Genomic DNA, 57,024 nt, shown 5'->3' with positions numbered 1-57,024 from the left:
TCCGCCGTAGCCGCCGGAATCCTGTCCGCTCACGTCACACTCACTCCAGTTCGGGAACGTCCCCGGGGCGTCTTTCCCGTCCCAGGCCACATCAGTGACCTTGAGGTCGGCGGGGATCTCATCGGTGACGACGACGCCTTCTGCAGCGCCATCATCGGAGATGTTCTCCACGGCCAGCGTGTACTCGAACGACTCCCCGGCAACAATCTGCTCGACGCTCGCGTCCTTCGAGATCTCGACCTCGGCGTGACGCGCAGCACCACATCCGGCAGTCGCCGGCGGGTAACTCGCGTTGAACGTGAGCTCCGGGTTCGCCGAGAACTGGATGGTCGTGTTCCCACGCCACGAGTAGTCAAGCTCGCTCGGGTCAAGGATCAACCCGTTGAAGACGTACTCGGAGGCCTGTTCTGGGGTCATCACGGTTGTGGTGCCCGGGATCAGGTAGCCACCATCCGGCGCCATGTCTGACAGCCGCAGTGCACGCCACCCCGGGTAGTCAACGCTGATGCCCGAGGGCGTAAACGCTGAGCCAGGCCAGGTTGCGGTTCCGTTCCAGTTCGTCGAGCCACCAGGCTCCACGAGGGAGACCTCTGCAGGCTTCGTGTCTGCGTTCCCCTCGTCGGGGGTCCACCGGAAGTTCACCGGCTTCTCCTTGAGCAGCTCCGACTTTGATACCGACCAGCCGAGCATCGGCGCGTCAGCCACGCAGAGCGTGTAGACGGTCGCGGTGAGGTCACGCACCGGCACCTGCACGTCTGCGCAGTCGTTGTCGGGGTTTGCATCCCCGGCCATCTCGACGCAGGCCGTGTTGGTGAGTTCATCGAGCGCAGCTGGCGCCTCAGGTGTGGGAGCACCCGAGAGGATCGGATCAGCCTGCAGCACAGCTGCCGGCAGGAACTCGACACCAATCCGCACGTGCACTGACTCGCCGGCCGGGATCTCATCGAGCGTGAGCTCGACCGTGTTCCCGGAGTACCCGGGGCTCGGGCCCCAAGCAGCGTTCTCATCGACCGTCAGCCCGGTGATCTTCAGTCGATCGTTGAGCGCCTTGTCGGTGACCTTCACGTTCTTCGCTGCCGCGGTGCCCTCGTTCGTCACGGTGAGCACGTAGTCGAAGGTGTCGCCTGGGGCGACCGAGGTCTTCCCCTCTGCGAGATCGACGGTCTTCGCGATACTCACGTCACCGAAGTTCACGACCTGGCAGCCGCTGTCCTCGGCGGTGAAGCCGCCAGACAGGATCCGGCCGATGTTCGGGATCAGGATGCCGGTCTCGCCAGTGTCCTCGCATACTGCGGGCTTCGGGGCGTCGGTCGGTGTGACCTTCACCGTCGCTGTCACGCGGTAGACGAATTCAGTGATTCCATCAGCGAGGTTGTTTGGCGTGAACTGCGCTCCCTGCACGATGGTCCACTCACCCGAGACCGGGCGACGTGGGTTCTGTGGCTGCGGAGTATCCGCAGACGCGGCCTCGGCAGACCATCCGCCAACTGTCTCGACGCCCTCGGGCATTTGCGGCTCATCCTGCAGCGTGAAGCTCACGCCCACAGGGTGGCGCGCGTCCGTCTCTGGGTAGCTCACCTTGATCTCGTATTCGAGCCCGAAGGTGCCGTCACCGTTGTCGGTTGTCTTCCCGCCGGTCTTATCGATCGTCGGGTGGAGCGGCTCGGCGCAGGCCTCGGCCGGGGTCGATGCTCCGCCAGACACGAGCTTGGCGGTGTTCAAGAAGCCACCGGCCTTACCCTCGGGGAGGCACTCGGTGGTGCCAGCCTTGACTGCCTTCGGCGTAACATCTGCGGTCACCGTCACCCGGTAGGTGTGGGTGTCGCCCGCTGCAATCACCGTGCCAGCCGCAATGTCCGCGTTCCACTTCGTGTCAGAGAAGTCGCCCTTGCCGTTTGCTCCGGTCCACGAGGCCGACTTCACGTCGATCCCGTCACCGAACGCGAGCGTATCGGTGAGGTCGTACTTCGCCGCGAGGGCGTCCGGGTTCTTCACGACGAGGTCGTAGCCGATCTTCCACAGGCCGTCCGGGTCCTGGGTCACCTTGGCGACCTTCTTGGACACGGTCGGTTGTGCACGCTCGGGTACGGGGATGCACGCGCCGTCGTCGCCTGCGACGGTGTCTCCCTGCGTGAGCTCTGCAGTGTTGAAGAATCCGCTGCCCGGGCCTGCACACTCACTCGCCTCGGCGGTCACGTCGTTGCCGACGCGAGCCTCCCAAGTCACGAGCCAGGTGTGTGCCTGGTCGCCTGCGCCGATGTTCACCGGATCCCCGGTAAACGGCTTGCCCGGTGTGATTCCGAACGCGCTCCCCTGCGGATCAGTGTCCGTGCGCTGCGCGGTGCCATCACCGGGGGTGAGGCCTGCCGCGAAACCGGGGGTGTCCGTGAGCGTGTAGAACGACTCAAATCCTCCCGTGGTCACGGTGAGCTTGTAGCTCACACGCCACAGCTCGGGATCCTTCGTGTCCTGCTCTGCACTGACTGCAGTCTTCGCGATCTTCGGCAGCTTGGGCTCAGCACATGCCTCCACCGGAGTGGTAACCGTGCCGGAGACGAGTTCCGCGGTGTTCAGGAACCCGCCAGCCTCGCCCTCGGCCTGGCACTCAGCAGAGCCATCGGTCAGTGCCTCGGCGCTCACGGTCGCGGCAACGCTCACACGGTAGGTGTGTGTGCTGCCGGCCTTGATGCCCTGGCCCTGCGCGATCGTCGCGTCCCAGCTCGCGGGGGTGAACTCACCCGCGCGATCGCCCGGTCCGCTCCACGAGGCCGACTTCACGTCGATGCCTTCGCCGAAGGCGAGCGCGTCACTGAGGTCGTACTTCGCGGAGAGCCCGCTCGGGTTCGTCTCGCCCTGTGCGGGGAGCGTCACCACGAGATCGTACTCGACGTTCCAGTCGCCGCTCGGGCCCTGCGCCACGTCGACAACGGTCTTCGTGACGCTCGGGTACACGCGATCCTGCACCGGTAGACAGACGTCGCCGTCACCGATCACGGTGTCTCCCTGCGTGAGGGTTGCCGAGTTGAAGAAGCCGGTGCCCGGCCCCTCGCACTGCTGCTGGTCAGCGGGCGTCTCGGTGCCGACGTGCGCCTCCCAGGTGACGAGCCAGGTGTGCGGCTTGTCGTCAGCGCCGATCTTCACGGGACCTCCCTTGAAGGGATCGCCCGCGGTGATCGCGAACGCGTCCCCTACGGGATCGGTGTCCGCGCGCTGCGCTGCGCCCGCTCCGAGGACGACGCCGTCGGCGAACGCCGGAGTATCGGTGAGCGTGTACGACGAGTCGAAGCCGCCGCCGGTGACGGTGAGCTGGTAGATCACGCGCCACAGCTCGGGATCCGCCTCGTCCTGCACCGCGCCGACCGCTGTCTTTTCGATCGTCGGGAGCTTCGGCTCGGCGCACGCCTCGACCGAAGCCGGGGTGCCCGCCGAGACGAGCTTTGCGGTGTTCAGGAAGCCGCCGGCCTCGCCGTCGGTGCGGCACTCTGTGGTGCCCGCCTCGACTGCGGCTGCGGTCACGGAGGCGACCACGGTCACGCGGTACGTGTGGGTATCCCCAGCCGCGATCGTTGTTCCCTGCGCGAGGTCCGCGCTCCAAGCACCCGCGGTGAAGTCACCGGCGGCGCTCCCTGGTCCGGTCCACGAGCCCGACTTCACGTCGATCCCGGTGCCGTACGCGAGGGTGTCGCTCAGGGTGTACTTCGCTGACAGCCCGTCCGGGTTCTTCTCGCCCTTCTTGGGGAGCTTCACGACGAGGTCGTAGTCGATGGTCCAGTCGCCGTTCGGTCCCTGCACCGCCTTCGCAACCCGCTTCGAGGCCTTCGGCTGCACACGCTCGGGAGCCGGGAGGCACGCGGTGTCGCCACCCGTGACCTCGTCGCCCTGGATCAGGTTCGCCGTGTTGAACAGGCCGCTTCCGGGCTCGCCACACACGCGCTGCTCGGCAGGGATCGCGTCGCCGAGGCGCGCCTCCCAGGTCACGAGCCAGGTGTGCGTCTTATCGTCCGCCCCAATCTTCACCGGGGTGTCACCGAAGGGTGCCCCGGAGGTGATTGCGACTGCGTCGCCAGCCGGGTCAGTGTCGGTGCGCTGCGCGGTACCTGCGCCGAGGGCCACACCCGGCGCAAACGCCGGAGTATCGCTCAGCGTGTAGGCGGAGTCGAAGCCGCCGGTCTTGACCTTCAGCTCGTAGCTCACGAGCCACAGGTCGGGATCGGCCTGATCCTGCACCGCACTGACTGCCTTCTTCGTGATCTTCGGCAGCTTGGGCTCGTCACAGGCACTCGCCTGCTCAGTGACCCCGCCAGCGGTGATTGCCGCGGTGTTCAAGAAGCCGCCGGCTTCGCCGTCGACGTCACAGGTGAGCGCGGAGTCCTTCGATGCCCACGCTGCCGGGTCGATGGTGGCAAGCACCGTGACCGTGTACTTTTCGGTGCCACCTGCGGCGAGCGCGCGGTTCGTCGCGAGGGTTGCGGTGCCGTCTGCTGCGAAACTGCCGGTCGCGTCCCCCGGGCCGGCCCAGCTTGCCTCCGTGACGGTGATGCCGCCTCCGAAGCGGAGCTCGTCACTGAGGTTGTAGATCGCCTCGGTCTGCTTCGAGCGGTTCTTCGCGGTCACGTCATAGGTGACCTGCCACGAGCCGTTGTCGAGCTGGGTGACCTTCGAGACCTGCTTCTCGACGTCTGCCTTGGCAATCTCAAGCGACGCGCATGCTTGTGACGAGGGCTCGTCAAAGTGGTTTGCCACGGTTGCCGTGTTCCAGATGCCAGTCTTCCCGGCGGTGTCACAGACGAGCGCGTCGGGCGATGCCGTGGCGTCGACCGCCACCCTCAGCGTCACCGTAGCGGTGATCGACCGACCTGGACCGAGATTCACCTTTCCGACGACAACTCCATTCCCATTCCACCTGGAGTTCAGCAAACCCCCAGTCGATGACACGCTGTCCACTCGGACCAACTTCGCCCCTGGCTGCATCGCGCTCACAGTATCTGTGAGGTCATACGTCACTTCCGCTTCCGAACCGTTAGTGACATCGATCTTGTAGCTGACCTGCCAGGTGCCGTCGTCGTCGTTCTGCTTCACAGGCAGCGCTGTCTTCACCACGGTCTGCGATCCCGGCTCGGCGCAGGCATTGTCACTGTCGTCACCGCCTGGGAAGGCGATGTGCGCGGTGTTGAAGAACGCCCCGCCGGTTTCGGCGTCACAGGTGAGCTGCGGCTTCTCCACGGTCTTGTCGAACGATGCAATCACGCGGAAGGTGTACGTGTCCGTGCTGTGTGCCTTGATCGGGGTGTTCTCCGTCGGAGCACCACCCTTGTTGATCCAGCTCGTCGACTCGACGGTGAAACCAGCGCCGAGCGTCGGGGTGTCAGTGAGCGTGTAGCTGCTCGGCACCGGGCTGTCGTTCTTCACGGCGATCGTGTAATCGATCTGCCAGGTGCCATCCTCGAGCTGCGTCACCTGACCGGCGCTCTTTTCGACGGTCAGTGGTGCTGGCTTGGCGGTGTTCACGATCGTGCAGACCGCGTTGTCGCCCGCAGCGAGCGCGAGCGTCTCGTCGGAGCCCGCAGCAATGAGCTGAGGATCTTCGTCGTTCACAACGCAGCTGAACGCTGTGCCGTTGTCAAAGCCGTTCTGCTCCGCAGACTCGCTGAGCGAGTAGTGACCGGGCAGCACGTGCGTTGCCTTGACACCGCCAGCGCCCTGCAGGGGCTGCTGTTCTCCGGGGAACGGGGTGATCGCGCCTTCGTCGCCCGCGCCCGGCGGGGTCCACGTGGCTGACAGCGTCCAGCGCTCATCGCCGACGGGAACCGTCTGCAGTTCGTCGCCGACCTGCACCTGCTTCACGAGCTGGAGCGTGGGCTTCGGATCGTTGACAGCGGTGCACTTCAGCCACTCGCCAGCGTCAACCGTGACGCCACCGTTTGCACCGTCGACGACGGAGGTGCCCCAGGTGGGTACCCCGTCTTTCACGCTGGTTGCTGCCACGCACTCCCACGATCCGGTCGCGCCGGCCTTGTGGTTTGCGGCCCAGGCAACCTGGGATGTGGGTGCCCACTGCTGGGTGTAGCCCTCAGCTTCGGGGGTTCCCGGTGCTTCAGCGAGCGCATAGTTGGTTCCTGCGGTCACCGGCGCGGTTGCATCGGCTTTGCCTGACTTACCACTCGGGCCTGCGAGCGCGTCCTTCGGAGCGATCGCGTTGAGGGTCCAATCGGTCACCGGGGTCTGCCCGTGAGAGAGCCGCTTCTCAAGCGTCAGCTTCGGCTGTTCACACGTCACGCTGTTTGTGAGGGTGACCTCGTTCACGCCCTGCTTACTCGTCTTCGTGAGCTTGGTGAGCCCGTTATCGAGCACGGGACTAAACGTAGCTGTGTTGGTGCAGAGGGGGGGAAGCCCAGTGACCTTCTCGGAGACGCCCACCGTCGAGTTCAGGGCAAGGTTCGGAATCGCTTGCCCGAAGTTCACGCCGCCGCTGGGGAGCCCAGGATTCCCTGAGAGCTGTAGCGAAGCGCTGAGACCCGGGATAGATTTCGGTGCCACGTTGGGGTCGGTCGTCTCTTCAAACTTTCCGTCACCGTCCGCATCAATCTTCCAGACCTTGTCGACGCGGAGCTTGGCGGAAAGATCCTGCGTCTGGTTGTACACCACGCATGAAACGGTCGCATTCTGGATCGGATCAACAGTGAAGCCGGGGTTTGTGGCCGTACCGGTGTTTGTCACTGTGACTGGCTTTTTCGTGTCAGTTCGCGTGCACACGGCGTTCTGGCCGTCCTGCGGCACGATGCTGTACTGGCCCGTCAGAGACTCGGTGATGCTGAGTTTCCTGCCGGCCTGATTCGTTCCTTCGAAGCTCGACCGGAATCCGAGGGCGCCTGTGCTCCCGGTCACGCCCTGCGCGCTCGTCGAGAAGGTGCTGCCCTTGGCATCGGTGCGTACTGACGCGGTGGGAGCTGTGGCGGTGAATCCCCAGTTCGCGCGCGGCTCAGCATCAGCAACAGTGCCGCCGACCGGAATCACCTGTTTGACGACGTTGACCGTGCCCTCACAGTTCTTCGAGGACAGCGCTTTCATCTGTGCTGCGAGGTCGTCCCAATTCGCGACCTGGTAGTAGTCCTGACCGGCTACCGGCCCGGAGATCGCGCGGAGATTTTCCGCGGCTCCGGAGATCCCACCGCCAACGCCGACAGCGATGATGCCCACACCGTGGCTCTTAATCGCGTTCGCCGAGGCGATCGAGTTCTCCATCGTGATGAAGCGCGTGACGTCTCCGTCTGGCGCCCCTCCCGCATACGTTGTTGGCATGCCGTCGGTGATCATGATCACGAGGTCGAGTTCACCTGCGCTCGCCATCGGGTTCAGCCCCCAGAGGCCACGGTCCCAGTTCGTCGCTTCGCCCGTGGCTGGGGCAGTGAGCCCTTGCGCCTTGTTCAGCACAAACGTTGCTTCCTCCTGCGTCGCAACGCTCCTCAGAGCCATGTTGTCGTTGCTGTTGCCCCAGGCGGGAGAAGTGTTGCCAAAGGTGTGAAGCGCAATTTTCGATGGGGTGCCAACCAACGCGTTCACGACTGCCGAAGAGGCGTCACGAACCTGTTGCACTGCCCCAGCATTCTTCACCGACCCCGAGAGATCTACGAGCAGCGCAACGTCAATGCCACACACAGGGTCCAGCTGAGGGTTCACGCGAGCGGTCGCCCAGTTGCCTGTGCTCGTCCGTGTTCCATCGCTCTTCGTTCCCGGAACCGCGATCGTTCTGGCGCTGGCCGAGTTCTTGCTGTTTGCTGCGCCCGTGTAGAAGGAATAGCTTTGGGTTGTGACCGAGCTGCCATTGTCGGTGACCAGCCGGGGCAGGAGTTCCCAGCCGGTCGGTGCGGCGTCCGCCTGTACGAGGTAGCCAGCGGAGCTGCTCTTGCTCCCACGTGTCGGCACTTTCATCCAGCACTGCCCGTTTGCATCCGTTGTACAGGTTGCTGTCGGCGTCGTCTGTGTTTGGTTCGTCAGACTTGTCGCTTCGTAGGCGCTGTACGTTACGCCAGCGAGGCTGGCAACTGCAGTCGGACCAGTCCGGTCTGACAATGCGCTCACATTGATGATGATTTGCTTGTCAGAGGGATTTGAGGCGTTACCTGGCCCGCCGTTTTGGTCGGGTGCTGCGGCGAGTGGCGCCGCCAGCGGAGCCGCAGCGGCAGGGGCATCGGGAGCGTCAGCTTCCTCAGATTCTTCGACCGGGACCTCTGGCGCGGGCGTGGCCGGAGTCTCAGCGCCCTCCTCGGCCGGCGATTCCGGTGCGGCAATCTCGCCGCTCTCGTCCCCGGGCGTGGGGCTCGCAGTGCCGCCCTCCCCGGGAGTGAGCTCTGCGGGCGCATCGACGACGGCGCTCTCCAGCGAGCTCTCCGTCGAGGGCGGCACGACGGCGGCGAATGCCGCGGTCGGAAGGCCGGTGTACATCACCGCCGCTGCCACAAGCATGGCAAACCCTCTGCCGAGGTTTCGGCGTCGCGAACTCCTCGCCGGTGTAACTGACTTACGTTGCTGCCCACGTCGTGACATGCGATTCCCCATCCCCACTGATGCTGGTGTGCTTCTCGAGTCCCCAAAAAACTCGAAGCGTATTCGAAGACGATAAGCGTCATCACTCACGAAAGCAAGCCGGCTCTGTGGCGTTTCGAGGTGAACACAATGTGAACACTCTGCGCTACAGAAGTTGATGTACTGGAATAGTCAAGTCATAGCATTCGAACGTAAATCTTCGCGGACCTGCAGTTTTAATTCCCGGACACGGGGTTCCACGAGGCGGAACGTGTGTGCGATGTTTGCAAGTTCTGCCTCACGGAACTTCTGTGAGAAGTCTCTCGAGGACTCCATTCCTTGTCAAGATCGTTACCTTCGCCACGCGCCCCACTTCTCATCCGGATGCGGCAAGATGGGAGTCACTATGAGCCCGAGAAATCTGTTCCGCCTGTTCGCTACCGCAGAAGTGATCACCTGGGCGGGCCTCATCGCCGCGCTCATCCTCCGCGCGACCGGGATGACCGACGGCGCTGTGCGCATCGCGGGCGGCCTCCACGGTTTCGTCTTCCTCGCCTACTGCGTCACCACCGTGTTCGTCTGGATCAACCAGCGCTGGCGCGCGGGCATCGGCGTCACGGGGCTGCTGCTCGCGGTGATCCCTTTCGCCACCTATCCGTTCGAGCGCTGGCTCGACAAGCGCGATAAGCTCGCAGGCCCCTGGCGGCTCGCACCTGGTGGCGACGCGCCACACGGCTTCGTCGAACACGTCCAAGCCTGGATCCTGCGCCGCCCGATCCTCTCGATCGCCCTCATCGCGGCGCTCGTCGCGATCGTCTTCGTGGTACTCCTCTGGCTCGGCCCGCCGGTGCCGAGGGGCTAAGATCCTCCGAAAGGAGTTCAGCATGAGCAATCTTGAGACCGAACCGACCGAGCGCGTCTGCGCCCCGGGCTCCGGCCACCCTGGGGACGTTGAGGTCCTCGATCCGCGCGACGTCCCGCTCGGGGGCCTCCGTGGAATGAACGTCCGCCGCACCCTCCCGCAGCGCAGCAGGAGCCTCATCGGCGCCTGGTGTTTCCTCGACCACTACGGCCCTGACGATGTCGCGGCGACCGGCGGCATGAACGTCGCCGCCCACCCGCACATCGGGCTGCAGACCGTGAGCTGGCTGTTCGCGGGCACGATCGAGCACCGCGACAGCGCCGGCAACCACGCGAAGGTGCGGCCGGGCGAACTCAATCTCATGACCGCGGGCTCGGGAATCAGCCACTCCGAGCGATCCACCCCCGACACCACCGTGCTGCACGGCGCGCAGCTCTGGGTTGCGCTCCCCGAGCGCGCCCGCGGCATCGCGAAGCGCTTCGACCACTATGCGCCGCCCATCATCAGCGGTGCCGGGTACACGGCACAGGTCTTCCTCGGCTCACTGCTCGGCCACACCTCACCGGTCAACACGCACACCCCGCTCGTCGGAGCGGAGCTCGCGCTCGAGCCGGGTGCCGCGCTCGATATCGGGGTGGATCCACGCCACGAACACGGCGTACTCGTCGACCGCGGCCAGCTCACGCTCGCCCCGGGTAGCGGCAGCGGTACGATCCTCAGCCCCGCAGACCTCGGCTACGCTGCCGCAGGCTGCGACACGCTCCGGCTCACAGCCGGGCACGAGGGGGCAAGGATCCTCCTCATCGGCGGCGAACCGCTGCGCGAAGAGCTCGTGATGTGGTGGAACTTCATCGGCGGCAGCCACGAGGAAGTCGCGGCGGCACGCGATGCGTGGCAGGCCACGCTCGAGATCGCTGCAGCAGGGCCTCTCCCCGCAGGCGACCGCTACGGACTCCCAGACGGCGAGCCCGAACCGCCGCTGCCAGCACCCGTGCTGCCCACCGCGCGACTCCTCCCACGCAGCCAGCTGCCGCCGCTCCCCGAAGCGACGCCAACGATCGCCACCACGACGAACACGACTTCGCCGGCTGCTCCGCCAGAGATGGCGCCCACGGCCACCGAACCGACTCCCCCGACCACTCAGCGCGAAACCGAGGTACCCGAAATTTCCGAACCAATTCTCGTCGTGCACGAGCCAGATGAACGGCGCTACGCCATCTACGAGGGCGAGAAGCTTGCTGGCTTTACCGCGTACCGTCCGACCGCGCGCGACGAGGGCAGGGCCTTTGTCCATACTGAAATCGACGAAAAGTTTGGCGGCCGCGGCCTCGCCGGCACGCTCGTCTCCGAGGCGCTCGCGGACACCCGCGACGCAGGGTTGCGGATCGTGCCGTACTGCCCGTTTGTCGTCGCCTGGCTGAAGAAGCATCCCGAGTTCGAAGACGCAGTCGACTGGCCCGCCGCGTGAGCGATGCCATCCGGGTGAGCGCCGTTGTCATGCGCGACCCCGAGGGCAGGGTGCTCAACGTGCGCAAGCGCGGCACCTCGACGCTCATGCTGCCAGGCGGCAAGCCGGAGCCCGGCGAGGATCCACGCGACACCGCGATCCGCGAGTTCGCTGAGGAGCTCGGCGTCCAGCTTGATCCGCTGCGGCTGCGCGGCCTCGGCGAGTTCCGCTCGCCGGCCGCGAACGAGCCGGGGCGCGACGTTGTCGCGCACGTATTCGAGCACCCGTTCGTCGCGGTGGATCGGCCGCTCGCCGAGATCGAACATCTCGAGTGGGTAGATCCCACCCAGGATCATCCCGCGATGGCCCCGCTGAACACGGAGCACGTGTTCCCCGCGCTTGCGGCGGGCATCCGAGCGCCGCAGCGGCTTGCCGTGTTCACGGGATCCGCGCTCGGCAACTCCCCGGAGTTTGCATCGGCGGCCCGTGAGTTTGGCGCCGCCATGGCTCACGCCGGCATCGACCTCGTCTACGGCGGCGGGAAGGTGGGCCTCATGGGCACCGTCGCCGACGCCGTACTCGCGAACGACGGCGAGGTCTTCGGCGTCATCACCGAGTCGCTCCTCGCCGGCGAAACCGGGCACACGGGCCTCACCCGGCTCGAGGTCGTCTCGTCCATGCCAGAACGCAAGCGCCGCATGGCCGAGCTCACCGACGCCTTCGTCGCGCTCCCCGGCGGCCCCGGCACACTCGAGGAAATCTTCGAGGTGTGGACATGGGCGACCCTCGGGATCCACCAGAAGCCGGTCGCGATCTTCGACGTGAACGGGTACTGGCAGCCGCTACTTGCTGCGCTCGACGCGATGGTCGAAGCGGGTTTCTCCTCGCCTGCGGCACGCGCCTCGCTCATCGTCGCGACCGACCCCGCAGAACTCTTCACGAAGCTCGCCGCGTGGCAGCCGCCGCGACCGAAGTGGTCGTAACCCAGGCCGGTTCCATTACGCTGAGTGCATGAGCGACGCCACGACCCCTACACCCGCTGGCCCCTCCTCGCGCCCGGGTCTCCCCCCGTCGGTCGTTGTGTTGCTTGGGCTCGCCGGGGCCGTGGTCGTGCTCGCCGGAGTGTCGAACGGGCGCGAGATCATTGGGCCCCTGGCGCTTGCCGCCGTCATCGTCATCATATGCAGTCCGCTCAGGCGCCCCTTCGATCGCATGGGCTGGCCGAGCTGGATCTCCACGACACTCGTCGTCGCGCTGTCATGGGCGGTGCTGCTGGTGCTCGCCGGGATGCTCGCGTTTGCAACGGCCGAGTTCACCCAACTCGTCATCGCGTACAGTCCCGAGCTTCGGGCGACCGCCGACACGCTGTTTGAGTTCTTCACCTCGCTCGGGCTCAGCGCCCAGATCACCGACGCACTCACGTCGATGCTCACCCCGTCCCGCATCATCAGCTACGCAACGTCGCTGGGTAGCAGCATCTTCGGCATCCTCACCGCGCTCTTCTTCATCTTCGCGTACGCAATCTTCATGGCGGCCGACGCTGGCCGCTTCGCGAAGGCCACCAGGTCCTTCGGCCCCTCGGCCGCGCCGCGCGTGCGGCGCTTCGCGCACTTCAACGGCAACGTCCGCCGCTACTACGTCGTGAACGCGGGATTTGGCCTGCTCGTGGCCGTCGTCGACGGATTCGCGCTCTGGGCCCTCGGTATCCCTGCGCCGCTCGTCTGGGCCATCCTGTCATTCGTCACAAACTTTGTCCCAAACATTGGCTTCGTACTGGGCCTCGTGCCGCCAGCACTCCTCGCACTGGTAGTCGGCGGCTGGCCGTTGATGCTCGCGGTCATCGCCGTCTACGCGATCGCGAACGTGCTGCTGCAGGTGCTCATCCAGCCAAAGTTCGTGAGCGATGCCGTGAGTCTGAGCCTCACCCTAAGCTTCGCCTCGGTACTGTTTTGGACTTTCATCATCGGCCCGCTCGGCGCGATCCTCGCAATTCCGCTCACCCTGCTCGTGCGTGCGCTCATCCTCGAACGCGATCCGGCGACGCTGTGGCTGCGCTGGCTCTCCGGGGACAACGCGGCAACCGAGCACAGCAAGCGACCGCGACCGGTGTCAGGTCCCGAATAGGCCGAGGCTTCAGCCGCGGGCGCGGTGCCGGCGAACCGCGGCCCGGTTTGCGCAGCGCACCGAGCAGAAGCGCTGCCGGCCATTCCGTGTGACGTCGACGATCACGTTCGTGCACGGCTCCGCGGTGCAGCGACCGAGGCGGGTGATGCCGCGGGTCGTGAGGTGCAGCGCCGTGCCAACAGGAATCACCGAGCGTAATACCCCTGGCAGCGACTGCCGATCGTCGCGGTAGTGCAGGTGCCATCCCTCGTCGTCGTGATTCACGAGCTGCGGGAATGCGGCGGCCTCGCTCATGTGGCGGTTGAGAATCTCGGCGCGCAGTTCAGGCGTGGCCGCGTCCACGACGCGCAGCCACTCGTCGATGACCTCGCGCGTGCCGCTGTGGGCGTCGACGTCCTCGGCATCCTCGAGGAACGCCATCGTCATCCCGAATTCGCGTGTGCGTGCCTCGATCCCGCTGCGATCCGCTGGCCAGTCGTTCGCGAGCGAGGCTGCGAGTTGCACGGCGTACGTTCCGTAAGGGTTGAGATGCATAAGGGCATTACATCACGCTAGAACCATGAACGTACAGACCCAGCAAGAAATCACGACGCCCCGCGCTGCTCGGCCACGCGTCACGCTCCCCACACCAGAACACAGCCATGCTTGGCGCACTGAGTCCAGCCACCGCACCGCAGACGGCGTGGTGCGATACGTGCACTGCCACGGCTGCGGAGCACGCCGCGTCGAGCTCCAGCCGATCACCTCGGCCCCCGCCCCGATCAGCCGCGAATTCGGTGCGGGCAGCGACCAGCGTGGCGCGGTTGGCGTGCGTTCCGCCTAGCCCAGGCGATCCTCCCAGAACGCACGCAGCTGGCGGCTCTTTGCGAACACGATCTCATCCCACTCTTCGTCGGTCGTCGAGCTGTCAGCGAAATCGGACGGGATCTTGAAGATCTGCAGCGACACCCCTAAGCGTGCACAGAGACTCGCGTACGCGTAGCCTTCCATATCGACGAGCTGCGCGCCCATGCCCGCGATGTGCGATCGCTGGGCATCGTCCTTCACAAACTGGTCGCCCGTCGCCATCGTCGCGGTCTCCGCGAGGAGCACCTCGCCTGCTGGCACGACCGTGGGCGAGGGCAGCGAGAAGTCATGCTGCACAAGCCCCGTCACCTGGTAGACGGTGTCGAGCGACAACCGATCCGCCCCCTCGCCAACGACACCTGCCGTGCCAAGCACGATGACCCGTTCAATGCTGCCCTCGCGAAGCGCGGCTGCAAGCGACACCGCGGCGTTCACCTTGCCGACACCCGTCACCAGGTGCGGCACGCCCTCGAACGCGGACGCTTCGTCAGCGTGTGCAAAGACAAGTAGGGGGTGACGCTCACTCATGTGTTCTCCTCAACATCTGCGCAGGCAGGGCAGCTAGGCCGCACGAGGCGAGTTCCCCGGCAGCTGCTCGGAGAACCTCACCGAGCCGCGCCTGCTAGACAAGGGTAGCCTGCCCGGGTTCCCGATCTCAGGGCGCGAGCACCTCGTAGGTGACACGCACGAGGCCGTCCTCACCGACGTGCGCGCCGCGCACGCCAAACTCCGCACGCGCGCCGTCGGCAAACAGTCGGGTCCCCTCTCCGATGACGATCGGCAGCGTCGACACTGTGAGTTCGTCGAGTAATCCCCGCGCCAGAAACTCTTGCACCGTGCGACCACCGTCGACGTACACCTCGCGGGATCCCGCCGCCTCGAACGCGGCAACGGCGTCGTCGATGGAGCGCACCACTTCCACACTGGGCTGGTCGCCGGAGAGCGTCGTGCTCAGCACGAACACCCGGAGCCCAGGGAACGGCCAGTCGCCAAACGTGAGCACCTTCTCATAGGTTGCACGCCCCATGAGCAGCGTGTCGATCGTCGGGAAGAACGTCTCCCAGACGAGCGCGGGCACGGTGTCTGGGGTTGCCGTGTGGCGCCCCTTCCCCGGCTCGGACTCGAGAAAGGCGAGATCGCCTCCCGGCCCGGCAATGTAGCCGTCGAGGCTTGCGCCGAGGAAGGCGCGCCCGCGCCAGGTACGTTCGTGTGTCATGTCCACAGCCCCAAGAGGTAGTCGATCGTGTCATCTGGTGAAGCGCCTGAACCCTGGGTACCGCTCGCCTGACGCACGAGCCCACCGTGCAGCGCGTCAAGCAGCAGTCGGGCTGCGGCATCTGAGTCGCCCGCCCGCGGCAACTCGAGCGCCTGAATGAGGGCGGAAACGTAACCTCGTTGCCGAGCGAACCCCTCGTCCAACAGCGCCGCGGAAGCCCCTTGGGCGAGGCCGGAGACAAGGTCACCAATGCCCGCTCTGGCGGCGTGGGCCGACGGTGCCGCGAACGTGGCGCGGGCAAATGCCCTGAGCTCCTGGAGCGGCTGCGCGGTGGTGGGTACGGCTGGAATGGTGTCGACCCAGTGCTCACCGAGCGCGCGCAGCAACCCCGCGCGCGAGCCGAAGCGCTTCACCAGCCCGGCCGGGCTGAGACCAGCGGCCGGCGCGACCTCGGCAAGCGACCAGCTCGTTGCAGGCCACTCGCGCTGTGCGAGATATCCGGAAATACGCGCAACGATCTCGGGGTCGGATGCAGTGAGGGGACGAACCACAGGGTTAGTGTACACGCATTCACTAACTGGCACCACAGCCTCCAGCGCCACGCCCCGCTGGCCGCCCGAACGCGCCTTCGAGCCTTTCTGCCAACTGGGGCTGGCAATTCTCGAAGATCTGTTCTATGATGATGGACAGAGCTTGTTGGCGACCGCGATTTCGTCCAGTGCAGGGCCAGTCTTCATTCCAGCGAAGTGCGCAGCAGCTCGAACTGATCCACATGGATCCACCGCCTCACGACGAGGCCGAGCACGCACCGTGTCTGCACACAGCACCGCGTGCTGATTGCCGCTACGCATCGAGAAGATCGCGTGGCTTTGAAAGGACATACCCATATGCATACGAAGAACATCACCCCCATCCGCCCCGCGCCGCGTACCCCGTACCACTCGCTCGGGGCAGACGCAAAGATGCGGATTCCCGAGTGGGCACAGCACCGCTCCGTCTACCGCAGCGCTGGTCGCACGCTCTACGTCGTCGAGACCGACACTCTCGCTGACGCGAGCCGCGACCTCGTCCAGCTCGATAACGCCGGCTGGAACGTCTCGGTTGAGAAGTCCGGCCCGGCAGCTCGCATCGCGCTCAGCCGCGCCGCCTAACCGCGCCACCCCAGCACCACAGCCCCGCCCGGCCGCCAGTCTCTGATTGGCCGCCTGGCGGGGCTGTTTGCTGCCCGATGCGTGTTGCCCGCTGTTTGCTGCCCACTGCGTGCGCGTGCAGCGTGTTGCCCACTGCGTGTTGCCCCCTGTTTGCTGCCCACTGCGTGCAGCGTTCAGCGCGGAGCCTGCCGCTTCGCACTCCCGCGGCAGCCGCGCAGCCGGCGGCACCCGACTGCACTGAGTGGTTTCCGCCACACCAGTAGCTCGTCGCGAAGCCCCTCCTCCCGCGCTGGCTGCCACACGCTCAAGGTGAATGCCCACCTTGAATTCTGCTCGGCAGACATGTCCTCAGCGAAGTCAGGAGCGATCGGCAGCACAAGATTCATGACCTCGCTGAGGTCATGTCTTTTGAGCGCACCTCATCGCTGAGCGCCCCCATCCCTGAGCGCTCTTCAACGGCGAGCGCACCTCATCGCGGAGCACTCCTCATCGGCGAGCGCCCCTCATCCCTGAGCACTACACCCTCACGTACGAAGAGCCCGTTTTTTCTATCTTGACCCTTGTACTGACCGCACTCGAGGCAGCATAGATAAATCGGGGCAGTTGAGATGGACTGCCGAAGCCCAGCGCCCAGGCCCACCCCTAACCAGCCCGCCGTAGCGCAGCGTCACACTGCTTCCGTGCAACCACGAGCCGGAGTTACACTGGCCGCATGAGTGACGTAGAGCTTGCCACAGTCGAGAGTTTCGCGCTGGATCACACGAAGGTCCTCGCACCGTACGTGCGCCTCATCGGCGTCGAGCACGGACCCAAGGGCGACGCGATCTCAAACTTCGATATCAGGCTCGTGCAGCCCAACGAGGGCGAGATCCCGACAGCTGGGCTCCACACCATCGAGCACACGATCGCCGCACTGCTGCGCACCCGCTTCGACGGCCTCATCGACATCTCGCCGTTCGGGTGCCGCACCGGCTTCCACATGATCGTGTGGGGCGAGCCTTCACCAACCGAGGTTGCCGAAGCAATCAAGTCGTCACTCACCGACCTTGTCGAGCGCATCGAGTGGGCCGACGTTCCAGGCACGACGATCGAGAGCTGCGGCAACTACCGCGACCACAGCCTCCACTCAGCCAAGGAGTGGTCGAAGCAGGTACTCGCCCAGGGCATCAGCATCGACGCGTTCGATCGCAGCGTGATCGTCTAGCCCCGCGGCTATCCGACGAGCCGTGCCCGCGCCTCTCGCGCCCGCGCGCGCACCGCATCTGCGTCGAGTGTCTGGTGCGCCCCGTCTGCGTAGACGTGGCGACCTCCGATGAACACGTGACGCACGTCGCGACCGGTCGCCCCGTACCCGAGGTGCGCCACGAGCGACTCGATCGGCACGGGCGCTGCGGCCGTCACCGTGAGATCCACTGCGACGACGTCCGCGAAACGACCGACGGCGAGCGCCCCCGAGTCGGGGAACCCGATCGCGGCCGCTCCCCCGCGGGTCGCGATGTCAATCGTCTGCGGGCCGAGCACTGCCGCGGCGTCCTGCCGCGCGCCGCGGTGCAGGATCGTCGCGTGCTTGAGCTCCTCGAACAGGTCGAGCGAGTTGTTGCTCGCGACCGAGTCGGTGCCGATAGCGAGCGGCAGCCCGGCCGCGATCATCTCGGGGAACGGGGCGATGCCGTTGCCGAGTTTGAGGTTCGACACGGGGTTGTGGCTCACCGAGGTGCCCGTCGCCGCGAAGGTGGCGATCTCATCGCCGGTGATGTGGACGCAGTGCGCCGCGTGCACGTCGGCGTCGAAGAAGTCGAGCGAGGCGAGGTGGTCGCCGGGGGTCTTGCCGTACTGCTCGCGGATCTGCGCGACCTCCGCCGCGGACTCCGAGATATGAGTGTGGATCGGGATGTCCCCGGCGAGCGCTCGCTCACGCACCTCGCGCAGGAACTCCGGCGTGCACGTGTAGGGGGCGTGCGGCCCAAAGCCGACTCGTACGAGCGGATCCTCTCGGTACTTTTCGGCGAGCCGCTCCACCTCGGTGAGCACCTCGGCACCCGTCATCGAAGACACCGAGGGGAAGGCAACGTTGTCGTTCCCGTTGCACGCGAGCGCCGCGAAGACGCGCATCCCCGCCGCACGGACGCGCTCGATGAGTGTCTCGTCCCAGTAGTACATGTCGGCGAACGCCACCGTACCGGTCTCAATCATCTCGACGAGCGCGAGCTCGAGCCCGACGATGAGGTCGTCGTGGGTAAGCCGCTGCTCGATGCCCTGCACCGTCGCGAGCCACTGCATGAAGCTCTCGTCGTCGGAGGCACCACGCTGCAGCGTCATCGCCGAGTGCGTGTGCCCGTTCACAAGTCCCGGCATGAGCGCGTGGCCGGCGAGGTCGTGCGTCACCGTGCTGGCGGCGCGCGGCGGGCCGGCGTAGCTGATCCGCCCCGTCACATCGAACGCAAGTTCGGCTGGCGCAATCGTGCCGGCGGGGGTGAGCAGGGCGTCGGCGCGGAGAACAGTCTCGGTCGTCATGTCCCCAGGGTACCGGGCGCTGCCTGACCCCGGTGGGCTACCCGCCGAGTCGGCGTTGGCGCGACGAGTAATCGCGGAGCGCGCGCAGAAAGTCGACCTCTCGCAGGTCGGGGTAGAGCGCTTCAACGAAGTAGAACTCGGAGTGCGCGGACTGCCAGATCATGAAGTCGGAGATGCGCTGCTCGCCCGAGGTGCGGATCACGAGGTCGGGGTCCGCCTGCCCGCGGGTCCAGAGGTGCTCGCCGATCTTGTCGGGGGTGAGCGTCTCAGCGAGGGTGTCGAGGGTCCCTCCAGCTTCCTGGTGCGCTTCGATGACGCTGCGCACGGCGGCGGCGATCTCGCTGCGTCCGCCGTAGCCGACCGCAAGGTTCACGTGCAGGCCGGTGTTGCCGCGCGTCCGCTCCTCCGCGGCTCCGAGCGCGGCGGCGAGCTCCGGGTCGAGCCCGTCGCAGGAGCCGACGTGCTGCACGCGCCAGTCGGGGTTGCGGGACAGCTCGGTTGCGAGCTCACCGATGATGCCAAAGAGGTCCGTGAGCTCATCGCTCGCACGCGCGTTGAGGTTATCAGCCGACAGGAGGTAGAGCGTGACGACTTTGACGCCTGCCGTTTCGCACCAACCGAGAAACTCGGGGACCTTGCGCGCGCCAGCACGGTGTCCGAACGCTGCGCGCTCCTGCAGCCGCTGCTTCGCCCAGCGCCGATTCCCGTCCACGATGATCGCGACGTGGTGTGGCACCTGCGCTTCAACGATCTCCCGACGCAGCCGCCGCTGATACAGGCGGTATAGCAGGCCGGTGCGCTGCGGTGTTGGCTGGGAACTCACCTGTGTAGTCTAGCGATTTGCTCACCTGGCCCGCCCGGGATGCACCCAGCAAGCGGAACACCGCATGGGGGTCTCCTACACATATGCCCCTCTAGTTCTGTCGGGAACATACACTCGATGGCATGACCGTTTCCGATGCTGAGGATGCGGCGGGCTCACCCCCACAGCCGCAGGGCACTCCCGAACCTGACCGTTTCGCGCTGCCGCTGCTTGATGACGCCCTCGAACACGAGGCCGATCACGGTGGCGAGAGCGGCACGCCGCCGGTCGTCGCCGACGAGGTCAAGCCGCGGTGGCGCGGCTGGATCCACGCCGGCACCTTCCCGGTCGCAGTCGCTGGCGGCATCGTGCTCATCGCGCTCGCACACGGCGCGACAGCCAAGTGGGCGTCGGCGGTGTTCACGCTCACGAGCATGCTCCTGTTCGGCATCTCCGCGCTCTACCACCGCATCAACTGGCAACCGAAGACGAAGCAGCTGTTCCGGCGCCTCGACCACGCGAACATCTTCCTGCTCATCGCCGGCACCTACACACCGATCGCGCTGCTCGCGCTACCACCCGAGAAGGGGCTGCTGCTGCTCGCACTCGTCTGGGTTGGCGCGGCGCTCGGCATCGGCTTCCGCATGTTCTGGATCGGCGCCCCACGGTGGCTGTACGTCGCGCTCTATCTACTGCTCGGCTGGGCCGCCGTCATGTACCTCGGCGACATCGCACGGGCGAACCTCGCCGCGATGGTCCTCGTGATCGTCGGCGGGCTGCTGTACACGCTCGGCTCGGTCGCCTACGCGACGAAGCGGCCGAACCCCGTGCCTGGCGTGTTCGGCTTCCACGAGATCTTCCACGCGCTTACCGCGCTCGCCTTCCTGTGTCACTGGACAGCAGCGCTGCTGCTCGCGCTCGACCCGCTCGCGCTGCGCTAGCCGCGCGAGCGGGCGGGCGGTGCCGCGGGAGCGGGCGGGAGGCCCGGGAGGTGCGGGAGGTGCGGAAACCTCGCCAGCGACACCGCCCCGTTTAATTGAAACTGACCCTTCTGCAGGCTGCAGAAGGGTCAGTTTCAATTAAACGGGGCAGTGAGGGTGGTCGGGGTTAGGCAGCCGAGTCTGGGCCAGGCTCGCCGGCGAGGACCTGCAGTACCGCGGCGCCGTACCGCTCGAGCTTCACCTCACCAATACCTGAGATCGCGAGAAGCCCCACGTCGTCGCTGGGCTGGTGCGCAGCGAGGGCGGCCAAGGTCGCATCCCCGAAGACCACGTAGCCAGGAACGCCTTGCTCCTTCGCTTCGGAGGCGCGCCACGCGCGCAGCCGCTCGAACACCTCGGCCTGCTCTGGCGTGAGGCTCGCTGCCGCGGCTGAGCGCTTCGATCCGCCTCCGCCACCTCGCGAGGACGTGGCACGGGAGATGACCTCCTCGCGCATGAGCACCTGCTCCTCGCCGCGCAGCACGGGCTTCGCGGCCTCGCTCGGCCACAGCACGCCCCATTCGCCACGGGCCTCAAGCAGGCCGACTGCGACGAGGTGCCGCACGACGCCGCGCCACTGCGCGACCGTCCAATCGCCGCCAATGTTCCACGTGGAAAGCTCGTCGAGCCGCATCTGGGTCACGCGTTCGGAACCAACGCCGCGCAACACGTCGATGTGCTGCCCCGCGGCGTAGGTGCGACCGCGCTCGTTCTGAGTGCGGATGATCGTTGAGAGCAGCATCTGGGCGGGAATCGTCGCGTCCCAGAGCTTCGGCGGGTCGAGGCAGACGTCGCAGTTACCGCACTGTTCTGGGACGTTCGTCTCGCCGAAATAGCTCAGCAGGTAGCGGCGGCGGCAGGTGATGCTCTCGCAGAGCGCGAGCATGTGGTCCAGGTGCCTGGTCTGGTTCGCCTTCGTCGCCTGATCGCCATCGCCGGAGTCGATGAACTGCCGCTGCTGCACGACGTCGGCGAGCCCGTATGCCATCCAGGCTTCGGACGGGGCGCCGTCGCGGCCGGCTCGTCCGGTCTCCTGGTAGTACCCCTCCACTGACTTGGGAAGGTCGATGTGGGCGACGAAGCGCACATCGGGCTTGTCGATTCCCATACCGAACGCGATCGTCGCGACGACAACGACACCGTCCTCGCGTAAGAACCGGGTCTGCGCGTTCAGCCGCACGTCGGCGGGCAGGCCAGCGTGGTATGCGACGGCGTCGACGCCCGCATCGCGGAGCGCGTTCGCGGTCTGCTCGACTCGCTTCCGGCTGAGCGCGTACACAATCCCGGCCTCGCCAGCATGCTCGCCCTGCACGAACGAGAGCAGCTGCGCACGGGCATTCTGTTTTGGCACGATCTGGTAGCGAATGTTCGCACGGTCGAAGCTCGACACGAAGTGCCGGGCATTGCCCAGATGCAGCCGCTCGGTGATCTCACGGTGCGTCTCGGGGGTCGCCGTCGCGGTGAGCGCGATCCGCGGCACGTCGGGCCACTCTGTTGCGAGCGCGCCGAGCCGCAGATAGTCCGGGCGGAAGTCGTGCCCCCACTGTGACACGCAGTGTGCCTCGTCGATCGCGAACAGCGCGACGCTGCCTCGCTTGAGGAACTCAACCGTTCCCTGCGACGACAGCTGCTCGGGCGCGAGGTAGAGCACGTCGAGCTCGCCGTCGAGGTACGCGGCCTCGACCGCGCGGCGCTCTTCGGGCGCGAGCGACGAGTTGAGGGCCGCCGCGCGCACCCCGGCAAGGCGGAGCGCCATCACCTGATCGTGCATGAGCGCGACGAGCGGGGAGAGCACGATGCCCGTGCCCGCACGCGCGATCGCCGGGATCTGGTAGCAGAGCGACTTGCCGCCGCCCGTTGGCATGAGCACGACGGCGTCGCCGCCGGCGATCACGTGGCGAACGATCGCCTCCTGCTCACCGCGGAACTCGCTAAAGCCGAAGACCCCCGCGAGGATCTCTTGGGGGTCCTGCAGCGCGCCGGTCATCCGGTCAGGCTCCGTCGGTGCGCGATCCGCTGCCCTCAGCCGCGGGGCCCTGCGCGTCGGACCCGCCCGCTGCCGGCGATCCGTCTGCCGCGGTGCTGGCCTCGGCGAGCTCCGCAGCGATCTCATCGCGGATCTCGTGCCGGTAGCTGTTGCGCCGGATCCGCTTCACGAGCAGAAATCCGAGCACAATCACAGCCGCAGCGAACACTGCGGTGGCGATAAACCCCTCGGGACCGGGCGTCACCTTGTCGGGGTTGAATTCCTCGCCTTCCGTGGCGGCGAACGCGATCGCTGCGTGGGTTGCGGCTACCTGCACCGTGTGCAGTGCACTCATGACGACGCTCATAGCGTGTCCTCCTCAATTCCTTCAAACAAATCTGCTTCAAACTCGCTGGTCATCACTCGCGACTCAGCCAGTCGGTAGTCCTCGAACGGCCACGCCTGCAGCTGCACCTCGTTGGGCCAAAAGAAGAACGAGCTGTCGGGAGAGACCTGGCTCGCGTGGGCGCGGAGCGCGTCGTCGCGCTTGTCCAAGAACGGGCCGACATCGACGCGTGCCGTGCCGTTGTACCCGCGGCGCAACAGCCACTCGGCCATTTCATCAAATCTCGCGATGAGCGGCGATTCGGGGTCGTGTTCGAGCAGCCAGGCGTGGATCGCCTTCACCCGCTCGGAGTTGAAGATGTCTTCGTAATACATCTTCGACATTTCCCACGGTTCGCCGGCCTCCGGATACGCTGTCGGATCGCCCGACTGCTCCCACGCGATCATGCTGATTTCGTGGGTGCGGATGTGGTCGGGGTGCGGGTATCCGCCCTGCTCGTTATAGGTGATCATCACGTGGGGCTTGAACTCCCGAATGACACGCACCAGCGCCTCAGCAGACACCTCCTTGGGGATGTGGGCGAACGACCCCGGTGGGATCTCTTCACCCTCCCCAGGCAAGCCGGAGTCTTCGTACCCGAGCCACGTGTGGTCGAAGCCGATGATCTCCTGGGCGCGTTCCATCTCGCCCCGGCGCAGCCCGGCAAGGTCGCGCCGACTCTTCGGGTCGCGAGCGGCAAGCTCGTTCAGCACGTCCCCGCGTTCACCGCCGGTGCAGCTGACGATAAGCACCTCGACCCCCCGGTCAAGGTAGTGCGCATACGTGCCCGCTCCCTTGCTCGACTCGTCGTCGGGATGCGCATGCACGGCGATCAATCTGAGCGTCATCAACGTCCTTTCACATGCAGCGATCAAGCGTTCCCGCTACGCTGGCACGGGACTAGTCTAGCCAGCACATACCGGAGGTTCGCCGTGACCGAAATCGCCAGCTCCGCCGTAGCCGACCGCTACGGTGCGAGCCGTTCGAAACGGTGGGATCGTCGGCTCGGCTGGACACTCGCCTCGGTCGCTGTCGTGGTCGGTGGCCTTGTCATCGGCTTCGGGGGCTGGCAGAACAGCACGACCGAGTTCAAGAACATTGGGTTCACGCTGCAAGAGGTCGCTGACGAGACGAACGCGAACATTGCGACCACGCGGTTCGAGGTGACCGCCGACGCCGGCGTGCAGGTCAGCTGCGCGGTCGAGGCACTCAACACGTCGAAGGCGACCATCGGCTGGAAAATTGTCGATCTTCCGGTGATCGATACCCGGTCACAGGTCGTGAGCGTCGACATCGTGACACTCGGACCCGCGACCGCCGCTCACGCGAAGGCGTGCTGGCCCGTCGAGCTGTAGTCCTGTCGGGCCACACTGATACCCTAGTTGCGGCGCCCCTGTTCTACGGGGCGTTCGTCTTAGATCAGCGGTGATGCTCCCCACGCGGTGAGCGCACCCGCTCACGAGAAACGAGGACACCATGGCCGAGCCCACGCAGACCTGGCTGACACAGGAGGCCTTCGATCGCCTGCAGTCCGAGCTCGACGAACTCGCTGGTGCGGGCCGCAAGGACATCGCAGCGCGCATCGAGGCCGCTCGCGAGGAGGGCGACCTCAAGGAGAACGGCGGCTACCACGCTGCGAAAGACGAGCAAGGCAAGATGGAGGCGCGGATTCGCGACCTCACCGAGCTCCTCAAGCACTCGACCGTTGGGGAGGCCCCCGAGGCGAACGGCGTTGTCGTCGTCGGCACCGTTGTCACCGCGGAGGTCTTCGGCGACGAAGAGCGTTTCTTGCTCGGCAACCGCAACCTCGCCGACGGCTCTGACCTTGACGTGTACAGCGCGGAGAGCCCGCTGGGTGCGGCAATCCTCGGGCTGAAGGTCGGCGATCAGGCGAGCTACACGGCCCCGAACGGCAAGGAGATCCCCGTGAAGGTCACCGCCGTCGAGACCTACGCGTAGAGACTTCCCCGCGTCACGCGAACGGGCCCGCGATCAGCTCATGCTGATCGCGGGCCCGTTCGTTTTCGAAGGCGAAACGTTAGTAGCGCTCGCCGATCCGGACTTCGTATCCCTTCTCGCGGAGCGCCTGCGCGACAGCCTCACCGTGTTCAGGCCCGCGAGTCTCGATGTGCAGCTCCAGCTCTACCTCGCTGACGGGCAGTTCGGTCGCGTGCCGGGTATGAATCACCTCGACAACGTTCGCGTTCTGCTCCGCGACGATCGTGGCGGTGCGCACGAGCTGACCGGGCACGTCGGGGAGAAGGATCCGCAGCTTCGTGTAGCGCGCAGACGCCGCAAGCCCGTGACCGATCACGCGCTGCAGTAGCAGCGGGTCGATGTTTCCGCCCGAGAGGATCACGGAGGTGGGCCCAGTCGGCTTCACCTTGCCTGCGATCATTGCCGCAACTCCCGAGGCACCTGCGGGCTCGACGACAAGCTTCGCCCGCTCCAGGAGAAGAACGATTGCGCGGGCGATGTCATCGTCGCTGACGGTGACGATCTCGTCGACGTACTCGCGCACGGCGGCGAAGTTCCGCTCGCCGGGTCGCGCAACAGCGATGCCGTCGGCGATCGTCGGCGAGGTCTTGATCGTGACGGGCTCACCGGCCTCCAGCGACACGGGGAACGGTGCGGCGTTCTCCGCCTGCACCCCGATGATCCGCATCGGCTTGCCGTGCCGTGCCGCCCACTGCTTCGCGGCCGCCGCGACGCCCGAGATGAGCCCGCCGCCGCCGATCGGCACGATGATGGTCTCAACTTCTGGGGCGCTTTCGAGGATCTCGAGCGCGACAGTGCCCTGGCCCTCGATCACCGCGTGGTCATCGAACGGCGCGATAAACACCGCACCGGTCTCGCGCACGAATTCCTGCGCGGCAACGCTTGTCTCGTCGAAGATGTCGCCCGCAAGCTGCACCTTCGCCCCGTAGTTGCGGGTCGCCTGCAGCTTCGGGAGTGCGACGCCCTTCGGCATGAAGATCGTGGCGCGGATGCCGAGCTCCCGTGCGGCAAACGCTACGCCCTGCGCGTGGTTGCCGGCCGAGGCCGCGACGACGCCGCGTGCCCGTTCTTCCTCGGTGAGGAGAAGCAGTCGGTTGTATGCGCCGCGGAGCTTGTAGGCGCCAGTGCGCTGCAGGTTCTCGCACTTCAGGTAGACCTGCGGCACGCCGCTCAGCCCTGCCAGGAACCGCGAGGTTTCGAGCGGAGTTCGCTGCGTAATTCGGTGCACCCGCTCAAGGGCTCGCTCAAAGTCTTCAAGCGTTGGTGCCGTGTAGGCCTCGCTCATGCGATAGTTCCTTTCCGCGCGTGTTTCGCTACTGATTTCGCGCGCACTTTTGCGACCGATGGGTCTGGTCTCTTCGATGGAACTCTGCGGCCGGATCCGTACCTTCGGCCCACTGCCGCTTGGCGAGCACGCTCACGATCGCGTTCGCCGCTGCGGCGATCGGCACGGCAAACAGGGCGCCCGGGATGCCGGCGAGCAGGGTGCCTGTTGTGACCGCGAGCACGACACCGAGCGGGTGCACCCGCACCGCGTTGCCCATGACGAGCGGCTGCAGCACGTGCCCCTCGATCTGGTTCACGAGGATGACGACACCAACCATGATGAGGGCGGTCACCGGACCGTTGTACACGAGCGCAATGAAGGCGGCGAGGCCGCCGGTCACGATCGCACCCAGGAAGGGAATGAAGGATCCGAGGAAGACGAGGATCGCAATCGGGATCGCGAACGGCACGCCCAGAATGCCCGCGCCGGCACCGATGCCGACCGCGTCGACGAATGCGACGAAGATCTGCACGCGTACGTACTGGCCGACCGACACCCAGCCGGCACGGCCGGAGGCATCGACCGCGGCGTGCGCGCGCGCCGGCGAGAAGCCGACGACCCAGTACCAGATCCGCTTGCCGTCAATGAGCAGGAAGACCAGGGAGAAGATCGTCAGCAGCAGGCCGGTGACGAGCTGCGTTGCGGTGGTCGCGACGCCGAGCGCCCCTGTCCAGAGCGTTCCCTGGTTGTTTTCAAGCAGCTTGAGTGCCTGATCGACGAAGTCCTGCAGCTGATCGACGGGGATCCCGAGCGTATTGTGCCGCACCCACTCGAGGATCTCGTTCCACACCTCGACCGACCGTTTCGAGAAGTCGCCGAAGCCGTCTCGGAGCTGGGTGACGATGAGCCAGATCAGTATCCATAACGCGGCAACAAACACGGAGAGTGCGGCAACGATGCCCGTCCACCGCGGCAGCCCCCGGCGCACGAACCACTCGACAAGCGGGTTTAGGAGCGCGGTGAGCAAGATCGCGATGAGCAGCGGAATCACGATGATCCGCACCTGGACGATGCCCCAAATGAGCCCACCAACTGCGACCGCGATAATGATGAGCCGCCATGACCACGCCGCAGCGACCCGCATCCCGAGCGGTAACTCCTGCTCAGCGCGTTTCGTAGGGGACTCCTGGTCAGGGGTCAGTTTCGGCTCTTCCACGTCCTCAGTCTAGTGACCGACGTATGCCGTTCCGTGGCAAGCCGGCCAGAAAACTGCGTGAGCGGGCTACAGAAGCTTGCGCAGCCACTTCCGGACAAGACCGTCTTTCGCGGCCGTGAACGGCGGCATCACCGTCGGCGCAAGGGTGTCCGGGCGGAGCGGTTTCGCGAGCACCGCCTTCTCGTGGCTGAACACGCGGAAGGAGAGTTCACCGTGGTACGCCCCCATGCCGCTTTCACCAACGCCGCCAAAGGGCAGCTCGGGCGCCGTCAGGTGCATGACGGGCACACCAAACCCGAGCGCACCCGAGCTTGTCTCACGCTCCCAGCGCTCGCGAACGGCCGCGTCATCGCTGAACACGTAGGCGGCAAGCGGCTTGTCCCGGCCGACAACGAAGGTCAGGGCATCGTCGAGGTCGTCGACCGCGACGAGCGGCAGCAGCGGCCCAAAGATTTCCTCCTGCATGATGCGCGCATCGCGCGACACATGGGTGAGCACGGTCGGGTCGATATGCAGCGACGTCGCATCGTGCGCACCCCCGACGGCGACGTCTCCGTCCCCGAGGTAACTCACGAGGCGATCAAACTGTGCCCTGTTCACGATCCGCCCGTAGTCGGGGTTCTCGCTCGTGGCCGACCCATACAACTCGTGCACCGCATCGGCCAGCAACGGAGCGAGTCTGGCGAGTACCGAGCGGGTGCCGAGGACGTAATCGGGGGCAACGCACGTCTGGCCCGCGTTCATGAATTTGCCCCAGACCAGGCGCTTCGCTGCCTCAGCGAGCGGGACCGAATCGTCGACGTACGCCGGGGACTTCCCGCCGAGCTCAAGCGTGACGGGGGTGAGGTTGTCGGCTGCGGCGTGCGCAACGATCCGCCCGACCTTACCGTTGCCGGTGTAGAAAATATGGTCGAAGCGTTCCTCGAGCAGCGCCGTGGTCTCAGGCACCGCGCCCTCAACCACCGCGACAGCCCGCTTGTCGAGTGTGTCGGGCACCAGCTGGGCGATAAGCCGCGCCGTCGCCGGGGCGAGCTCGCTCGGTTTGATCACGGCCGCATTACCTGCCGCAAGCGCACCGATGACGGGCGACAGCGCGAGCATCAGCGGATAGTTCCACGGCGCGATGACCAGCACGACGCCGAGCGGTTCGGGCACCACACGGGCCGTAGCCGGCTGCAACGCGAGCGGCACCCCAACACGACGCGGGCGCATCCACCCGGCGAGATGCTGCAGGGCGTGGTCGATCTCCGCGACGAGGAACCCGATCTCAGTGAGCTGGGCCTCGGTGCCGGCCTTCCCGAGATCCTCGAAGAGCGCACGCTCAAAGTCGGGACCGCGGTCGAGCAGCAGGCCTCTGAGCTTCGTGAGCTGCTCGCGCCGCCACTGCTCAGGCCGCGTCGTGCCCTGCGCAAAGGAGTAACGAAGGCCGGCGACGATACCGGGGATACGGTCAATAGCGGTGAAGCTCATGCGCCCAGAATAGCCTGCGCGCCTGGTATTCGGGTCGCCCATCTGGGCATCCGTGTGACGCGGTGTTAGCCGTGCAGCGCGGGTACGATCAGGTAGATCCCGCCGAGCACCGCGATCACGGAGAGCGTGAAGCAGACGTTCGCTGCGATGGTTGCCCAGCGCGGGCGCCCGGCCTCCTCGTCGATGTCGTCGTCCTCGTCATCACGATCTGGGCCGACAGGCTCAATCGTGCCGTCCGGCCGGCGTGCGGGGCGGGGCGGCGTCGCAAGGAAGCGGATGCCGAGGGAGTACAGGGCGACGACGAACACCGCGGCGAACAGCGACGTGCCGAACACCGTCACGAAGGCCATCCAGTTGATCTCACTCATACGGAGCCTCCCTCACGCTGCTTCTTGGCAGCCTTCTTCGCTGCCTTCTCGGCGGCCTTTCGCGCTGCCTTCTCGGCCTCGCGCGCCGCCTTCTCGGCTGCGCGCTTCGCCTTGTCTGAGCGAACTGCGGACTGCGCAACCGGAGTCAGCGGAGGAATCGTGCCGGTCTTCGTTGCGACCTTCTTCACGCGACCCTTGCCCATTCGGACTGCGTAGCCGGACTCGGCCACATCGGGAACCGAAATTGCGTTGCCCGCGTCGACCTTGTTGCGGCGCGAACGCCAGAAGATAAACAGGATGAAGAAGAGGCCGAGGACCGCGTCGATGATGATGCCCCAGAAGCCGATGTGCGCAATCAGCGCGGCGACTGCGCCAACGAGACCCGCAGCGGGGAGCGTGAAGAGCCAGCCGGAGGCGATCCGCCCAACGGTGCGCCACCGAACGGTGGATCCGCGGCGGCCGAGGCCTGAGCCAATAACCGACCCGGATGCAACCTGCGTCGTTGACAGCGCGAATCCAAGGTGGCTCGACGCGAGGATCGTCGCAGCGGTCGACGTCTCAGCCGCGAAGCCCTGCGCAGGCTTCACGTCGGTGAGGCCCGCACCCATGGTGCGAATGATCCGCCAGCCGCCCGAGTAGGTGCCGAGTGCGATCGCGATCGCACAGGTTGCGATGACCCAGAAGTGCGGGCCGGTGCCCGGTGTCTGTAGTCCAGCAGCGACAAGGGTGAGCGTGATGACACCCATCGTCTTCTGCGCATCGTTTGTGCCGTGTGCGAGTGCAATGAGCGACGAGGAAGCGATCTGTGCGTACCGGAAGCGGCCGCGGCCGTCCTTACGACCGTCGTGGCGTCGCGTGATCGCGTAGGCCACTCGGGTCGCTGCGAACGCGACGATACCCGCGGTGAGCGGAGCGGCGAGCGCGGGGAGCAGGATCTTCGACAGGAACACCGCACCGTTAATCGAGGAGAACCCAGCACCAACGATCGCGGCGCCAATCAGGCCGCCGAAGAGCGCGTGTGACGAGCTTGACGGCAGGCCGTACAGCCAGGTCACGAGGTTCCAGACGATCGCCCCGATGAGGCCAGCAAACACCATCTCGGGGCTGATGAGCACCCCGCCTTCGCCCTCGTTGATGAGGCCTCCGGAAATGGTCTTCGCTACCTCTGTTGAGAGGAAAGCTCCGATGAGGTTGAGGACCGCTGCGAGCAGCACGGCGGTCTTCGGCTTAAGCGCACCGGTCGCGATGGGCGTTGCCATCGCATTGGCCGTGTCGTGAAAGCCGTTCGTGAAGTCAAAGAAGAGTGCCAGCGCGATAACTAGCAGCACGATGAGGGTGAATTCCACCGTCGCCTTCCGTTCGGCGTAATAAGTTGTCTAGGTGTCCTCGCGTGCCCGTTAACAACTGTTTGGTTGCCGTACACGCGCGCGCTATCTAAATGTTTGCATCTCGCCATGTTTCGGTCAAGCCAGACCACCCCCGTTCACCCGCCGTTCACTTTGTGGGCCGAGCGCGTGGAATAGCGGGCAGAGCGCGTATGTTGGTGTGGATGAGCGATACCGATCGCATACCGACCGAGGAGGGTGCAATGAGCACTGCGCAGATTTCAGATTTCATGCCCGCGGAGGGCGCCATCACGATGTTCTCGACCGAGTGGTGCGGCTACTGCAAGCGCCTGAAGGTGATGCTTGAGAAGACAGGCATCCCGTTCACCGAGGTCGATATCGAGAACACCCCAGGCACTCCGGAGCTCGTTGAGCAGGCAAACGGCGGCAACCAGACTGTACCCACCGTCATCTACCCGGACGGCACCACGGCGACCAACCCAACGCTCAACGATGTGAAGGCCAAGCTCGGCCTGTAGGTTCGTCCACACGTTCATGCGCCACCGCACTTCTCCACATCTGCGGTGGCGTTGTCTGTTGGTAACGCCCCTGCCGCGATACTCGGTGCATGTCACTTGCTGTGGATCTTCGTTTCGTTTCGGAACACCTCGTCGACACTCCGGCACTCCGTCACGCGGGCATGAGCGAACGAGACGTCCGTCGCGCACTCCGCGCGGGAACGCTCACCAGACTGAGGCCAGGATGGTATGTGCGGGCACCCTTCTGGGATGACGCACAGCCAGAGGTCCGTCACCTTGCCGCGATCCTTGTCGCCCACCGCGCCGCCCACTCCGCGCCGGTGTTCTCCCACCTCAGTGCGGCAGCGGTCCACGGCTTTCCCGCGTGGTCCGCCTGGCTACACTCCCCGCGAACAACATCACCCGCGCCTAGCCCGCGAATGGCACACACGACAGTCATGCCCGGGCAACTCGCCACTTCGAGCGATTCGTTGATGCGGCACCGCTCACACCTGGATGGGGCAGACGTGGTCTCCCTCGCCCCGTTCCGATGCACCGGCCCCGAACGCACAGTGACCGACCTCGCACGCACTGAGCCTTTCGAGGTCGCACTCAGTTCCGCGGACGCACACCTCCGAGCAATTGCCAGGGTGGGCAGGAACGTTGACCGCGCCGCGTTACACGCCTGGCAAGATGGCGTACATCAGAGGGCGGACCGGCTGCGCACCCGTGCCGGCAGTCGAGCCGTGCGGGCGATTGCTGCACTCGCGCATCCACTCGCAGACTCACCACTTGAGAGCGTGAGCAGGCTCCGGTTTCAGCAATTGGGCATCGATGTGACGCTGCAGGTGCCCGTCGCGGCTCGCGGCCGCGGCTCGCACTTCCTCGACTTTGTCCTCGATGGCTTGGGGTTCTGGGGAGAAGCCGACGGGCGCGCGAAATACCTCCAGCCAGCTTTGCGCGACGGCCGGAGTGTGGAGCAGGTCGTCTACGAGGAGAAACGTCGCACTGACTGGATTGCCGGCAGTACTGGTCTTCGGTTGATTCGCTGGGGAGTGGCCGAGGCGTCATCTCTTGCCAGATTTACAACTCACCTCCGAGCGCACGGGGTGCCGCTCCCGTCGGGGCCGAGCGGCAGGTGGGGACACACGGTGCGGGGGTTTCTGCGGGACCTCCCGTGATGGCGGCGCGGGGTGAGCGGGGGCGGCGGAAGCTCTCAGAGCCCGAAGCACACGCCACCGGCCAACGCACACGGAGCCGACATGTAGCGCGCGTGTACGCTCGTCGCCCGCGTGTGCTTTGGGCGGCATTCGCTCGCTTTGAGGGCATTGGAATGCAGGCGGGTGTTGGGCAGCCAGCCAGGGCGCCGGCAGGGCGGGGTTTCCGGGTGACCCCTAGCCGAAGTTCAACCGCACCTCTGCGTATCGCTCCTCGGGCACGGTCTTCAGCCTGCCGACTGCCTCCGCGAACGGCACAAGCTCGATCCGATCGCCGTGGAGGCCAGCCATCTTGCCCCAGTTCCCCGCGTGAACGGCGTCAGCGGCCGCGATGCCAGACCGGGTGGCCAACACCCGGTCAAAGGCCGTCGGTGAACCTCCGCGCTGAACGTGACCCAGGACTGTCGCGCGAGTCTCGATACCGGTGCGTTCTTCGATGAGCGGCGCGAGCATCTCGGCGACTCCGCCGAGCCTGGGACGCCCGAAGCCGTCAAGCCCGTCACGGGTGACCGCCTCGTCCGAGCCCTCGAGCGTGAAGCCTTCGGCGACAACGACGAGCGCTGAGCGACCGCGGTCACGAACATTCGAGACCCAGTTGCACACCTGCTCGAGGCTCTCGGGGAACTCAGGAAGCAGCATCGCTTGCGCGCCTCCCGCCATGCCGGCGTGCAAGGCTATCCACCCGGCGTCGCGTCCCATGACTTCGAGCACCATGCATCTGCGATGCGAGTCACCTGTCGTGCGGAGCCGATCAATGGCTTCGGACGCGATCGAGACGGCGGTATCGAAGCCGAAGGTGTAGTCGGTTCCCGCAAGATCGTTGTCGATGGTCTTGGGGAGTCCGACGACGTTAAAGCCTGCGTCGGCGAGGATCGAGGAGACTGTCTGGGTGCCGTTGCCACCGATGAGCATGAGGCCGTCGAGGCCATAGCTCGCCATACGCGCTCGCAGGCCATCGAGCGCCTCTGCGCTGACTGGTGCCTCCCACGGCGGAACACGGCTCGTGCCAATAAAGACCCCGCCGAGCGGGGAGAGCCCCCGAACGGCCGGGCGATCGAGCTGCACGAATTCGCCGTCGTGAAAGCCACGCCACCCGTCGACGAAGCCGACCATCTCAAAGCCGTGAACGTCGACACCTCGCAGCACGGCGCCGCGAATCGCGGCATTCATGCCGGGGCTGTCGCCACCCGAACAGAGCACTCCAATACGCATGCTCACCATGCTAGCGGTGGCGCGAATAATGCGGACACATATATTCGCGCCATTCTGGCGATCGGAAGCGCCAGCGCCAGCAAGCTACTTCGCGGCAGCAGCCTCTACAGCACGGGTGAGCACGCTCATCAGCGCGAGCAGCTGCACCGGATCGGCGTTCTCCTCGGCGGCGGGAGCGCCGTCGAGCGCACGAGCCGCAAGGCCGGCCTTGCCGTCGATGAGCTCCGCGATGCGCGCGTCGAGCGTCTGCGCGGCGATGATGCGCCATGCGGTCACCGGCTCGGCCTGACCGATGCGGTGCACGCGGTCGATCGCCTGCGTCTGCTCCGCGTCAGTCCAGCTCAGCTCGGCAAGCACAACGTTCGACGATGCCTGGAGGTTCACGCCGACGCCAGCTGCGGTGAGTGAACAGACCGCCACCGCGACCTCGGGGTCGGTGTTGAACGCGTCGATCTGCTCCTGACGGAACGTCGCCGACTGCTCGCCACGGATCGACACCGTGCGCAGGCCAGCCTCGGCGAGCTGCGCCTCGGCGCGGTCCATCACGTCGATGTGCTTCGCGAAGAACACAACCTTGCCGACCGATCGCGCGAGCTGCGCGGTGTAGTCAACTGCGAGGCCGGCCTTAGCGACACCGATTTCACGGACCATCGTGAAGACGTTGAGGCCGTCGGCCGATGCGTTCGACTCCTCGAGCTCCTGCGCAGCAACCATGCGAATGATCGCCTCGTCCGAGAGCTTCTGCCCGAGCTTGCCGTTCTTGACCGCGGTGTACCGCTCGAAGAGCTTCTGCGCGAGCTTCGCCTCCGCAGCGTGAATGCCGCGACCGAGCTCGTCGTCAAGTTCGACGGGAAGGTCGACAACCCGCTTCGCCGGCAGGTCTGCCGCAACATCGATCTTGCGGCGACGTACGATCCCCATGTCGATGACGCTCTGGCGCGCCTCGGGGTAGAACGGCGGATCCGCTGGGGTCCAGCCGTTGTTCTCGAGCTTCGCCATGAGCTCGGGGCCAGGCTTGTCGGCCTCGGTCCAGCCGAGGAAGCGCCAAATTGCCCGGAAGTCGTCGATGTCGTTGATGAGCGGCGTACCGGTGAGAGCGACGAGCAGCGGCTGGGCGCCACGAGCGCGTTCGCGGATACTCTCCGCGATCGTCAGTACATTTCGCGACCGCTGCGACTGCGTGTTCTTGATCATGTGCGCCTCGTCGACGACCATGCTCTTAAACCCGAACCGCGAGATCCAGCTCAGGTGCCGGTCGAGGATGTCATAGTTCACCACGAACACGTCTGCGAACGCGTCGACGGCCTCGCCGTCGCCGTGGATCACGGTGACGCGACGCTGCGGAGTCCACCGCTCGACCTCGCGCGCCCAGTTCATCTTCACGACGTTGGGCACGACGACAAGCATCGGATAGGCGTCGGCCACCGAAGCCGCGATCACCGATTGCGCGGTCTTTCCAAGGCCTGGCTCGTCGGCGAGCAGGAAGCTGCGGTGACCATCGCGAACGCTCGCGAGGAAGCGAGCCTGGTGCGGCATGAGCTCAAGCCCGGGAGGGGCAAGGCGGTCGGGAACGGGTGCCTCGGGAAGGTCCATGCACGCGGCTCCCCCGCCACCCTGCTCGAACGACTTCAGCAGCGGGTTCAACAGCTCCCAGTTCGCGAGCCGTACCACGGGGGTCGGCTGCTTCGGGGTCTCAAGCGATGGTGCGAGGAACGGGTTCGCGAGCATGCGAGAGTGAATACCTGCGGGCTCGACCTGGCGCTCTGCGAGCTCCGGCGGAACGAGCGTCTTCGCTGGCTCCGGTGCCGCGGGGGCTTCTTCAGGGACTTCGATGCCGGCCTGCACAAGCATCTTGCGCTTGAGCTGCCGAGTCGCCTCGGTGATCGTCGCCCCCGGCTCGAGGAGCGTGATGAGGCTCGTGTCGCGTGCCGCCGTCTTCGCAAGGATCGCCGCGACGCCGTCGAGGCGTTTGAGCGTCTCGGCGCGCTCGCTATCGCTCACGCCTTCCTCGGTCTTGACGCGTGCGCGCTCCTCGCGCATGAGGAGCGCGATGACCTGAAACTTGGTGCGGTTCTGCGGGCTTGCTTTGCCGCGCTGAGCCGATGCTTCAACCTCGCGCACGGCGCGAGCGAGAAGCGGGATGATGCCCTCGTTGTGGGCGTGCTTCCGCGTGCCGCTTGAGCGCTGACGCTTAGCTGGCTGGCGGGTGGCAGTGCTGCTTGCCAATTGCTCTCCTGGTGGATCTTTGCGTGACGCACCGAACTGGGGCGACACGTAGCATGCGCGTCCCTAAGCTATCGGGACGAAGCCGCTCGCGCGTATACGAACCTGAACCGTGCGATGCAACGGGATTCGACTAAACGTGGCGCGACTATGCGTCGATACTACCACCCGAACCTCGGGGCACGCCCCACACCGAGAAATCTCGGGCGATCCGGGCCAGTCAGCCTTCGCGGACCGCCGCGAGAATCTCGCGCGTCTCTGCGACGTCCTCGTGCATCCGCGCGATGAGCGCGTCGACGCTGTCGAACGGGAGCATCTCGCGGATGCGCTGTGCGAAGCGCACTTCCACCTGCGTTCCGTAGAGATCCGCGGAGAAGTCCAGCACATACGCCTCGACGCGCGGCTCCCCCTCCGGTTCGAACGTCAGGTTCACGCCAACCGAAATCGCGGCGTCGCGCTCGACACCGTCAATCACGACCGTGCCAGCGTAGACGCCGTGTGCGGGCACCAATCCCTCGATATCGCCGCCGAGATTGGCCGTCGGAAACCCAAGCTCGCGGCCGCGAGCGTCGCCGTGCACGACCTCGCCCCGCACCGCGTGGCAGCGCCCGAGCATTTCGCGAGCCGTCACCATGTCGCCACCAAGCACCGCGTTACGAATGAGCGTCGACGAGAGCGCGCCGACCTCGTCGTCACCGACGGCTTCGACTACCTCGACAGTGAACCCGTGGACAGGCCCGAGCTCCCGCAGCAGTGCGGCATCACCGAGGCCACGATGGCCAAAGTGGAAGTCCTCGCCGAGCAGCACATGCCGCACCCCGAGCTGTCCGACGAGCACGCGCTCGACGAACTCGCGCGCGGGGATCGCCGCGAACTCCGCGTCAAACTCGACCATCACGCAGGTGTCGACACCGGCCGCCGCAATGAGCTCGAGCCGCTGTGCGCGGCTCGCGAGCGGCTGCGGGCAGGCCTCCGGCTGCAGCAGGCTCAGCGGGTTATTCGCGAACGTGAACACGACCGAGCGCAGCCCGTCGCTCTCTGCTGTGCGTAGCAGCGACGCGATAATCGCGCGATGCCCGAGGTGCACGCCGTCGAACTTGCCGACGGCGACCACGGTTCCCGCGGCGAAGTCGGCGGGTCGAAGGTCATCGACAGCGGTGACGAGCTGCATTATTGCGTCTTCTTTTCTCGGGAGAGCCAGATGAGGCCCAGGATCGGGAGCACGAGCGGGATGTAGCCATAGCCCTGACCGAAGTACGACCAGACCGAGGGATGGCCGAACAGCTCAGGGGTGACGATACTCAGGGTGCCGACGACAAGCACGCCAATGAGCTCGAAGGACAGTGCGATCCAGGCGATCGGACGCCACACGCCACGGCCACGGCGCATCAGCGCGATCGTCGCGACGATGTACACGACGCCCGATACCGCGGAGAGGATGTACGCGAGCGGCGCTTCATCGAACTTCGTGAGGATCTGATAGATCGAGCGGAAGGTCGCCGCGATCGCCAGAATGATGTAAACGGCGATCAGCACTCGCCCGAGTCCACTCATTCGCTCGCTGCGTTGTTCCGTCTGGCCGATGTCTCCCACGTTACTCACCCTTCGAGTGTACTCGCCCGTCAGCCCCAGATAACGAGCATGCGATAGGTCATGACTGCGATCGCGAACCCGACGACCGCGAGCACGAGGTTCGCGAAGCGGGTGCGGTCGATGAGCGCCCAAAACCCAGCGCCGACCGGGAGCGCGAGCGCGACAATGAGGTACATCCAGAATTCGAGCAGATCACCGGTCGGGGCGTTCCCCGTAAACGGCGCGATGATCGAAATCACTATCTGCACGACGAGCAGCACCGCGATCAGCAGGGTCGCACCCATCGTGTAGTCGTTGGGGGCCCGCTTGCGGAAGCCCTGGAATGCGCACATCACCGCGGCGATCAGCGAGACGCCGATCGTGAGATATCCGTACCACGCGATCATGCTGCGCCCCCTGACTCCTGTGACGGGAAGTTCGTGATGACGCGACTGCGTCCACCCTTCACCTCGACGAGCCCAACCAGTCGGTCGTGCGGGCTGCGGGCCCCTGCTTCGACCGGCAGGATCGCGGCGACGAGGGGGGCCGGCGCGTGCCGATCCGGATCCACCGCGAGCCGCTTGCCATTCGCCAGGTCGCGAGCCTCATCGGGGGTGAGCACGAGCTCCGAGAACAGTCCGCGGGCAATCGCCGCGGGCGTATGCAGCGTGCCGGGATCACCCGGCGTCTCACCGTCGCCGACAAGCTGCGCGTGCGGAGTCGCATCATCGACGGTGAAGGGGCCGACCGCGGTGCGGCGCAGCGCGGTGAGGTGCCCGCCGACGCCAAGCGCCTCGCCGAGGTCGCGCGCGAGCGCACGAATGTAGGTGCCCGTGGTGCAGCACACCACCGCTTCAATGTCGATCACCTCGACCGGTTCTCCATCGGGCCCGGGAACGCTCAGGAGACGCGGCTCGCCGATCTCAAACGTGTGGATCGTCACCGGCCGCTTCTTCAGCACGACCTCCTCGCCGGCGCGCACCCGATCGTAGGCGCGCTTGCCGTCGACCTTGATCGCGCTGACTGCGCTCGGCGCCTGCTCGATCGGACCGGTGAGGGCGGCAACCCCCGCGGAGATCCGCGCCGCGTCCGCAAACACATCGGCAACCGCGCCAGTCGCGGCAGCCGCGGTCACGTCGCCCTCGCGGTCGTCGGTGACCGTCGTCAGGCCGAGCCGGATCGTGGTCGTATACGTCTTGTCGAGTCCGACGAGGTGCGTCAGCAGGCGCGTCGCCGGGCCGGCGCCGAGGACGAGGAGTCCCGTCGCCATCGGGTCGAGCGTGCCAGCATGACCCACCTTGCGGGTACCGAGCGTACGCCGCGACCGCGCAACAACGTCATGGCTCGTCCAGCCCTCGGCCTTGTCGACGAGCAGGATCGCGCCCTGCGGCATCTCTTGAAACTTCACCCCACCAGCCTAACGCCGCCAGCCGCGCCCCGAACGCCCAGGACTCATAGACTCGTGGGGTGGACACAGGCAGGCCAGACCCCGGCGACACCGCAGCACTGAGCGACGCGCTCAACGCGTGGTTCGAGCGCTCCGCACGCGACCTCCCGTGGCGAGCGCCAGGCACCACAGCGTGGGGCGTGCTCGTCTCCGAGTTCATGTCGCAGCAGACCCAAGTAGAGCGGGTCATTCCACACTGGCTCGAGTGGCTGGAACGCTGGCCGACGCCGTCAGCACTCGCCGCCGCTGAGCCGGGCGAGGCGGTGCGGGCCTGGAAGCGGCTCGGCTACCCGCGGCGTGCACTGTGGCTGCACCGCGCGGCCGTTGAGATCGCTGAGCGGCACAACGACGAGGTGCCCGCCGACGTCGATGCGCTCCTCGCGCTCACCGGCATTGGCCCGTACACCGCGCGCGCCGTCGCGGTCTTCGCCTTCGGCGATACCCACCCGGTCGTGGACACGAACACCCGCCGCCTCATCGCGCGCGCCGTGCACGGCCGCGCCGCGGCTGGCATGCCTGCCCCGCGAGATCTCGACGACATGGCCGCGCTGCTCCCCGACGATCGGGCAGCAGCCGCGGTATTCAACGCCGCAGCGATGGAGCTCGGGGCGGTCATGTGCACAGCCCGCGCGCCCAAGTGCGGCGACTGCCCCATCGCGAGCCTGTGCGAGTGGCGCGGCGCCGGCTACCCCGACAACGCCCCAGAGAAGCGGCCCAAGCAGGCGAAGTTCGAGGGCAGCGACCGGCAGGTGCGCGGCAGGATCATGCAGCTCATGCGATCCGCCACCGCGGCAGTGCCACCTGCCGACGCGCTCGCCGCGGCGGGCGAGGGGACGGTGCGCGATGCTGCGCAGCCGCAGCGCGCCCTCGATTCGCTCATCGCCGACGGACTCGTCGTCGAGTTCGAGGGGCGGCTGCGGCTGCCCTAGCTGTTGCTCCTGCTACTGCGCCGGGCCGTAGGTCGCGACCTGACGGTCCTCAAGCAGCGGAATAATCTGCCCGAGCCCGATCTCCTGGAAGTGCGTAGTTTCACGGTGTGCCGCAAAGTCCTCTGCAGATCGGTACTCTTCGACGATGACGAAGCGCTCAGGCTGTTCGAGGTCTCGGGTGATCGTATACGAGATGTTGCCGGCTTCGGTCCGGCTGCCTGCCGCAAGTCTCGGCAGCAACGCCGCGACTTCCTCAGCGGTTTCGGGGGTGGCGTTGTAGCGTGCGATGACAGTAAACATGGTGTCTCCTGGTGTGAATGATGGTGCTGCGCTAGCTCGCGCGCTCGTACTCCCACAGCTTGGGGCTGCTGCTCGAAACACCGACGGCTCCGTGCGATAACGCGGCCTCGATCTCAGTCGAGTCCGTGACGAAGCCGGAGGCAATGACGGGTCGAATGCGCATGATCTCGTGGTTTGCCACGAACGGCAGCACGGGCGCGGGCATGAGCTGCAGCAGGTCAGGCTTTGAGCCCTGCACTGCGGCAACACCGCGCTGAATGTTTGAGCGATCAGTAATGAACAGCTTCTGCACGGTCAGCAGGCCGGCGTCCTGCGCACGCGGGATCAATGACCCGCGGGTTGTCAGGAGGCCGTCAGCGCCGAGCCTGGCCAGATAGTCGACGCCGCCGCGATCCTGCGCCAGGCCCACGATCGAATCGATGTTCACGAACACAGCTTTGTTGGGGCGTTCGTGAATGCGGGCGATCGCCGCCTCAAGCTCAATGAGGTCGGTTTGGGCGAGGAAACAGAACTGCGCTGACGAGTCGATGAACGCCTCAAGGTGCGAGCGATCGAGGACGGAGGCGATCACGGGCCGCGCGTGCAGCCCGACAAGCCTTTTCAGGCGCTGGCGGCGCCCCGGATCCATCGATAGCTCGCGCCTTGAAGCTGACATCGGTGTTAGAGCCCCAACTTTCCGGGATTCAGGATTCCCTTGGGGTCAAGGGTAGCCTTGATCGCTCGGAGCACGTCGAGTCCGCCGCCGAGCGACTCAGCCATGTATGGAGCACGCACAAGACCGACGCCGTGGTGGTGGCTGAGGGTTGTCTTGTGGCGCACGATGACCTCGTTTGCCGCGTCCCAGGCAGCTCGGTACCACTCGGCACGATTCGCTGGGTCTTCTACCTCCCCGCGGAACGAGAAGTAGACGCAACCGGCATCCGCGTACGCGTGCGACTGGTGCGCCGAAGCACGCAGCGTGCCCGGCAGCGCCTGCACTGCCTCAACGACCTCGGTGTACACGTCAGACAGCGCCGACCATGCGCCGCTCATCTCGAGGGTGTCCGCGACGAAACCGGCGCTGCGCTTGAAGCCCTCGGCGCTCTTCCCCGTGAGGTAGCGGGTCTCGTACCAGCGTTCGAGCAGTACGTCGCCGTCGAACTCGACGCCCTCGTACTGGCGGCAGACCTCTTCGGAGATCGCAATGACTGCATCAACGATCTTTGGGTCGCCCTCGTCAGCGATAAGGATGACGTTCTGCTCAGGCAGGTCGAACTGCAAACCGCTCTCAAGCTCGTCGTACAGGCGGAGCGCCGCGGGGGTTGCCCCGCGCTGCAGGATCTCGCGGCAGACGTCGAGGCCCACCTTGAACGAGGGGAACCCGAACGCGATCGCCTTCGTGTAGTCGGGGAGGCGGTGGAGCTTGAGCTTCACCGAGGTGATCACGCCAAGCGTGCCCTCCGAGCCGACGAACAGCTGCTGCAGGTCGCTGCCAACAGCGGAGCGGCCAGCAGCACCAACCGTAATGAGCGAGCCGTCTGCGAGCACCACCTCGAGGCCGGCGACCATGTCTTCGATCTTGCCATAGCGGGTCGACAGCTGGCCGGCGCCGCGGCAGGCTACCCAGCCGCCAACGGTGCTGATACCGAACGACGACGGCCAGTGGCCGCTCGTCATGCCGTACTTCTCCTGGACGAGCTCCTCGAAGACGTCGCCGAACATGCCCGCTTCGACGGTGACGATCTGGCTCTCGGCGTCGAAGCCGAGCTCCCGGTTCAGCCGGCAGACGTCGAGCACGATGCCGCCGCGCAACGGCAGGGCCGCTCCGGTGACGTTCGAGCGGCCAGCGGAGACGGTGACGGGGATGCCGTGCTCGTTCGCGAGGCGCATGACCTGCTGAATCTGTTCGACCGAGTCAACCTCGACGAACACGCCCTCGATGATCGCGGGCTCCCCGCCGGTCTCAGCGATCATGGTGAGCGCCCACCAGTCGCGAGTGTTCACGATCATGCCGGCGGCGTCGTGTGTGACCGCGACGGCAATGCTGCGCAACTGCTCAAGCACCGACTCGGGCACCGCCACGACGTCTGCCTGCAGCGACCCGCTCGTCTGCTCGGTGGTGACCGTCTCCGGCGCCCAGCCGGGAGGGGTGTGTGCCCCGACGACGTAGTTCCTCTTGTTGTATCCGCGGCGAACCGCTTCCCGACTCATCATGAAGATGTGCCTCCCATCAGCACTGCTTTTTCTATCTGGATTTGTTCGTGGTAGTTCGCGACCTGCGCCGCGATGTCGGTGTCGCTCAGCCCGAGCTCCCGGCCAAGGATCTCGCCGACCCTGCCCGCCGCGACGCCCGAGGCGTCGCGCGCCATGAGGCGCGAGCGTGTGCGGCGGCTGAGCACGTCGTCGACGGTGTGCGCCATCTCGTAGCGCGCAGCGAAGACAACCTCTGCTTCGATGTACGGCAGGCCTTCGACGACGGGTGCGGTCAGCGCGGGATCCGCGGCGATCATCTGCGAGATGAAGCGGGATTCGGTGCCGAAACGTTCGGCGAGGTGGGCCGGCAGCCCGCCGGATGCGGTCGCGGCCTGACCGTCGTACCCGGCAGCACCGAGCAGGTAGGCCTTCTTCGTGCGGCACTGTGCGCGCTTACCGAGCACCTTGAGCGCTGCGTCAACCGTCTGCTCGGCCATGTGGCGCGAGGTAGTGAGCTTGCCGCCGACGACGGTCACGAGGCCGTCTGGGTCGGTGCGGATCTCGTGGTTGCGCTTGACGTCAAGGGTCTTCCCGCCCGCCGCCGCGACGAGCGGTCGGGTGCCGGCGATCGAGCCGAGCACGTCTGCTGGCTGAATGTCCGTGCGGAGCGCGTGCATGGCGCCGTCGAGTAGGAAGTTCATTTCTTCCTGCGTGCAGTGTGCGGCGTCGAGATCGCCCGTGTAATCCTCGTCGGTCGTGCCGAGCAGCGCGGTGTCACCCCAGCGGGTGATTGTCGCGCGGCGGGTGCGGCCGGGGATCGGGATCGTAATGGTGCACGAGTTCTGAATCTTGGACCACGGCACCGACACATGGACGCCCTTCGCGGGGCGAATGTTTGGCTTGTCAGTTCCGGGCTTCGTGCCGTCCCAGTCGCGCAGCCAGGAGCCGACAGCTATGACGACCGAGCGACCGCGAATCTGCACCTCGTTGCCGTCGATCTCAGCAACGACTCCCGAGACTCCCCCGCCATCGCGCATGACGTCGGTGGCCTTCGCATAGTTCGCAATCGCGGCGCCGTGGAAGGCCGCGGTGCGTGCGATGTTCAGCGTCAGCCTGGCATCGTCAGCGCGCGAGTCGTAGTACATGAAGCCGCCCTCGAGCTTGTCAGCGACAAACAGGGGGCTCTGCGCGAGCACTTCCTCCTTCGAGAGCTTCTGGTGCAGCACGCCCTCGCGCCAGCCGCCCGCAAGATCATACGTCCAGAGCAGCGCTTCGAACCCCGAGGCAAGCCTCCGGTCGAACACGCCGTCCTCAGAGAGCACGGGGAACAGGAATGGGAGGCGCTGCACGAGATGGCCGGCGTTGCGGCGAAGCCGCTGGCGCTCGAGCAGCGAGTGGCGCACGAGCGGCAGGTTGCCCTGCTCGATGTAGCGCAGGCCGCCGTGGATCATCTTCGAGGACTTGCTCGAGGTGCCCGAGGCGAAGTCGTCCTTTTCGATGAGGGCGACGCTCAGCCCGCGGAGGGCGGCGTCGAGTGCGGCATAGGCGCCGGTAATGCCACCGCCCACAATGACGACGTCAAACTCCTCGTCTTCCATGCGGCGAATAGCGTCGCCGCGGCTGAGCGAGGGAGCCTCCACTGGGGACAGGCTCTGGCGCTCTGCGTTTGCGCGTTTTTCAGGAAATCTCATTCCTTGTTCGATTCCTTTCTTGCGTCTGCTAATTCCATCTCCGTGAGCACGCGCTGCCGCCACGAGGCGACACGTTCCTCGCGCTCTGCGGGAGACATCTTGGGTTCGAAAACATCGGGGGCCCCGAGGAGCTCGCGGGTGTCCGCAAGCGAGTCCCAGATTCCGAGGCTCACCCCGCCGAGAAATGCAGCGCCGCGGAGCGACGCCTTATCGGTATCTCGGAAGCGGTGGTGCGGTACGCCGGTAAGGTCAGCCTGCAGCTGCACGAGCGGGTCAGAGCTCGAGAGCCCGCCACCAATGTTGACCTTGCTGATCTCGATGCCCGCGACCTCCTGGTCTGCGTCGATACTCCAGCCGACCGACTGGGCAATGCCTTCAAGTACGGCGAGCGCGACGTCTTCGCGTGTGGTCGACATGGTGAGGCCCCCAATGAGGGCACCGACGCCGGCGTTTACACTCGGCATGCGAACACCCGTGAGCGCGGGCACCGAGTGCACCGAACCCATGCGCCCGTTGGCAGCAAGCTCGCTGATGTGTTTGCCCGAGTCGAACAGGCGCAGTTTGTCAACGAGCCAGTCGATAGCTGAGCCGGTCGTCGAGGTAAAGGTTTCGATCGAGTAGCGGGAGATGCCAGCTTCCCGCCAGGCGACGAGGCTCAACGCACCCTGGTATCGGCCGTCGTTCTCGGGTAGGTGTGTGCCGAGATTGAGGTCGACGAACGAGCCAGTGCCGTGCACGCACATCACATCGCCCTGCTCGATCACGCCGAGCCCAACCATTGCCGCGTGCTGATCGCCCGCGGCTGCGACGATCGGTAGCTCGACGCCGAGAATCTCGGGGCGGAGCGTTCCGAAATCTGAGACGTCATCCCGCAGCTCAGGCAGCAGATCGAGCGGGAAACCAAGCGCCGTAATGAACTCGGTGTGGTAGCTGTGGTCCGCGAGTCGATAGGCCCCCGAGCTCACCGCGTTCGTCGCGGTGGCGACGAGCTCGCGTCGGTTCGACAGTGACCACAGCAGCCAGGTGTCAACGGTACCGAACGCGAGTGTGCCCTTTGCGCGGCACTCACGCGCGCGAGGCTGCTGCGCGTCGGCGAGCACCCGAGCCGCCCACAGATACACGTTACGCACCCCGGTCGGGCGACCGATGCTCGGCCACAACCGTGCGTCCCAGTCGCCCGAGAGCGCGGCCAGATCCGCCGCGTACTGGGTGTCCTGCCACACCATCGAGGGCGCGACCGGCTCACCCGTTTCTGTGTCCCACAGCGTCGCGGTCGCGCGCTGCGTCGCGATGGTGACGGCGGTGACCTGCAGCCCGTGTTCCTGCGCCGAAGCGTAGGCCGCTCGCAGCGTGCGGATCGTCTTCTCCAGGATCTCACTGGCGCTCTGCGCCACGACCCCGGGCCGGGGGGAACTCACCGACAACCGTTCGTAGGTGAGCCCGCCCACGTCGCCGTCGGCGGTCACCCAGGCGGCACGCGTGCCAGTTGTGCCCTCGTCGATTGCGAGTATTGCCTGTTTCACCGCTTACTCCTTTGCGTCGTTGTCTTAGCGTGTGGTGACTGCGTCGCGGAACTGTGGAGCCTCGGGCTCCTCGTCCGGGTTGAAGTCAGCGCGGCTCGGCTCCCACTTGATCACCCAGCAGATGATGGCCGCGACCAGCGGCACAGCCGAGAGGATGAGGAAGGTCGGGCCGAGTCCAAGGTCTTCCTTGAGGATCGGGAACACCACGAGACCGAGGGCCGCGCCGAGGCTGCCGATCGCGCCGATGAAGCCGTTGGCGGTCGCACGGAGCTCGCTGCGGAACGACAGCGTCGACAGGCTCTTGCCGTTCGCGCCGGGCCCGCCCGAGTGGAAGAGGATGAACAGCGACGGCACGATAAACGCGAGCCACAGCGGCATCGTCTCGAAGGCGAGGCCGAGGATAAGGAGCATCACGAATACGAGCGAGAAGCCGATCGCCGATGCGCGACGCAGACCGAGTTTCTTCGCGATGAACGGCGAGGCGAAGCCACCAATAATGCCGAACGCGTTGAAGACGAGCGTGCCGACCGTCGCGAGCACGAAGTCGCCCTCACCGAAGATAGCGATCGAGATAATCGGGAGATACCAGCCGACAGCGAAGTACTGCAGCGACTGCCCCATCTGCACGGTCGACGCGAGGATGGTGCGTGGCAGGTAGATGCCACGGAAGATGAGCGCGACGTTTCCGATGCCCTTGGTTGCGACGCCCTCCATGGGGATCCGCTCGGCCTCGGGAGCGGCCTCGAACTTCTCGCCGTAGATCTTGGTCATCGATCGAGCCGCGTCATCAAGCCTGCCCTTACGTGCGTACCAGCTCGGGCTCTCGACGAGCTTCAGCGCCTGCGCGATGAAGAGCAGCAGCGCGACGATGCCGGCAGTACCGACGGCGTAACGCCAGATCGAATCGCCCACGTTCATATTGTGGAAACCGATCGCCAAGATGAGGTTCGACGATACTGCGGTGTACCAGATGCCCTGCCAGGTGTTGATGCGTGCACGGAACCGCGCGGGGGTGAACTCTGCGAGCAGCGCCATGGCGATCGCGAAGTCGATGCCGTATGCGGCCCCGACAAAGAAGCGACCGGCGACGACCATCTCGAAGCTCGGGGCGAAGGCCGCGATGAATGCGCCCGCCATTGCGAGCACCTTCGCGACGAGCAGCGGACCGACACGTCCGAAGCGATCTGCGAGCCAGCCGCCGATCGGGTTGAATACGAGCGCAACCCAGGATGCCATCGAAGTGAGGAGCGCGATCTGCCCTGCCCCAAGTTCGAGGTCCTTCGTCATGGGCCCAAGGCCAGCAGACAGCGCAGAGTTCGAGAACGCGTCAAGGAAGAGCCCGCCGAGGGCGAGCCACCAGATCCAGCCGGCGCGGCCGCGGATCTGCGTGCGCGAGTCGATGTAGGAAACGACATCGCCGATCCCGCGAAGTATGTGTGTTGCCATGTGAGATGACCTCTCTGTCATACCTGGCAAGGGGTCACGACAGAAAAAGGCAAGACAAAGACTCCATACCAGGAATTCTTTGATTCTTGCCCCGTTGCCCTGAAGTTAGCATCGATTGCCAAAGCCCGTCAACTCCTGTCCGCCCGACCGTTGGGCTTTCCTCCCCCGCAGAAGTTTCGTACTATGGAGCTTGCGTTCAAGAACTCCAGAATCACGCGCCTCGCCAGTTCCGTGCGAGCCTACCTGTGAGCGAACGCCGACGTTTCTCCTCACACGGCAGCCGCACCCGCTATCCATACCCAGGGAGATCCCGTCATGACACACATCCGTGGTGCAGTACTCACCGCTTCAGGAAGCCCACAGCCGTGGGCGCAGTCACAGCCGATCGAGGTCAGAGAGCTCGAGCTGCGCGATCCAGGTGCTGGCGAACTGCTCGTGCGCATCGAAGCTGCAAGCGTCTGCCACTCTGACCTCTCCGTGGTGAACGGCAGCAGGCCGCGTCCCCTCCCCATGCTGCTCGGTCACGAAGCAGCGGGACGCGTCGAGGCAGTCGGGTCCGACAGTGACGCGATACTCATCGGCCGCCGCGTCGTGATGACCTTCCTGCCGCGCTGCGGTACCTGCGCGTCATGCCTCACCGACGGCCTGCTGCCGTGCGAGCCCGGGAGCGCAGCCAACGCCGCCGGCACGCTCATGAGCGAGGAAACACGCATTTTTCAGGGCAGCGAGCCGATCCGCCATCATCTTGGTGTCTCCGGGTTTGCGACGCACGCCGTCGTCGACGCACGCTCCGTCGTCCCGGTCGACGACGATGTGCCACCCGACATCGCCGCGCTCCTCGGTTGCGCGGTGCTGACCGGAGGCGGTGCGGTCGTTAACGCCGGCAAGCCAGCCGAGGGTGACACCGTCGCAGTTATCGGGCTCGGCGGCGTCGGCATGGCCGCACTCCTCGTAGCCCATGCCGAAGGGCACCGCGTCGTCGGCATCGACGCCAACGAGCACAAGTTCGCTGCGGCGCTCGCCGCCGGCGCTGCCGAGTGCGTCACCCCGCAGCAGGCGCTTGAGCGGAGCATGCGGTTTCCCGTCGTCGTCGAGTGCGCCGGTCATGCTCGCGCATTCGAGACGGCCTATCAGGTCACCGCGCCAGGCGGTCGCACGGTGACTGTGGGGCTCCCTGCCCCCGATCAGCGGAGCGAGATCTCCCCGCTCACGCTGACCGCGGAGGCGCGCACGGTCATCGGAAGCTATCTCGGCTCTGCCGTGCCGAGCCGGGACATTCCGCGCTACGCACAGCTGTGGCGCGACGGGAAGCTGGGCCTGGAGGCGCTGATCTCAGCAACCATCGAACTCGATGACATCAACGCTGCGATGGACGCGCTCGAAACCGGCGACGCGCTTCGGCAGATCATCCGGTTCTAGCCGGCGGGCAGCAGAAAGCCCGGGGTGAGCATCCGCTCACCCCGGGCCGACCTGCCGGTTACGCGGCGTCGGGCAGGCCGGGCAGCGTGCCGAGCCCGTCGACCGCGGGAATCGCGGCGAGAAGCCGCTGCGTGTATGGATCCTGCGGGGAACGCCACACCTGTTCGACCGGTCCGTGTTCGACGATTTCGCCCTTGTTCATCACGGCAATCTCGTCAGCGATGGTTCGCACGACAGCGAGGTCGTGACTGATGAACAGCATCGAAGCACCGGACTCGAGCGCCAGCCGACGCATGAGGCTCGCAACCTTCGCCTGCAGGCTCGCGTCGAGCGACGCGATGGGCTCATCACCGATGAGCAACTGCGGGCCGGACGCGATCGCCCTGGCGATCGCAATACGCTGCCGCTGCCCGCCAGAGAACTGGTGCGGGAACCGGCTCTGCACGTCACTCGGCAGCTCGACCTCTTCGAGGAGACCCGCGACTGACCACGAATCCTTCTGCGGGTTGATCCGCAGCCCATCTGCAATCTGCGATCCGACCGTACGCCTCGGGTTCAGCGAGGCGTACGGGTTCTGGAACACCATCTGGATGCGCAGCAGCTCCTTCGGGCGGGTGCGCATGCCGAGGGTGCGAATTGGGGATCCGTTGAACCGGATGCTGCCTGAGTGAATTGGTTCGAGCCCGCACACGGCGCGAGCGAGCGTCGATTTGCCGCAGCCGGACTCACCGACGAGGCCAAGGACCTGTTGCGTTTCGAGTTCGAAGCTGACCCCGTTGACCGCGGTGAGCACACCGCGCCCCGGCAGCTTGTACTGGACGGACAGCTCGTCAAGGCGTAACAGCGGCTGGCTGGCCGTCGAAGCGTTCTGCTCAGTCATTGCCCGCCTCCTTCTCATTCTCGGTGCCGTCAGTCGTGCCAGCGCCGGCGCCCTCATGGCTCGGGAGCGCGTCGATAAGCGCCCGCGTGTACTCGTGTTGCGGGTTCCGCAGTACGTCGTAGCGCGTCCCCTCCTCGACGATCTCGCCCTGCCGCAGCACGGCGATCCGGTCTGCGAGGCTCGACATCACCCCGAGGTCGTGCGTGATGAGCATGACCGCGAGGCCGAGCTCATCGCACAGGCCGCGGAGCAGCCGGAGGACGCCAGCCTGGACGGTGACGTCAAGCGCGGTCGTCGGCTCGTCGGCGATGAGGATGCTTGGTTCACAAATGATGGCGACCGCGATCGCAATGCGCTGCAGCTGCCCGCCAGAGAACTGGTGCGGGTACTTCTTCAGCGCGGTCTCTGGCATCGGCACCTTGACCTTCTCGAGTGCCTCGAGCGCGCGCACGCGCGCCTCGGCCTTCGAAATACCAGTGTGTGCACGCAGGTGGTCGGTGAGCTGACGCTCGATCGTGAGCATCGGGTGGAGGCTCGCGGTCGGGTCCTGGAACACCATGCCAATGCGCTGCCCACGGATCTTCCCGAGCTCGCGCTCGGGAAGGGTGAGTAGGTTGCGCCCGCCGAAACGAATCTCGCCACCGGTGCGCGCGTTCGCGGGCAGCAGCCCGAGCATCGCGAGCCCAGTGATGGACTTACCCGAACCAGATTCACCCGCGAGGCCGGTGATCTGGCCGGGGATGAGGTCGAGATTGATCCCGTGCAGGATCTCGCGATCCCCAATCGAGACCGTGAGGTCGCGGATCGCGAGCCCCTCTTCGACAGACACTTCGCGTGCGCCGTCGTGGGTAATCGTTGAGTGGCTCACATTGCCCTCCCCTGGACCGCGTCCTGTGCACGCGGGTCGAGGGAGTCGCGCAGCGAGTCCCCAATGAAGTTAAACGCCATCACCACGGTAAAGATCGCGAGACCGGGGAAGGCCGCGATCCACCATGAGGAGAACTGCTGCACGCCGTCAGATACCATCGCACCCCAGTCGGGGGTCGGCGGGGTGGCGCCGAGCCCGAGGAAGCTCAGGCCCGCGAGGAGCAGGATCGCCGTGCCGACGTCGAGCATCGCCAGCACGAAGACCGGAGACAGTACGTTCGGGAGAATATCGCGACGCAACGAGGTGAACGGGCCGTTGCCGAGCAACCTGCCGGCCACGACGTACTCCTGCGTACGCGCCGAGAGCACGAGTGACCTCGTGACGCGGGCGTATGCCGGCCACGACACGATGAGCATCGCAATCACGGCATTCGTCAGGCTCGGGCCGAGAGCCGCGGTGATCACCATCGCGAGGATGATGGTCGGGAACGCGAACACGAGATCCGCGATGCGCATGATCACTTCATCGACGACCTTGCCGAAGTAGCCAGCGATCGCTCCGAGCGTCCCGCCAACAATCATCGAGGCGATAACGAGCGACAGTGCGAGCGGCATCGAGATCCGCGCGCCGCTAATGACACGGCTCAGCACGTCGCGGCCAACCGCATCGGTGCCGAACAGGTGCGCCGCGCTCGGTGGTTGCAGGCGGTCGAATGCCTGCGCGAGCGGGTCGTGCGGAGCAATCACCGGAGCGAAGATGGCGATGAGGAGCCAGATCAGTGCGATGGAGACGCCCGTGATGGCGAGCGGCGTGCGGAACGCCGGGGAAATCTTCAGCCAGCGGCGACGCTTCGCGCGCTCGACGAGAATATCGGTGCTCATGAGACCCTCACTCTCGGGTCAATGACCCCGTACAGCACGTCGACGAGGAAGTTCAGACCGATATAGACAATGCCAACGATGAGCCCGACGCCCATGATGGCGGGCAGATCAAGCTTGGTTGCTGCCGAGAACGAGTACTCGCCCAGGCCGTGCCACGAGTACACCTTCTCGACGAGCACGGTGCCAGACAGGAGCGACCCGAATGCGAGCCCAAGCACGGTGATGATTGGCACCATCGCGCCGCGAAGCACATATCCGAACACGACGGTGCGGCGTGGCAGCCCCTTCGCGGTGGCGGCCTTCACGTAGTCCATATCCAGTACTTCGAGTACCGCCGAGCGGGCGAAGCGAGTGAGCAGACCGATCGTGTACAGCGCAAGCACCGATGCGGGCAGCACCAGGTGGTACAGGGCATCCCAGAAGGTGCCCCACTGACCGGCGATCACCGAATCGATCGTGTACAGGCCGGTGACGTGCGGCGGCGCGATAGCCGTCGGGTCGAGCCTGCCCGAGCCCGGGAAAATCCCGAGCGCAAAGAAGAAGACGTAGTAGACCACGAGCGCGAGCCAGAACGTCGGCCAGCTTAGGCCGATGAGGCTGACCACGCGGATCACCTGGTCAACGATGGTGCGACGCTTGAGCGCAGCCCAGAGACCGAGACCGATTCCGATGATGGCGGAGAACACGATCGCGGAGAGCGCGAGTTCGATGGTGGCGGGGAACGCGGCGGCCAACTCGTCAGCGACAGGTACACGCGTCTGCGTCGAGACACCGAGGTTGCCCTGGAGCACGTTTCCGAGGTACGTGAAGTACTGCACGATAAGTGGCTGGTCGAGCCCGTTCTCGGCGCGGAACTTCGCGACGATCTCCGGGTTGGCCGCAGCCTGCTCGCCCAGCGCGGCCTGCACGGGATCGGCAGGCACGAGGTTGGTGAGCACGAAGGTGACGACGGTCACCCCAAACATAAGCAAGACCGTCAGGCCGAGCCGGACGGCCACGTACCGCACGAACGGGGGGATCCCCCGCCGTGCGGTACGTTCGGCCGTCCGGATCGCGACGGTGCTGTTGTTGTTACTTGATGAGGGCAAGATCCACGGTCCACACGGGGTTCGTCGTGATCGATTCGATCGACGGCGACGTGACCACGTTCTGCGCGGGCTGCAGCAGCGGCACGAAGGGGCCGCTCGCGTTCAGCTCGTCCTGCCAAGCCTCGTAGGCGGGTGCACGATCCTCACCGGTCGCAGCCTTGGCCGCGTTCGAGAGCTCAGTCACCTTCGGGTTCGCGTCAGCAGCCCAGCCGGAACGGAGTCCAACGAGCTCGCCCGGCGAGAATACGGTGTAGTTCGAGGCGTCCGGGAAGTCGGGGCCCCAGTACCAGAGACCGATGGTCTCGGTGCCGTTGCGGTACGCGTCGAGCTCGGTTGCGACCGGTGCGGGCGCAAGCGCGACCTCGATACCCACCTCGTTGAGCTGAGCCTGCACGGCCTCGGCGACGTTCTGCAGCGAAAGCCCCTGCACGGTGATGTCGTTCGGGAAGTTCAGCGTGACCTTCTCGCCGGCGTAGCCCGACTTCTTGAGCGCTGCCTTCGCGGCGTCGACGTCGCGCTGGTTGCCCTGCTCGGCGTCGATCGCGCCGACGAACAGCGACGGGATCGGACCGCCGGGGCGCACTGATCCCTCGCCCGCGAGGCTGACGATCTTGTCGTAGTCGAGTCCGAGCTTCACTGCGTCGAGGAAGTCAGGGTTGCTCGTGATCGCGCTGACCTCGGGGTTCTGATTGAGGAGCAGGAAGATCATGTACCGCGACGGGTTCGAGACAACCTTCACGTCTGCGCTGGCAAGCTCAGCGACCTGGTCGGGGTTGAGGTCAAGCGCGACCTGCGACTCGCCCTTCTCTACGTTGAGCTTCTGCGTGGGGCCCTCGACGTTGCGGAGCACGACGCGGTCGTAGGCGGGCTTATCGCCCGTGTACTCGGGGTTTGCGGTGAACACGACCTGCGCTGCGGCGTCGAAGGACTCGAGCGTGTACGGGCCCGATCCGGCTGACTCGCTGTTGAGGAACGCCTCAGCTGCGTCGGACTCGTCCGCGCTGCCGCCGTTCGCTTCAACAACTTCCTGGTTGACCACGGACAGCGCCGGGTTCGGGAGGATGAACGGCAGCGCCGGGTTCGGCGTCTCCGAGGTGAGCGTGAGCGTATCGTCGCCGGTCTTCTCGACGGTCACACCGTCAAGCAAGAACGACGGGTTGCCGAGCAGCCCCTGCACACGCGTGAGCGAGAAAACAGCGTCGTCAACGGTGAGGTCCGAGCCGTCAGAGAACTTTGCGCCCGGCTTCATCGTGAGGGTGAGCACCGTGTTGTCGGCGTTCATCTCGTAGCTGGCGAGCCCGTCGATGGGCTTCGTGACGTCTTCGCCCTCGAAGGTGAGCAGGGTCTCGTAGAGCGCCTTCGCGACGATCGAACCGGTCGTCTCATACTGGCGACCGGGATCTGCAGTCTTGAGGTCAAAGGACGCGTCAACAACGATCGACTTGTTGCCGCCCGCGTCGTCGGTGTTCGGTTGTGCGCCCCCGGCGCAACCGGAAAGAACGAGCGCAGCTGCAGCAACCAGACCGGTCGCCGCGAAGACGCGCTTCATCGAGTGCTTCATGTGTGGCCTTCCATAGGGCTATCCCGCATTGGATAACTCTTTACAGAAGTTACGCGATCCGCAATTATTGTGTCAACTCACGAAGTATTTGACGAGATGTATCCTGCAGTTCAGGAAGAATAGGGCAATTGATCCAGATATGCCCGTGAAAAGATTGGCTGGCAAAGACAGAATGCAGCTCGATGACACACACATCCACATGGTTGATTTGCTTCGCCGGAACGGGCGGCTCTCAATCGCCGCAATGGCCGAGCAACTCGGGGTCTCACGCTCCAACGCATACCAACGCTATGACGCGCTCGTCGAGGCTGGGGTCATCACCGGATTCACCGCGACCCTCGACTTCCGCGCAGCCGGCTTTGGGGTCGCGGCGCTCGTCTTCGTCTCGCTCGAGCAGCAACGCTGGCAGGAGTTCCGGGAGCGGCTCCCCAGCGTCCAAGAGCTCGAGTACTTCGCGGTCACCGCGGGCAGACACGACGGCATGCTGCTCGTTCGCGCGGCCGACGTCGCGGCGATTCACGAACTCGTCGCCACCAACCTTGCGCAGTGGGACTGCATTAAGTCGACGGAGACCGTCTTCATCATGGATGAGCAGTGGGATCGGGTGAATCTCCGGGCAGGCTTTGCTGGTCGGGCGCTACGATCGGGCCGAGAATTCACGGACGACGCCGTACTCGGCATCTCGCGCATTACGAGCTTCGTCGAGCCAGGCGAGGAGAACGAGGTGGAACGCTAGTCGCTCGAACGACAGAACGGGTGCCCCGCCAACCGGCGGGGCACCCGTTCTGTTCGCGAAGCGCTAGGCGCGTTCTTCGTCTTCTTCGAGATCTTCCTCGTCGAGGCCGTCTTCGTCTTCCTCGTCGAAATCGTCGTCGAGTTCATCGTCGGCATCATCGTCAAGATCGTCCTCGGCGGCCTCCGCCTCGGATCGCGGCTTCTCGTAGGGGTCGGCCTCGCCAGCGTAGTTCGCGCCGACAGCCAGTTCGCGGGCTGCATCGTCGCGGCGCTTCGCCTCGGCGAGGAGCTCGTTCATGTGGTCAGCGGATGCCGGAAGCTCGTCGTGCAAGAATTCGAGCGTCGGCGTCAACCGTGTGCCCAACTGCTTGCCGACCTCACTCCGGAGCATGCCCGTGGCCGCCTTCAAGGCGGCCGCGGTCTCGCTCTGCGTCGTCGCATCACCGTAGACGGTGTAGAAGACGCTGGCGTTCTGCAGATCGCCGGTCACACGCACCTCGGTAATCGTGACGAAACCGAGCCGCGGGTCACGGAGACCCTTATCAAGCCGGCGGGCGATGATCTGGTGGATCCGCTCCGCGACCTTACCTGCACGTGGATTACTCATAGCTCAAGCCTACCCGCGTCGGCGCCTCCGCCGCTGCACTCTGGATTTCTTAGAACTCGGGAAGCCCTGCGACGACCGGGCCGCCAAAGTGCTGCACGACGCCCTCGTGGAGCTGAATGATCCGCAACGGCCCGTCCGTGTCGAGCAGTACGGCTGAGTTGCGGACGACCTCGGGCACAATCGGAGTGCCGGTGGCGTCGACCGCGTCGATCCGCAGCCACCAGGTTGCCGAAATGACGTCACCGATGCGTCGCGCGGTAAAGAGGCCGGGGACAAGGGCGGTCTCGGTCTGCGCCGGCGCAGCGTCGTCGCCCGTGCCGCGCCCCGCACGCACCGCGTTGAGCTCATCCATACCGGAGATCAGCACGGCACTCGCCGAATCAAACATCGTGAGCTCGGGGTCAAGCAGCTGGTCGATTGCGGAGCGGTCGCCCCCGAGGTATCCGCCGTACATCGTCTCGACGAGCGTACGGACACTGGCAACAAGTTCAGGATCGTTCATGCTTCGAGCATAGGGGTCAAGCCGCCCGGGCTCCGCCTCGCTCACGCGCAGCGTTGCCGGTCGGGCGCGTCGCGCCGGCCGCGCCTACTCACGCGAAAGGCCGGGGAAGCTTGCGCTCCCCCGGCCTTCACAAGACACCTCGCGTTAGCCGCGGGGCTTCTCAACCATTTCGGTGGTCTCGATCTCATCGCCCGGCTGGATGTCGTTGAACTTGCCGAGGCCGATACCAGCCTCGAAGTCCGTCTTCACCTCAGTGACGTCGTCCTTGAAACGACGCAGCGACTCAATGGCGAGCCCATCGGCGATGACGACACCCTCGCGGATGACGCGTGCCTTTGCGTTTCGCGTGATCGTTCCCGACCGCACGATGACACCGGCAATGTTGCCGAACTTCGACGAGCGGAAGACCTCGCGGATCTCCGCAACGCCCGACTGAACTTCCTCGTACTCCGGCTTGAGCATGCCCGTGAGCGATGCCTCAATGTCATCAAGCGCGTTGTAGATGACGTTGTAGAACCGGATGTCGATGCCCTCGCGCGCAGCACGCTCGCGTGCCTTGACGTCGGGGCGCACGTTGAAGCCGATGACGATCGCGTTGTCGATCGTGGCAAGATCCACGTCCGACTCGGTAATCGCGCCGACGCCGCGGTGGAGGATACGGAGCTGGACCGAATCGTCCACCTCGATCTTCATGAGCGACTCTTCAAGTGCCTCAACAGCACCCGACACGTCACCCTTGATGATGAGGTTGAGCGACTCAACCTTGCCATCCTCGAGCGCCTTCGTGAACTCTTCGAGGCTGATGCGCTTGCGGGCCTTCGCCAGCATTGCGTTACGCTCTGCTGCCTCACGCTTCTCAGCGATCTGGCGCGCGGTGCGATCCTCGGAGACAACCAGGAAGTTGTCGCCGGCGCGAGGCACCGAGGACAGACCCTGAACCGAAACCGGACGCGACGGCAGCGCCTCGAGAACAGCGTCGCCGTTCTCGTCGTGCATTGCACGCACGCGACCGTATGCGGTGCCGGCGACAATCGCGTCACCGACGCGGAGCGTACCCGACTGGATGAGCACGGTAGCAACCGAGCCGCGGCCCTTATCGAGCTTCGCCTCAATCGCGACGCCGCGCGCTTCCTTGTCCGGGTTCGCGCGCAGGTCGAGACCAGCGTCTGCGGTGAGAAGCACGGCCTCGAGCAGCTCGGCAATGCCGATGTTGTTCTTCGCCGAGACGTCGACGAACATCACGTCGCCGCCCCACTCTTCAGAGACGAGACCGAACTCGGTGAGCTGCTGACGCACCTTCTCAGGGTTCGCGGCTTCCTTATCGATCTTGTTCACTGCGACCACGATCGGCACATTCGCCGACTGTGCGTGGTTGAGCGCCTCAATCGTCTGCGGCATGATGCCGTCATCCGCCGCGACCACGAGGATCGCGATATCGGTGACCTGCGCACCACGAGCACGCATGGCGGTGAACGCCTCGTGACCCGGGGTATCGATGAAGGTCAGCGCGCGGTCGACGCCGTCGTGCTGGGTGTGAACCTGGTACGCACCGATGTGCTGCGTGATGCCGCCGGCCTCGCCGCCGCCAACGTTCTCCTGGCGGATCGCGTCGAGCAAACGGGTCTTACCGTGGTCAACGTGGCCCATGACGGTGACAACCGGCGGACGCGGCTGGAGTACGTCGTCGCCCTCTTCTTCGAGCTCAGCTTCGATATCAATATCGAATGCCTCGAGGAGCTCGCGGTCCTCGTCCTCCGGCGAGACGATCTGGAT

50 protein-coding genes (1 of these 50 only partly in view) are annotated in these 57,024 nt (G+C 65.7%); 15 read left to right on the top strand and 35 right to left on the bottom strand.

Annotation, left to right across the window (positions count from 1 at the left end; translation table 11 throughout):
- Window positions 1–8,463, bottom strand: the 5' portion of a protein-coding gene (locus AUL38_RS12045; RefSeq protein WP_059062540.1) for a VWA domain-containing protein. 399 nt of this gene lie to the left of the window's left edge; only the first 8,463 of its 8,862 coding nucleotides appear in the window; its start codon is at window positions 8,461–8,463; its stop codon lies beyond the left edge, outside the window.
- Between the two features lie 466 nt (window positions 8,464–8,929).
- Here AUL38_RS12045 and AUL38_RS12040 point away from each other — a divergent pair, with 466 nt between their 5' ends.
- The 4 genes from AUL38_RS12040 to AUL38_RS12025 are packed head-to-tail and all read left to right on the top strand — an operon-like array spanning window position 8,930 to window position 12,956.
- Window positions 8,930–9,385, top strand: coding sequence for a DUF3817 domain-containing protein (locus AUL38_RS12040; protein ID WP_059062538.1), 456 nt, complete (start codon window positions 8,930–8,932; stop codon window positions 9,383–9,385).
- Window positions 9,386–9,407: 22 nt separating this feature from the next.
- A complete protein-coding gene (locus AUL38_RS12035; RefSeq protein WP_059062536.1) occupies window positions 9,408–10,853 on the top strand; it encodes a bifunctional pirin family protein/GNAT family N-acetyltransferase in 1,446 nt (481 codons plus the stop codon).
- A complete protein-coding gene (locus AUL38_RS17795; protein ID WP_235590707.1) occupies window positions 10,850–11,815 on the top strand; it encodes a TIGR00730 family Rossman fold protein in 966 nt (321 codons plus the stop codon). The genes AUL38_RS12035 and AUL38_RS17795 overlap by 4 nt, the downstream gene beginning before the upstream one ends.
- A gap of 28 nt (window positions 11,816–11,843) precedes the next feature.
- Window positions 11,844–12,956 carry an AI-2E family transporter gene (locus AUL38_RS12025; protein ID WP_059062534.1) on the top strand — a complete coding sequence of 371 codons (1,113 nt, stop codon included), beginning with the start codon at window positions 11,844–11,846 and terminating at the stop codon, window positions 12,954–12,956.
- A gap of 9 nt (window positions 12,957–12,965) precedes the next feature.
- Here the strand turns inward: AUL38_RS12025 and AUL38_RS12020 are convergent, their stop codons facing one another.
- The gene (locus AUL38_RS12020; protein WP_059062532.1) at window positions 12,966–13,490 is read right to left on the bottom strand and encodes a CGNR zinc finger domain-containing protein; all 525 of its coding nucleotides are present in this window, start codon (window positions 13,488–13,490) and stop codon (window positions 12,966–12,968) included.
- 25 nt (window positions 13,491–13,515) lie between these two features.
- On the opposite strand from AUL38_RS12020, the gene AUL38_RS17570 reads away from it, so the two are divergent.
- A complete protein-coding gene (locus AUL38_RS17570; RefSeq protein ID WP_153006578.1) occupies window positions 13,516–13,779 on the top strand; it encodes a hypothetical protein in 264 nt (87 codons plus the stop codon).
- Here the strand turns inward: AUL38_RS17570 and AUL38_RS12010 are convergent.
- The 3 genes from AUL38_RS12010 to AUL38_RS12000 form a co-directional block, all read right to left on the bottom strand.
- On the bottom strand, window positions 13,776–14,330 hold the full coding sequence (locus AUL38_RS12010; RefSeq protein WP_059062531.1) for a purine-nucleoside phosphorylase: 555 nt from the start codon (window positions 14,328–14,330) through the stop codon (window positions 13,776–13,778). The genes AUL38_RS17570 and AUL38_RS12010 overlap by 4 nt on opposite strands.
- 127 nt (window positions 14,331–14,457) lie before the next feature.
- A complete protein-coding gene (locus AUL38_RS12005; RefSeq protein ID WP_059062528.1) occupies window positions 14,458–15,018 on the bottom strand; it encodes a dihydrofolate reductase family protein in 561 nt (186 codons plus the stop codon).
- Window positions 15,015–15,569 carry a hypothetical protein gene (locus AUL38_RS12000; RefSeq protein ID WP_059062527.1) on the bottom strand — a complete coding sequence of 185 codons (555 nt, stop codon included), beginning with the start codon at window positions 15,567–15,569 and terminating at the stop codon, window positions 15,015–15,017. The genes AUL38_RS12005 and AUL38_RS12000 overlap by 4 nt, the downstream gene beginning before the upstream one ends.
- Before the next feature lie 336 nt (window positions 15,570–15,905).
- On the opposite strand from AUL38_RS12000, the gene AUL38_RS11995 reads away from it, so the two are divergent.
- A complete protein-coding gene (locus tag AUL38_RS11995; protein WP_059062525.1) occupies window positions 15,906–16,169 on the top strand; it encodes a hypothetical protein in 264 nt (87 codons plus the stop codon).
- A 712-nt stretch (window positions 16,170–16,881) separates the two neighbouring features.
- Window positions 16,882–17,373: an S-ribosylhomocysteine lyase gene (locus AUL38_RS11985; RefSeq protein ID WP_059062521.1), complete on the top strand. Its 492-nt coding sequence runs from the start codon at window positions 16,882–16,884 to the stop codon at window positions 17,371–17,373.
- 8 nt (window positions 17,374–17,381) lie between these two features.
- On the opposite strand, the gene AUL38_RS11980 is transcribed toward AUL38_RS11985, so the two are convergent.
- Window positions 17,382–18,683, bottom strand: a complete 1,302-nt coding sequence (locus tag AUL38_RS11980) for an amidohydrolase family protein (protein WP_059062519.1) — start codon at window positions 18,681–18,683, stop codon at window positions 17,382–17,384.
- Window positions 18,684–18,720: 37 nt separating this feature from the next.
- Entirely contained in the window at window positions 18,721–19,506 is a 786-nt protein-coding gene (locus AUL38_RS11975; protein WP_059062517.1) for an isoprenyl transferase, read from the bottom strand.
- Between the two features lie 122 nt (window positions 19,507–19,628).
- Here AUL38_RS11975 and AUL38_RS11970 point away from each other — a divergent pair, with 122 nt between their 5' ends.
- Window positions 19,629–20,426 carry a hemolysin III family protein gene (locus AUL38_RS11970; protein ID WP_083506841.1) on the top strand — a complete coding sequence of 266 codons (798 nt, stop codon included), beginning with the start codon at window positions 19,629–19,631 and terminating at the stop codon, window positions 20,424–20,426.
- A gap of 166 nt (window positions 20,427–20,592) precedes the next feature.
- On the opposite strand, the gene recQ is transcribed toward AUL38_RS11970, so the two are convergent.
- Genes recQ through mca form a run of 3 tightly spaced genes read right to left on the bottom strand, consistent with a single transcriptional unit; the run spans window position 20,593 to window position 23,664 of the window.
- A complete protein-coding gene (gene recQ / locus AUL38_RS11965; RefSeq protein ID WP_369795313.1) occupies window positions 20,593–22,491 on the bottom strand; it encodes a DNA helicase RecQ in 1,899 nt (632 codons plus the stop codon).
- Window positions 22,457–22,798, bottom strand: a complete 342-nt coding sequence (locus AUL38_RS17145) for a hypothetical protein (RefSeq protein ID WP_059062515.1) — start codon at window positions 22,796–22,798, stop codon at window positions 22,457–22,459. The genes recQ and AUL38_RS17145 overlap by 35 nt, the downstream gene beginning before the upstream one ends.
- Window positions 22,795–23,664 (bottom strand): mycothiol conjugate amidase Mca, encoded by an 870-nt coding sequence (gene mca, locus AUL38_RS11955; protein ID WP_201023744.1) that lies wholly within the window; start codon window positions 23,662–23,664, stop codon window positions 22,795–22,797. The genes AUL38_RS17145 and mca overlap by 4 nt, the downstream gene beginning before the upstream one ends.
- A gap of 84 nt (window positions 23,665–23,748) precedes the next feature.
- Between mca and AUL38_RS11950 the strand changes: the two genes are divergently transcribed.
- Together AUL38_RS11950 and greA are read left to right on the top strand one after the other, a co-directional pair.
- The gene (locus AUL38_RS11950) at window positions 23,749–24,171 is read left to right on the top strand and encodes a DUF4307 domain-containing protein (protein ID WP_059062513.1); all 423 of its coding nucleotides are present in this window, start codon (window positions 23,749–23,751) and stop codon (window positions 24,169–24,171) included.
- A 121-nt stretch (window positions 24,172–24,292) separates the two neighbouring features.
- Window positions 24,293–24,775: a transcription elongation factor GreA gene (gene greA, locus AUL38_RS11945; protein WP_059062511.1), complete on the top strand. Its 483-nt coding sequence runs from the start codon at window positions 24,293–24,295 to the stop codon at window positions 24,773–24,775.
- A 79-nt stretch (window positions 24,776–24,854) separates the two neighbouring features.
- Here greA and ilvA read toward each other — a convergent pair whose 3' ends face one another.
- The 5 genes from ilvA to AUL38_RS11920 all read right to left on the bottom strand — a co-directional run bounded on the left by ilvA (window position 24,855) and on the right by AUL38_RS11920 (window position 30,481).
- A complete protein-coding gene (gene ilvA, locus AUL38_RS11940; protein WP_059062508.1) occupies window positions 24,855–26,099 on the bottom strand; it encodes a threonine ammonia-lyase in 1,245 nt (414 codons plus the stop codon).
- Between the two features lie 28 nt (window positions 26,100–26,127).
- Window positions 26,128–27,297 carry an AI-2E family transporter gene (locus tag AUL38_RS11935; protein ID WP_059062507.1) on the bottom strand — a complete coding sequence of 390 codons (1,170 nt, stop codon included), beginning with the start codon at window positions 27,295–27,297 and terminating at the stop codon, window positions 26,128–26,130.
- Between the two features lie 66 nt (window positions 27,298–27,363).
- Window positions 27,364–28,767: an aldehyde dehydrogenase family protein gene (locus AUL38_RS11930; RefSeq protein ID WP_059062577.1), complete on the bottom strand. Its 1,404-nt coding sequence runs from the start codon at window positions 28,765–28,767 to the stop codon at window positions 27,364–27,366.
- 65 nt (window positions 28,768–28,832) lie between these two features.
- On the bottom strand, window positions 28,833–29,135 hold the full coding sequence (locus AUL38_RS11925; RefSeq protein ID WP_059062504.1) for a hypothetical protein: 303 nt from the start codon (window positions 29,133–29,135) through the stop codon (window positions 28,833–28,835).
- Complete coding sequence (locus AUL38_RS11920; protein WP_059062502.1) at window positions 29,132–30,481, bottom strand: inorganic phosphate transporter; 1,350 nt, start codon at window positions 30,479–30,481, stop codon at window positions 29,132–29,134. The genes AUL38_RS11925 and AUL38_RS11920 overlap by 4 nt, the downstream gene beginning before the upstream one ends.
- A gap of 242 nt (window positions 30,482–30,723) precedes the next feature.
- On the opposite strand from AUL38_RS11920, the gene AUL38_RS11915 reads away from it, so the two are divergent.
- Both AUL38_RS11915 and AUL38_RS11905 read left to right on the top strand, forming a co-directional pair.
- Window positions 30,724–30,999 carry a glutaredoxin domain-containing protein gene (locus AUL38_RS11915; protein ID WP_059062576.1) on the top strand — a complete coding sequence of 92 codons (276 nt, stop codon included), beginning with the start codon at window positions 30,724–30,726 and terminating at the stop codon, window positions 30,997–30,999.
- A gap of 89 nt (window positions 31,000–31,088) precedes the next feature.
- Window positions 31,089–32,159: a type IV toxin-antitoxin system AbiEi family antitoxin domain-containing protein gene (locus tag AUL38_RS11905; RefSeq protein ID WP_153006576.1), complete on the top strand. Its 1,071-nt coding sequence runs from the start codon at window positions 31,089–31,091 to the stop codon at window positions 32,157–32,159.
- Window positions 32,160–32,372: 213 nt separating this feature from the next.
- Here the strand turns inward: AUL38_RS11905 and AUL38_RS11900 are convergent, their stop codons facing one another.
- From AUL38_RS11900 to truB, 6 genes are all read right to left on the bottom strand, one after another.
- Complete coding sequence (locus AUL38_RS11900; protein WP_201023743.1) at window positions 32,373–33,407, bottom strand: 6-phosphofructokinase; 1,035 nt, start codon at window positions 33,405–33,407, stop codon at window positions 32,373–32,375.
- Window positions 33,408–33,491: 84 nt separating this feature from the next.
- Window positions 33,492–35,633: a DEAD/DEAH box helicase gene (locus tag AUL38_RS11895; RefSeq protein ID WP_059062496.1), complete on the bottom strand. Its 2,142-nt coding sequence runs from the start codon at window positions 35,631–35,633 to the stop codon at window positions 33,492–33,494.
- A gap of 217 nt (window positions 35,634–35,850) precedes the next feature.
- The gene (locus tag AUL38_RS11890; protein WP_059062494.1) at window positions 35,851–36,801 is read right to left on the bottom strand and encodes a bifunctional riboflavin kinase/FAD synthetase; all 951 of its coding nucleotides are present in this window, start codon (window positions 36,799–36,801) and stop codon (window positions 35,851–35,853) included.
- Window positions 36,801–37,184, bottom strand: a complete 384-nt coding sequence (locus AUL38_RS11885; protein WP_059062573.1) for a hypothetical protein — start codon at window positions 37,182–37,184, stop codon at window positions 36,801–36,803. Before AUL38_RS11885 ends, AUL38_RS11890 begins: the two co-directional genes overlap by 1 nt.
- A 68-nt stretch (window positions 37,185–37,252) precedes the next feature.
- Entirely contained in the window at window positions 37,253–37,609 is a 357-nt protein-coding gene (locus AUL38_RS11880; protein ID WP_059062492.1) for a hypothetical protein, read from the bottom strand.
- On the bottom strand, window positions 37,606–38,595 hold the full coding sequence (gene truB, locus AUL38_RS11875; RefSeq protein ID WP_059062489.1) for a tRNA pseudouridine(55) synthase TruB: 990 nt from the start codon (window positions 38,593–38,595) through the stop codon (window positions 37,606–37,608). The genes AUL38_RS11880 and truB overlap by 4 nt, the downstream gene beginning before the upstream one ends.
- 74 nt (window positions 38,596–38,669) lie before the next feature.
- Here truB and AUL38_RS11870 point away from each other — a divergent pair, with 74 nt between their 5' ends.
- Complete coding sequence (locus tag AUL38_RS11870) at window positions 38,670–39,578, top strand: A/G-specific adenine glycosylase (RefSeq protein ID WP_201023742.1); 909 nt, start codon at window positions 38,670–38,672, stop codon at window positions 39,576–39,578.
- 12 nt (window positions 39,579–39,590) lie between these two features.
- Here AUL38_RS11870 and AUL38_RS11865 read toward each other — a convergent pair whose 3' ends face one another.
- From AUL38_RS11865 to AUL38_RS11840, 6 genes are read right to left on the bottom strand one after another with little or no spacing between them, the layout of a single operon-like run.
- Window positions 39,591–39,878 (bottom strand): putative quinol monooxygenase, encoded by a 288-nt coding sequence (locus AUL38_RS11865; RefSeq protein WP_059062487.1) that lies wholly within the window; start codon window positions 39,876–39,878, stop codon window positions 39,591–39,593.
- A gap of 31 nt (window positions 39,879–39,909) precedes the next feature.
- Window positions 39,910–40,506 (bottom strand): glycerol-3-phosphate responsive antiterminator, encoded by a 597-nt coding sequence (locus AUL38_RS11860; protein WP_161937438.1) that lies wholly within the window; start codon window positions 40,504–40,506, stop codon window positions 39,910–39,912.
- Between the two features lie 32 nt (window positions 40,507–40,538).
- A complete protein-coding gene (locus AUL38_RS11855; RefSeq protein ID WP_059062482.1) occupies window positions 40,539–42,071 on the bottom strand; it encodes an FAD-binding oxidoreductase in 1,533 nt (510 codons plus the stop codon).
- Window positions 42,068–43,741 carry a glycerol-3-phosphate dehydrogenase/oxidase gene (locus tag AUL38_RS11850; protein ID WP_059062480.1) on the bottom strand — a complete coding sequence of 558 codons (1,674 nt, stop codon included), beginning with the start codon at window positions 43,739–43,741 and terminating at the stop codon, window positions 42,068–42,070. Before AUL38_RS11850 ends, AUL38_RS11855 begins: the two co-directional genes overlap by 4 nt.
- Window positions 43,738–45,264, bottom strand: a complete 1,527-nt coding sequence (locus AUL38_RS11845; RefSeq protein ID WP_059062477.1) for an FGGY family carbohydrate kinase — start codon at window positions 45,262–45,264, stop codon at window positions 43,738–43,740. Before AUL38_RS11845 ends, AUL38_RS11850 begins: the two co-directional genes overlap by 4 nt.
- A 24-nt stretch (window positions 45,265–45,288) precedes the next feature.
- The gene (locus tag AUL38_RS11840; RefSeq protein ID WP_059062474.1) at window positions 45,289–46,710 is read right to left on the bottom strand and encodes an MFS transporter; all 1,422 of its coding nucleotides are present in this window, start codon (window positions 46,708–46,710) and stop codon (window positions 45,289–45,291) included.
- 315 nt (window positions 46,711–47,025) lie between these two features.
- Between AUL38_RS11840 and AUL38_RS11835 the strand changes: the two genes are divergently transcribed.
- The gene (locus AUL38_RS11835; RefSeq protein ID WP_059062457.1) at window positions 47,026–48,129 is read left to right on the top strand and encodes a zinc-binding dehydrogenase; all 1,104 of its coding nucleotides are present in this window, start codon (window positions 47,026–47,028) and stop codon (window positions 48,127–48,129) included.
- A 58-nt stretch (window positions 48,130–48,187) separates the two neighbouring features.
- On the opposite strand, the gene AUL38_RS11830 is transcribed toward AUL38_RS11835, so the two are convergent.
- The 5 genes from AUL38_RS11830 to AUL38_RS11810 are packed head-to-tail and all read right to left on the bottom strand — an operon-like array spanning window position 48,188 to window position 53,407.
- Window positions 48,188–49,009 (bottom strand): ABC transporter ATP-binding protein, encoded by an 822-nt coding sequence (locus tag AUL38_RS11830; protein WP_059062455.1) that lies wholly within the window; start codon window positions 49,007–49,009, stop codon window positions 48,188–48,190.
- Window positions 49,002–49,877: an ABC transporter ATP-binding protein gene (locus AUL38_RS11825; protein WP_235590706.1), complete on the bottom strand. Its 876-nt coding sequence runs from the start codon at window positions 49,875–49,877 to the stop codon at window positions 49,002–49,004. The genes AUL38_RS11830 and AUL38_RS11825 overlap by 8 nt, the downstream gene beginning before the upstream one ends.
- Window positions 49,874–50,758 carry an ABC transporter permease gene (locus AUL38_RS11820; protein ID WP_059062453.1) on the bottom strand — a complete coding sequence of 295 codons (885 nt, stop codon included), beginning with the start codon at window positions 50,756–50,758 and terminating at the stop codon, window positions 49,874–49,876. The genes AUL38_RS11825 and AUL38_RS11820 overlap by 4 nt, the downstream gene beginning before the upstream one ends.
- On the bottom strand, window positions 50,755–51,846 hold the full coding sequence (locus tag AUL38_RS11815; protein ID WP_235590705.1) for an ABC transporter permease: 1,092 nt from the start codon (window positions 51,844–51,846) through the stop codon (window positions 50,755–50,757). The genes AUL38_RS11820 and AUL38_RS11815 overlap by 4 nt, the downstream gene beginning before the upstream one ends.
- Window positions 51,830–53,407, bottom strand: a complete 1,578-nt coding sequence (locus tag AUL38_RS11810; protein WP_059062451.1) for an ABC transporter substrate-binding protein — start codon at window positions 53,405–53,407, stop codon at window positions 51,830–51,832. The genes AUL38_RS11815 and AUL38_RS11810 overlap by 17 nt, the downstream gene beginning before the upstream one ends.
- A gap of 139 nt (window positions 53,408–53,546) precedes the next feature.
- On the opposite strand from AUL38_RS11810, the gene AUL38_RS11805 reads away from it, so the two are divergent.
- Window positions 53,547–54,143, top strand: a complete 597-nt coding sequence (locus tag AUL38_RS11805; RefSeq protein ID WP_083506837.1) for an Lrp/AsnC family transcriptional regulator — start codon at window positions 53,547–53,549, stop codon at window positions 54,141–54,143.
- A gap of 63 nt (window positions 54,144–54,206) precedes the next feature.
- On the opposite strand, the gene rbfA is transcribed toward AUL38_RS11805, so the two are convergent.
- From rbfA to infB, 3 genes are all read right to left on the bottom strand, one after another.
- Entirely contained in the window at window positions 54,207–54,749 is a 543-nt protein-coding gene (rbfA, locus tag AUL38_RS11800; RefSeq protein ID WP_059062448.1) for a 30S ribosome-binding factor RbfA, read from the bottom strand.
- 49 nt (window positions 54,750–54,798) lie between these two features.
- Entirely contained in the window at window positions 54,799–55,251 is a 453-nt protein-coding gene (locus AUL38_RS11795; protein WP_153006575.1) for a DUF4440 domain-containing protein, read from the bottom strand.
- Between the two features lie 144 nt (window positions 55,252–55,395).
- On the bottom strand, window positions 55,396–57,024 hold a 1,629-nt coding region (gene infB / locus AUL38_RS11790; protein ID WP_083506836.1), incomplete at its 5' end, for a translation initiation factor IF-2.

The sequence above is a fragment of the Leucobacter sp. G161 genome (assembly GCF_001482305.1).
In the GTDB taxonomy this organism is placed as follows: domain Bacteria; phylum Actinomycetota; class Actinomycetes; order Actinomycetales; family Microbacteriaceae; genus Leucobacter.
The sequence above is the reverse complement of the archived record's forward strand: the minus strand, read 5'-3'. Positions and strand labels throughout refer to the sequence as shown.

What these genes read in the sequence shown, in the direction of transcription:
- AUL38_RS12040 (WP_059062538.1), top strand. Translation starts at nt 8,930, where the DNA reads ATGAGCCCGAGAAATCTGTTCCGCCTGTTCGCTACCGCAGAAGTGATC.
- AUL38_RS12035 (WP_059062536.1), top strand. Translation starts at nt 9,408, where the DNA reads ATGAGCAATCTTGAGACCGAACCGACCGAGCGCGTCTGCGCCCCGGGC.
- AUL38_RS12025 (WP_059062534.1), top strand. Translation starts at nt 11,844, where the DNA reads ATGAGCGACGCCACGACCCCTACACCCGCTGGCCCCTCCTCGCGCCCG.
- AUL38_RS12020 (WP_059062532.1), bottom strand. Translation starts at nt 13,490, where the DNA reads ATGCATCTCAACCCTTACGGAACGTACGCCGTGCAACTCGCAGCCTCG.
- AUL38_RS17570 (WP_153006578.1), top strand. Translation starts at nt 13,516, where the DNA reads ATGAACGTACAGACCCAGCAAGAAATCACGACGCCCCGCGCTGCTCGG.
- AUL38_RS12010 (WP_059062531.1), bottom strand. Translation starts at nt 14,330, where the DNA reads ATGAGTGAGCGTCACCCCCTACTTGTCTTTGCACACGCTGACGAAGCG.
- AUL38_RS12005 (WP_059062528.1), bottom strand. Translation starts at nt 15,018, where the DNA reads ATGACACACGAACGTACCTGGCGCGGGCGCGCCTTCCTCGGCGCAAGC.
- AUL38_RS11995 (WP_059062525.1), top strand. Translation starts at nt 15,906, where the DNA reads ATGCATACGAAGAACATCACCCCCATCCGCCCCGCGCCGCGTACCCCG.
- AUL38_RS11985 (WP_059062521.1), top strand. Translation starts at nt 16,882, where the DNA reads ATGAGTGACGTAGAGCTTGCCACAGTCGAGAGTTTCGCGCTGGATCAC.
- AUL38_RS11980 (WP_059062519.1), bottom strand. Translation starts at nt 18,683, where the DNA reads ATGACGACCGAGACTGTTCTCCGCGCCGACGCCCTGCTCACCCCCGCC.
- AUL38_RS11970 (WP_083506841.1), top strand. Translation starts at nt 19,629, where the DNA reads ATGACCGTTTCCGATGCTGAGGATGCGGCGGGCTCACCCCCACAGCCG.
- AUL38_RS17145 (WP_059062515.1), bottom strand. Translation starts at nt 22,798, where the DNA reads ATGAGCGTCGTCATGAGTGCACTGCACACGGTGCAGGTAGCCGCAACC.
- mca (WP_201023744.1), bottom strand. Translation starts at nt 23,664, where the DNA reads ATGACGCTCAGATTGATCGCCGTGCATGCGCATCCCGACGACGAGTCG.
- greA (WP_059062511.1), top strand. Translation starts at nt 24,293, where the DNA reads ATGGCCGAGCCCACGCAGACCTGGCTGACACAGGAGGCCTTCGATCGC.
- ilvA (WP_059062508.1), bottom strand. Translation starts at nt 26,099, where the DNA reads ATGAGCGAGGCCTACACGGCACCAACGCTTGAAGACTTTGAGCGAGCC.
- AUL38_RS11930 (WP_059062577.1), bottom strand. Translation starts at nt 28,767, where the DNA reads ATGAGCTTCACCGCTATTGACCGTATCCCCGGTATCGTCGCCGGCCTT.
- AUL38_RS11925 (WP_059062504.1), bottom strand. Translation starts at nt 29,135, where the DNA reads ATGAGTGAGATCAACTGGATGGCCTTCGTGACGGTGTTCGGCACGTCG.
- AUL38_RS11915 (WP_059062576.1), top strand. Translation starts at nt 30,724, where the DNA reads ATGAGCACTGCGCAGATTTCAGATTTCATGCCCGCGGAGGGCGCCATC.
- AUL38_RS11905 (WP_153006576.1), top strand. Translation starts at nt 31,089, where the DNA reads ATGTCACTTGCTGTGGATCTTCGTTTCGTTTCGGAACACCTCGTCGAC.
- AUL38_RS11900 (WP_201023743.1), bottom strand. Translation starts at nt 33,407, where the DNA reads ATGCGTATTGGAGTGCTCTGTTCGGGTGGCGACAGCCCCGGCATGAAT.
- AUL38_RS11890 (WP_059062494.1), bottom strand. Translation starts at nt 36,801, where the DNA reads ATGCAGCTCGTCACCGCTGTCGATGACCTTCGACCCGCCGACTTCGCC.
- AUL38_RS11885 (WP_059062573.1), bottom strand. Translation starts at nt 37,184, where the DNA reads ATGAGTGGACTCGGGCGAGTGCTGATCGCCGTTTACATCATTCTGGCG.
- AUL38_RS11880 (WP_059062492.1), bottom strand. Translation starts at nt 37,609, where the DNA reads ATGATCGCGTGGTACGGATATCTCACGATCGGCGTCTCGCTGATCGCC.
- truB (WP_059062489.1), bottom strand. Translation starts at nt 38,595, where the DNA reads ATGCCGCAGGGCGCGATCCTGCTCGTCGACAAGGCCGAGGGCTGGACG.
- AUL38_RS11865 (WP_059062487.1), bottom strand. Translation starts at nt 39,878, where the DNA reads ATGTTTACTGTCATCGCACGCTACAACGCCACCCCCGAAACCGCTGAG.
- AUL38_RS11860 (WP_161937438.1), bottom strand. Translation starts at nt 40,506, where the DNA reads ATGGATCCGGGGCGCCGCCAGCGCCTGAAAAGGCTTGTCGGGCTGCAC.
- AUL38_RS11855 (WP_059062482.1), bottom strand. Translation starts at nt 42,071, where the DNA reads ATGATGAGTCGGGAAGCGGTTCGCCGCGGATACAACAAGAGGAACTAC.
- AUL38_RS11850 (WP_059062480.1), bottom strand. Translation starts at nt 43,741, where the DNA reads ATGAGATTTCCTGAAAAACGCGCAAACGCAGAGCGCCAGAGCCTGTCC.
- AUL38_RS11840 (WP_059062474.1), bottom strand. Translation starts at nt 46,710, where the DNA reads ATGGCAACACACATACTTCGCGGGATCGGCGATGTCGTTTCCTACATC.
- AUL38_RS11835 (WP_059062457.1), top strand. Translation starts at nt 47,026, where the DNA reads ATGACACACATCCGTGGTGCAGTACTCACCGCTTCAGGAAGCCCACAG.
- AUL38_RS11830 (WP_059062455.1), bottom strand. Translation starts at nt 49,009, where the DNA reads ATGACTGAGCAGAACGCTTCGACGGCCAGCCAGCCGCTGTTACGCCTT.
- AUL38_RS11820 (WP_059062453.1), bottom strand. Translation starts at nt 50,758, where the DNA reads ATGAGCACCGATATTCTCGTCGAGCGCGCGAAGCGTCGCCGCTGGCTG.
- AUL38_RS11810 (WP_059062451.1), bottom strand. Translation starts at nt 53,407, where the DNA reads ATGAAGCACTCGATGAAGCGCGTCTTCGCGGCGACCGGTCTGGTTGCT.
- AUL38_RS11805 (WP_083506837.1), top strand. Translation starts at nt 53,547, where the DNA reads ATGCCCGTGAAAAGATTGGCTGGCAAAGACAGAATGCAGCTCGATGAC.
- rbfA (WP_059062448.1), bottom strand. Translation starts at nt 54,749, where the DNA reads ATGAGTAATCCACGTGCAGGTAAGGTCGCGGAGCGGATCCACCAGATC.
- AUL38_RS11795 (WP_153006575.1), bottom strand. Translation starts at nt 55,251, where the DNA reads ATGAACGATCCTGAACTTGTTGCCAGTGTCCGTACGCTCGTCGAGACG.